Below are 55,199 nucleotides of genomic sequence, written 5' to 3'. Positions count from 1 at the left end.
AGTTGCCGCTAAGTCGGCCAAGTCAAGTCGAGACGAATACAAGTAAAAGGCGCGATGAATTCGATCTATACTTGAATCGAATTCGACTAAGATTTGAAATGACTTCAATTGATTCAAATTTTATCTATTAACGCGGAAACGCTGGCGGAACTGTTGTTTGAGCGCGCACGCGGCCCTCGCGTTAACCCGCGCGAGGCGGTCGCCGGACACGAAAAAGGCGGCGTCCGCATCGCGGAAGCCGCCTTCAGGGCTGGAAATACAGGCGTTTTAGCGTCCTTGCGCTTTACCGCGCGGTAACGCTCTCTTCGAGAGTCTCTATCGGCTGCTCGTGCATGAACTCCAGCGCGAAGCCGTCCTCGAGGTTTCGGACCACGCGGCCCTGGACCCGGCCGAGCAGCACGATCGATTTCACCGGCGGGCGGTTCTCCGCGGCAATGGCGGCACCGGACAGCGAGAGGTCGATGATGCGGCAGGTCATCTTGGTGCCGTCCTCGAGCGTCAGCACCGCGATCGGGTTGCGCGGCACGATACGGTCGTGGCGGCGATCCTCCGGCAGATTGAGGATGTCGCGGTTGGCAAGCCAGGTGAGCTGGGCCGCCAGCTTGTCGCGCTTGCGGGGCGTCGCCCCGACCGTCATGGCGAAACCGTTGTCGATGATGCGGGTGATCTTGCCCTCGACCCGGCCGATATGGTCGAGATAGGCGACCACGCGGTCGCCGACATTGCCGATGCCGGGGGCCAGAAGCGCCAGTCCGCCCGGCGACATGTTGATCACCTGGCAGGGGAATTCCCGGCGGTCCGGCAGCATGTAGCGGCCGAGCAGATGAACCTTCACCCGCTGGAAACGCCGACGCTCCTCGGCGGCCGGAAGAAATTTTTTGTTCGCCAACGCCATTTTCACAACCCGACCCCCCGCCTGGCGGAGTCCGGGACGACCCTAAGGTGCACAGGGTTAACGCCGCGTTAGGATTGGGCGCGTCGATTACGGACAGACACAATGCGCTCGAAAAGCCACATCAACGGCGGGCAGGCCAGCACCGTCAGCGCGCCGAGGTCGAGCGCCACCGCGGCCGTCCCGGCCGATTTGGCCAGCCGGCCGGCCACCGCCGGCCCCAGCATCATCGCGGCATAGAAGAGAGTGTAGAACACGCCCATGCCGATCGCCCTTGTTTCCGGCGCGAGCACGCGGGCGGCCAGGCTCATGATCGGGCCGGCCGGATGGCCGCCGATCAGGCCGATCAGGACGAGGACCGTGATCACTGCATCCGATCGCGGCAACCAGGCCAGCAGCCCGGCCACGATGAGGCTGGCTGCGGTCGCGAGCGTGAGCGGACGCTTGAAGCGGTCGGCGAGGTAGCCGCCTGCCGGCACCGAGATCACCGACAGCCACATCACGAGGCTGATCGCGGAGCCTGCCGCCGCAATGCTCCAGCCGCGCTCGGCGAGCAGGGAGGGGCCGAACGAGAAGATCATGGCGAAGCCGACATTAAAAAGTCCCCAGATCAGGCCCGCGACGATCACCGCCAGCAGTGCGAGGGGATCGAGCCGGCCTGGGCCGGCCGCGCTGACTGTGGCTCCCGGCGGCGACTGATAGAGCGTGATCAGCACGATACCGATGGCCGTGAGTGCGCCCGCCGTCAGGAACACCGCGCTTGCGCCATAGGCCGTGCCGATCGCCGGCAGCACCAGCAGCGAGATCGCGACGCCGGCCGGCCAGGAGTTGACGAAGATCGCCATCGCGGTCGCGATCTCCTTCCCGGCGAACCAGTCGGTGCCCATCTTGGTGAGCTGCACCGTCAACAGCACGCCGCCGGCGCCGGAGACGAGCCGGCCTGCCATCTGCCAGCCCCAGATGTCGGTGGTGGCCATGACGAGGCTGCCCGCGGTCATCAGCAGCAGCGCTGCGATCGTCGTCGGCTTGTCGCCAAGAGTCCGGCCGATCGCGCCGCCCGGCAGCGCCAGCACGATGCCGGGGGTGAAATAGAGTCCGATCAGGATGCCGATATCGGCGAGCCCGACGCCAAAGGTCTGTTGCAGCAACGGCGCGACAGCGGCCACGCTCTGGAACTGGAACGCGATGGTGAGGCGCACGACGAACAGGATCGCAAGAATGCCCCAGCGATTGCGCAACGCCTCATCTCCTCAGGCCCATCTCGAGGGTGCGGTGGGGAGGGACGATAGTCAACCGGCCGTCTTCCTCGTCGCGCGCCCATAGAGAAGACACAGCAGCGCCAGCAGCACCGCGGCCGAGAGCCCGAGAGACCAGTGAATGCCGATCGCCGCGCCGAACAGGCCGACGGTGATGCCGCTGAAGGCCCGCATCCCGAGCCCGGCCATGTTGTAGAGGCCGACGACGCGGCCGCGGATATCGTGCGGCGCGTTCAACTGCACCAGCGCCTGCGCCATGGTGTTGAACGACAGCTCGAAGAAGCCCGCAAAGAACAGCAGCACGATCGCGACCGGATAGATCCGCACCGCGGCGAAGCCGAGCAGCGCCACGCTCCACAGCATGGCGAGCGTGATCGCGGTGCGCGGCGTGCCCTTCAACCGTCCCCAGGATTCCAGCGCGATGCCCGCAAGCAGTGCACCTGCTGCGTCGGCCGCGAGCAGCACGCTGTAGGAGACGCCGGGATCGCCGTGGCCGAGATCGCCGGCAAAGCCCGGCATCTGGGCGTGATAGGCGTTGCCGATCATGAAGGAGGTGAGGCCGGCGAGCCACGTCATTGCGGTCAGCACCGGCTGCGTGCCGATGGCACGCATCGTCAGCACGATATCGGCAAGGCCGCGCACCGCAAAGCGCCGCACCGCGACACTCTTGTCGCGTACCGGCGCCCAGAACAGCCAGAGCAGCATCGGCAGGTAGAACAGCGTGTTGAAGATGATGCCGTGCGAGGTGCCCAGCGTGAGCATGATGGCGCCGCCGACGGCGGGGCCGACCAGGATGCCGAGATAGCGCGCCATCGCATTCAGGCGCACCGCGCTCGGAAGATCCGCGGGACCGACGAGGTCGTAGAGCAGAAGCTGGTTCGGCGTCTGCCACAGCACGCCGGCGCAGCCATGGATCACCAGCAGCAGCATCGCGTGCCACATCTGGATCGTATCGGTGATGAAGAAGAAGCCCCATCCGGCCGAGGCCACGATGAACAGCAGCATGCCGCATTGGATGATGCGCCGCGGATCGAACCGGTCGGCGAGCCCGCCGACCGCGACCGAGAACAGCAGGAACGGCAGCCAGTGCGACAGCACGGCAAAGCCCCCCAGCGTCGGCGAATGGAATTTTTGGAACACCACCCAATAGCTGATCACATGCTCGATGTTGTCCGCCATCATCGCCAGCACGTAGGCGATGAACTGGAGCCGGTACGGCACCGACTTCATCGCCGCGAACGATCCGGACGCGACAACAGGATTTTGGGGAAGGGGGTTCAAGCGATCACCAGGGTGAGACCCTTGGGGCCATACACGTTCGCCGCCGGCCGCTCAAGACACTTGGGTGTGTGTCCGTGGCCCGCAATCCGGGACCGCCGGCCCCGCATTCCGCAGAGCTCCATGCGGGCTACGAAGCGGCGAGTCACGCGATCTCCGTCGCCAGAAACGACCTGACCACCGCAGCAAACTCATCCGGCTTGTCATATGGCAACCCATGGCCCGCATTCGCGATCACCTCATGGCTGAGGTGTTGATTGAGCCCCTGCAGCTCCCGCGCCGTTTCGACGGAGACAACGCCATTGTCTCCGATGACAAGCAGGCTCGGGACGGCAATGGCTTTGACAAGCTCGCGATAATCCGGGTTCGGCGGCGTGAGAACCTCGAAGGCGCTGATCTCGGTCCGCAGCCGCGCATCAACGATCAGGTCAAGCAGCTCGGATGAGCGGTGCGGATGCCGCCGCCGGGCCTCGGCCAGTACCTCATCCTTGTCCCGAGCGAGAAGCCGGCGATGCTGCTCGGCGACGTCGCTCCGGTAAACCTCGCGCTGGCGCTCCGGTGCCAAGAAAGTCGGATCGGCGAGGATAACGCTGCGAATGGCCGTACCCATCTCGCTCGCAACCACGGCGGCGGTCATGCCGCCCATGGAATGGCCGAGCAGGATCGGGGCAGTCAGCCCGAGCGCGTCAATGAGGCCGATGACGTCGGCTGCGAGATCGCAGTACCGATACCCGCCGGACGGTGCGCTCGACGCGCCATGTCCTCTCGCAGAGGGCATGATGACGTCGTAGCCGTCCTCGAGAGCGCGCGCCAACGGTGTCCAGCAGGCGCCGCTTCCGGTCAGACCATGCAGTGCAATCAGCGCAGGCTTGTCGTCCCCGGTCCGTAAATAATGGATGTCGATGCCATTTGCCGCGCAGGTTCGGCTCGTCCAGTTTGTCATTCGCAACGACTGTCAAAGAATCAACGCCGACGCCATCCTACCCCAGCGCCTTGACGTAAACCGCATACGGCACGCCCAAAATATCCGGCGCCTCGCGAACCCTGGTAAACCCCATCCGCAGATACATCGGCAGCGCGACCGTCATAATCGGCGTCGTATGCAGGGCAATGGCCGGAGACTGGTCGCGTTCGGCGCGGCGCAGGCATTCCTCGGTCAATTGCCGGCCGATGCCCTTGCTGCGCGCGGCCGGATCGACCACCAGCATGCGGATGACCGGCCACGCCGGATCGAAGAAGGCCGGCTTCGGGGCTTGCGGTCCGATATAGGCGACGGCGCCGACGATCTGGCCGCCATCCTCGGCGATGATGATCTCGCCGGTTTTGGCAAGCTCCGGCATCTTCGCGACATGGGTCGTAAACAACGGCCAGTCGGAATAGTGCTGCTCGAACTCCGCGAATGCCGCGAGAGCGACGCGCACGATCGCTTCCGCATCCGTTGGCTGATAGTCACGTAGCATCGACGTTGTCCTTGTAGCCCGGATGGAGCGAAGCGTAATCCGGGCCGCCGGTCCCGCATTTCGCGCTGCTCCATGCGGGCTACGAGACACACGCTTGGCACGACCGCGCATCTCACATACGCTTTGCCTCACGCCCGCACCATCAATCATAACAGACGGGCAGCGAGGAAACACCCATGGACCAGATCCGCGTCTGCACTCACGCAGGACCGGGCTCGGAGCCCGTCATCAAGACCGTGCCATGGCCGAAGGTCGGCAAAAAGGCTGCGCTGATCAAGGTCGGCGCCTGCGGCGTCTGCGGCACCGATCTGCACATTCTCAAAGGGCATTGGCCGAAGCCGCTGCCCTGGCCGTTCACGCTCGGCCACGAGCTCGGCGGAATCATCGTCGAATGCGGCGACGAATTCACCGAGGACTTCATGAGCAAGCCGCTGACGGTCGGCTCGAAAGTGATGATCCCGCCGCTGATGCCCTGCGGCCATTGCTATTACTGCATCCATTATCCGCAGACCGCCAACAAGTGCCTGACGCCGGTCTATTACGGCCGCTATCTCGGCTTCGACAAGGCGCCGCATATGTGGGGCGGCTGGGCCGAATATGTCTATGTCGATCTCGAGATGCTGCCGGGCACCAAGATCTACAAGCTGCCCGACGACATGTCGCTGCGGCTGGGCGCGCTCTCGGAGCCGCTAACGTCCTGCATCCGCGCCTTCAACCGCGCCAGTCGCGCCGGTGGTTTTTCCTGGGGCGACACGGTGGTGATCCAGGGCTCGGGTCCGATCGGCATTCTCGCGGTCGCGGCCGCCAAGGAGATGGGGGCAGGGCGTGTGATCTGCGTCGGCGCGCCGGAAGAGCCGCGGCTCAAGCTCGCGCGCGAGTTCGGCGCGGAGGCGACGGTGAACATCGAGGAGATCAAATCGCCGCAGGAGCGCATCGCCCGTGTGCGCGAGATCATAGGCCACTTCGGCGCCGATCTCGTGATGGATTGCTCGGGACATCCGACCGCCGGCCCCGAAGGCATCGAGATGCTCCGCGACGGCGGCACCTATGTCGAGATGGGTCAGTTCACCGATGCCGGCTCGATCGAGACCTCCTGGCACCGCATCTGCACCAAGGACCTCAACGTGCTGGGATCCTGGGGCTTTACCGGTAATGATCTCCCGCTCGGCGTCGACATGCTCTACCGCACGCGTGACAAATATCCCTGGCTGAAGATGCAGACGATCTATCCGTTCACGGAAGTGGGCGTCGCGCAGGCAGTGAGGGATGCGATGGCGATGAAGACGGTGAAATCGACCATCGTGCCGTGGCCGGAATTGGTGGACTAGACAATGCCGTCCATTCCACCCGATCTCGCTGCGTTCCTGGTCGAAGCCAAGCGGCGCACCTATGCGGGGCTGGACGACGACGCGACCGTGGCCGCGCCGCTGCTCGCCGGCTCCAAGCAGCTCGAGCATCGCGCGCCACCTTTTGCCTATCGCGATATCTATTTCGGGATGGGGTTTTTCGTTGGCCAAGAGACCGTGTCACGGGATGACCGTGTCATCTGGTCGATGAGCTACAGCGGCGGCGCCCGCGCGGACATCACGGATCGGTCCACGCTGCTCGAGATCTACAAATTCCTGCGCCGGGCGCTGTTGGGCGTAAGCGTCGAGGAGCCTTATCGGGGACCGCGCCTGTTCGAGCAGGCAGGCATGACTTACCGCAACGAGGTCGAAAGGGCGCTCGATCGCTTCCACGGCGTCGAGACGATCTCGCGGCATGATGGCGCACCGCTGTACGAGCTGCGCTATAGCGGCGGTTTGTTGCGATAATTCTTGAACCTTGTAGCCCGGATGGAGCGCAGCGCAATCCGGGGCCGCCGGTCCCGCATTCCGCTCCATGCGGGCTACGAGCCTAAGTTTGGAATGAGGGCTACAATGACAGACGAACCTAACCCGCACACCCGCTCCCCCTTCAGCGCCATTGGCGCGATCGACTACACCGTCATCTTCGTGCGCGACATGGCGGCGATGCGCCGGTTCTACGAGGACGTTCTCGCCTTTCCGCTGCTGCGCGAGCTCTCGCCGAACTGGATCGAGTACGGCCTCGGCGGCAATACGCTGGCGCTGGCGAGACCGAGCCGGACCGCGGCCGACGCGCCGACACCGGCAGGCAGCGCCTCGCTGCAGCTGGCCTTCAAGGTGTCCGCGACCGAGGTCGATCAATGTGCCGATGAACTGGTGCGGCAGGGCGTGGCGCTGCTGTCACCGCCGACGAACCAGTCGTTCGGACACCGGACGCTGTTTTTTCGCGATCCCGACGGCAATTTGCTGGAGGTCTATGCCGAGATCTGAGGCGCCCAAAAAGTTCCATCGGGAATCCCCGATCTATCCATGTTAAGGTGAAACTTAGGCCCAGGTTCCGACTTTCACTTCACGGGAGAGGTATCGTGAAGCGAATCCTGAAACCCGTTACTTACATCCTGGCGGCCATCTACTTCCTGGTGGATGCCGTCTTCATGGCCGTCGCGCGGCCAATGGCGCGCTGGATTGGGCGGCATTTCGAATTCAAGTGGTTGCGCACCTGGATCAGGTCGCTGTCCCCTTATCCCTCGCTCGCCCTGTTTTCCGTGCCCGTGATCATTCTGGAGCCGATCAAGCCCGTGGCGGCCTACCTCGCTGCAACGGGTCAGGTCGTGAGCGCCGCCGTGACTTTCATCATCGGCGAACTGCTCAAGCTCGTGCTGGTCGAGCGCCTGTTCCATCTCACGCGCGACAAGCTGATGCGGATTCCGGCGTTCGCCTGGGCGTACGGCAAGTTCTCTGAGGTGAAGGCGTGGCTGCAGGCAACCGACGCCTGGCGCGCCATCCGCGCCCTGAGCCGCGCGGCGAGGGACACAGTTGCACGGGTAAAGGCGAGGCTGGTCGGCCGCTTCAGCAAGCTGGCGACCTCCAGGGATTAGACGCGCGCCAAGCGCGTTGTCCTCTATGCGAGCTTGCGTGCTGCGGCGGTGGCCTTGTCGCCCGTGTTCGGGGTGCCGGTGGGCTCGATGAGCAGGAGGTGAACCTCCTCGCGTGCCACCGGGCGATGCTCGACCCCTTTGCGCACGACATAGAGTTCGCCCGGGCCGAGCGTCACCGTGCGATCCCGCAATTCGATGTCCAGACTGCCTTTCAGGACGAGAAAGAAATCGTCGGTGTCATCGTGCTTGTGCCAGGTGAACTCGCCCTTCACCTTCACCACCATCACGTCGCAATCGTTGAAGGTCGTGACCGTGCGCGGCGACCAGAAATCCCCAAAGGTCGCGAGTTTGTCGGCAAGCGATATCTTGTCGCCCATGTTTCACCCCGTTGCTCTCTCGTGAGGTACGATTTGAGATCGAATGACCGACGTGGCAAGGCCAGCTATTTGACATGTCCTGATAACATGGCCTCCGCCCATTCCGGGCGGCCGTTGGCGAGCGCCTGCGCGGACGCGGCTTCCCAGTCGTATTCCAGGGCCAGCAGTTCGACTTGCCAGCCTCTTGTTCGTTTCGTGAGGATCGCGTAGCGGGCGTGAGGCGAGCGATGCTCCAGGTTTGCGGCAAAAGGAATGTCCGCGAACACCGGGCAACCAACGCTGCCGGGATTGAGGACCAGGCGGTCGCCCGGGCCCTGAACAGCCGCTTGGCGGTGGCTGTGACCACACAGCACGACACGCGCCGTTGGCGCGCTCGAAAGGCGCGCGGTCAGCACGTTGCGACGCGCCGGCACGAAGCGGCCGTCCTCGAGCGCTTCTTCGAGCAGGCACGTCGTATCGTCGTCGGGTGTGCCGTGGCAGGCCAGGATCCCGTCGTCCAGCCGTATTTGGGAGGGCAGGCTGTGAAGTGCGCGGCGCTGCTCCGCGGTCAATGCGCTACGCGCAAACAGACCTGCCGGCGAGAGCTTGTCGTCTGGAAACTCCTCAATCCAGCGATCATGATTTCCGCGCACCGTCGGCAACGACAGCGACTGGAGAGCCTCGAAAGTTTCCTTTGGCCACAGCGGGCTGGTGGCGCAATCGCCGAGGTTGACCGTACGATCGACGCCGCGCGCCTTGATGTCGGCCAGCACCGCTTCCAACGCAGCGAGATTGCCGTGGATATCGGAAATGACTGCCAATCGCATCGTCATGCTCCCCGTGCTGCTTTGCCTGAACTTAACTCTGCCAGGTCACCGGACCTATCTAGCATCGGCTGATGGGACGTTCACCAACCAGCCATGGCTGATCTGATGTTCCTTCACCACCGTCGCGCCGACGACCTTGGTCCCCTCCAGCTCCCGCACGATCCGCTCGTCCGGCCCGACGATACCGAGATCGAACTCGCGGTCCGGCGTGATGAGGATCATGCGCTGGCCCATGATGGCCGGGCGTTCGGCATAGATCGCGCAGCCCTGGCCGGGTTTGCAGTGCCGGCACCAGCTTCCAGCCGGTTTGGCCAGCGCCTCGATGGCCATGACATTGCAGCAAAGCGTGCAATCGCCGCAGGCGCGTTTGGCGGAAGGCGTCACGTGGTCGTCCCCCTCTAAGCCGGTTGGCTTCAGGTTAACGGAGGTGGCCGCGAACGTCCGCTGCAACCTTCAGGCGCGGTTCTTTCCGTCAAGCCATGCATCATAGGCATGGTGATTCAAGAGCACTTGGCGTAAAGAGCGCCCTGATCACATCCAGCGTGCGGCCGGGCCGTTTGCCGCGCACGCAACTCAGGTCCGCCGGTTCACCGTTCCGCGCCTGACATTAACCAAGGTTCTCCATCCCGTGTCTTTTCCGGCCCTGACCCCGCCGCTCGCCCACGCTTTGGCCGAGCGGAACTATGATTCACCCACCCCCGTCCAGCTCGCCGTGCTCGCGGACGAAGCCGCCGACCGCGACCTCCTGGTTTCGGCCCAGACCGGCTCCGGCAAGACCCTCGCGTATGGCCTCGCCATGGCCAAGGATCTGTTTGGCGATGCCGAGCGGTTCGAGCAGGCGGGTGCGCCGCTCGCCCTGATCGTGGCGCCGACCCGCGAGCTCGCCTTGCAGGTTCAGCGCGAACTGGCATGGCTGTATGGGCATGCCGGCGGGCGGGTCGTCTCCTGCGTCGGCGGCATGGATCCGCGGCGCGAGCAGCGCGAGCTTGCGGCGGGCGCTCACATCGTCGTCGGCACGCCCGGCCGGTTGTGCGACCATTTGCGTCGCGGCCGTCTCGACATCACGGAATTGAAAGTGGTCGTCCTCGATGAGGCCGACGAGATGCTCAATCTCGGCTTTCGCGAGGACATGGAATTCATCCTCAAGACCACGCCGGAGACACGCCGCACGTTGCTGTTCTCGGCGACGTTTCCGCGCGGTATCGTGGCGCTGGCCAAGCAATATCAGCAGCAGGCGTTTCGGATCGAGGTCGCCGGCGATGAAGGCGGTCACGCCGACATCGAGTACCGTGCCATCCGGGTCGCCCCCGGTGATGTCGAACATGCCGTCGTCAACGTGCTGCGCTTCTTCGAGGCCCCGAGCGCGCTGGTGTTTTGCAGCACGCGCGATCACGTCAGGCATTTGCAGGCGGCGCTGCTGGAGCGCGGCTTCTCCGTGGTCGCGCTGTCAGGCGAATTGACGCAGAACGAGCGGACCACGGCGCTGCAGTCGCTCCGGGACGGACGCGCTCGCGTCTGTGTGGCGACCGACGTCGCCGCCCGCGGCATCGACCTGCCGAGCCTCGATCTCGTCATCCATGCCGATCTGCCCAACGACGCCGAGGTGATGCAGCATCGCTCCGGCCGCACCGGGCGGGCGGGCCGCAAGGGGACGAGCATCCTGCTGGTGCCGCCTGTACGGCGGCGACGTGCGGAAATGCTGCTGAATGTCTCGGGGATCGACGCGGTCTGGGGAACGGCGCCTCAAGCTGAGGAAATCCGCAAGCTCGATCACGACCGCATGAAGGACGTGTTGTTCACCGAGGAGACGACCGCGGACGATCTGGTGCTGGCGCAGGCGCTACTGGCCGAGCGGTCGGCCGAGGATATCGCAGCCGCACTCGCGCGGCTCTATCGCGCACGGCTGCCGTCGCCCGAAGACATCATCGATCCCGGCGAGCGGGCCGGCCGGCCGCGCGACGATCGCGGGCGCGACAATGTCCGCGCACCGCGCGACGATGCCCGTACTTTGCGCGGCGATGATCGCCCCGAAAGAGCCCGACCCAAATCAGGAAAATCGTCGGCGAAACACGGCATGGCAGACGGCAGCGTCTGGTTCCGGGCCAACATCGGACGAAGAAAGAATGCGGAAGCACGCTGGCTCTTGCCGATGATCTGCCGCCGCGGCGGCATCGACAAGGGCGACATCGGCGCCATCAAGATCATGGACACGACGACCGAGTTCGAAATTTCCGAGCGGGTCGCGGAATCCTTCGCTGCCAAGATCAAGCGTCCGGACAAGGAAGACAATATCCGCCTCGAGCCGATGACCGATGCGCCGCAGCGGCAGGCGCCTTCGGAGGAGCGGTCAAAGCCGCCCCGGCGCGAGAGCGGCGACAGCGATCATCGTGAACGTCGCGACGATCGCCCGCGCGATGCAGCTGGGTTCAAGCCCCGCGACAAGGCTCACGGCGAGCGCAGGCCGAAATTCGACGATGCTCCTTCGTTCGGAAAGAAAAAGAAGCACAAGAACAAGCCTGGCCATGCCGAGCCGGCGGTCACGCCGTGGCCGTTGAAGGGCGCGCCTGGAAAAAAGAAGGCGAAGAAAAAGCATCGGGGCTGAACTGCGCCTGATTGTGCAGACAGCAATGATGCCGCCGGATTGCGCCGGCGACATCATCTGAAAAGTCAGCTGCGAACTCAGCGGCCACCGCCGCCGCCGCCGCCACCACCTCCGCCGCCGCCACCGCCGGCATCACGCATCGACGAGCTGTAGCGGGGGTCGGTCTGCTTCATGTAGATGGGCGAGGTGTCGTGAGTGAGGTTGACGCGGCTTCTGCCACCCGGGGTCGGCGTCTCGACTAGGATACCGCAGCCCTCGAAGAAGGCGGAATCGCAGCCGTAGGTCCGGACCTGCGCCGCGTTGGCACTGGTCGCGCTGAACGCGGCCGCCGCAGCGAATGCAATCAAAGCAACTTTCGACAATGTGAGTTTCATGGAAATTCTCCAGTCTCGGTTAGGCGAGACCAGAACGGCCCGCGCACACCTTCGACGGGGGGTGATCGAAGGCGGTTCGAGGGACGGCTTCACGCCCGCGTGAGCCGGGCGGGGACGTTATGTCGCAGCGAGGTCGCGAAGCATGTAGGTCGCGCCTTCGCCATAGGAGGCGAGCTTTGCACGCGCTTCCGCATCCGCCGCGACGGGCCGAAAGCCGAGATGCTCCCACAACGGCCGCGTGGCGTAGACCGAGACCAGCGCGAGCGTTGTGATGTGTGATGCGCGCGCGAGCTTCTCGATAGCGGCAATATAATCGCGCGCGACGCCACCGCGGAAATCGGGCAGCACGGCGACGTCGTGCACGTAGAGACAATCCGCATCATCTGGCAGTTGTTGAAGGAAGCCGTTGAGCGGCGGAATGCGGTGCTGCTTCCACGGATGCGCGAGCCCGTAGCCGGCGATCTCTTCGTCGGCGATGAGCAGTCGGCAGCCATCGGGATAGAGCCGCATCTTCTCCGCGAACACGTCGGGACTCTCAGGGAGATCGGGATGGATCCGCGCTGCGATCGCGCTGATCGCGACCAGGTCGGAGGCGCGCGCGGGACGCCAATGCGGCTTGCTCATGTCGGTCCGTTGGTCGGTCTCAGCCATTCAGTTTATTCCGTCGCGACGATGCGCGCAGCGAAAATATCTTTGCCGGCGTCCCAGGAATACGAAGCGTTGCGCGGCGTCCTACCCCATGCAAGCCAATTGCATGACAGGAGAACCCATGACGTCCTCGATCCGCCTCGCGCTCACGCTCGCCGTATCGCTCGCCATCATCCCCGCCGCCTTCGCCGCGCCGCCGACCAAGACCGGCAAGACCGACAAGGGCAACGTGCTCACCGACGCCAAGGGCATGACGCTCTACACCTTCGACAAGGATGCGGACGGCAAGTCTGCCTGCAACGGACCGTGTGCGACAAACTGGCCGGTGCTGAAGGCCGAGGCGAGCGATGCCGCGGCCGACGGCTACACCGTCATTGCGCGCGACGACGGATCCAGGCAGTGGGCTTACAAGGGCAAGCCGCTCTACACCTTCGCCAAGGACCAGAAGCCCGGCGACATCACCGGCGACGGCTTTCTGAACGGCGCCTGGCATCTGGCGATGCCGTGAGCGGACAATCCGCCGCGGCAATGCGAGGTGGTGTCTGACATTGACGGGATGCCACCGGTCTCGTGCCTCGGACGCAGCGCAACGCCGCATTGGCGATGCGACGTATCGTTCAATGCGGTGCGCTGCGGTGCGGCTCCATCAACTCGCAATCAATCAATGACAGGGCGCCATCTGGAAACGGCCGAATCCTCGCCGCGCCCCAGCGGAAGGCCACCGGCGCCGGCGCCTCCGAACCGCTCGCCGGACTGATCTCAAGTTGGCGGGAGTAATCGCGACAACTTCGAAGAAGAGAGAATGCCGCCCGTGGCGCGCCGTCGCTTGAATCGAATTTATTCAAGTCGAGAGTCCGAAAGCGAACCGAAGGCCCGATTTTGGTTGGTCATAGTTGGTTCCGGCAGGGGGCGCGAGCGGCATATCGGCAGCAGCATCCCTCCATTTGAGAGTAGGGGCACTGGTTTCCCGGTGCGGTCCGCACCTGGGAGCTTCTGGGAGTCTTCAATCCATTATCTGGTTTCGCGTGAGGGGATGAATGACCATGAATGATGCCAATCTGAAAGCCGAGACGAACGCCACTGCACTGAATGGGACGGCGAATGGCGGTGCAATGCCCAGGTTCGACATGCCATTTTTCAACTTCCAGGCGATCTTCGGCGATCTCGCCGAGCAGGGCGCCGCCCGGGCCAAGGCAAATTTAGAGCGGATGAGGGCGGCTTCCGAGGAGATCACCGAAGCGCTCCGCGAAGCCTGTTCGACCAATGCCACGCGTGCCGCCGATTACGGCACCAAGGTCATCGAAATATCAAACATCAATACCAGCTCGGCGCTGGAGTTCATGTCCCAGCTTGCGGATGTGAGGTCGTTTGCGGATGTCGTGAACCTCTCCACCAGCCACAGCCGCAAGACCTTTGAAGCGGCTTCTCGCCAAAACCGGGAGCTTTGGGACCTCGCCCAGAAGGTCGCAACCGAGACGGCCGAGCCGATCAAGAAGAGTTTCAACCTGGTTCTGCATAGGGCTGCTTGAATCGAGGCTACTGGCCGCGTGGATCGGCTGGACGAGCGTCTTCGCCAGAAGGGGCGCGGTCCAGCCGAGGCGGTGAAGCCTTGCCGTGAGAAGCCTTGCCGTGAGGTGATGCCAAGCTGGAGGAAGTCAGGATGGGTATGGTGATGATCAAATGCCCGGAAACGGGCCACGCCATTCCGACGGGCATCGAGATGGATCGCGAAAGATTTCGGTGCAGTACGGTGTTCTTCTCGCGCACATATTGCGGGATGTGCGCGGCGACGCATGAGTGGTTCGCCAGAGAGGCCTGGGTCTATGAATCGGTCTTGGCGAACGGGAAGTCCGGGGGCGGGCAGCCATTCCGCGCGGGCGCGGTGTGAAGCCGCCTGACGGCATCCTGCGAAACGATCCGATCGATCCTGCGGCTCATCACCTTGTAGCACTCGCAGGCGACGACCTCGAGCCGGGGCCGATCGATCTCGAGTTGGCCGCGCCGACTGGATTTCAGGGCCCTTGAGGTTCGAAGTGCGCTCACGACGTGCGTGACGGTGGTCCGCCGGACGCCGAGCAATTCCGACAACGTCTCTTGCGTCAGGTGCAGGACGTCACCACTGCCCTCCGTCCGATCGTGAATGTGAAGCAGCCAGCGGGCGAGGCGGGCCTCGACGGAGTGCAGGGCATTGCAGGCCGCGACGTGCAGGAATTGCGTCATCATCGCCCTGGTCACAATCTGAACCGCGCTTGCGAGGGCGGGACTGCGTTCGAGCGTCGCTTGAAATCGCGCGGGCGAGATCTGCAGTGCGGTCCCGGCCACGCGGACAACCGCCGTCAGGGGGGATCGGACGGGGCCGAGCGCCGTCATGAGGCCGACGACGCCGTCGTTGCCGATCACGGCGGTTGCGGCCGTTTGTCCGTTCGGCAACTCCATGATGAGGGCGATCGCGCCGCTGCACGGGAAGCAAAGGTGCTCGACCCGGTCCCCCGATCGAACCAGGACTGCATCGTGCTGGAGCGGTACTTTCCGGAGATACGGTGCAAGCAAAGCGAAGTCGGCCGGCGGTAATGCAGCTAACAGGCGATTACCAACTCTGGTCGCGTGCTCCATCACGGGGAATCGTCCCTCGACGGAGGCCCGGCGGCGAGCAAACGCATCGTCTCCGGCCGAGCCGCGTTGCCGTGCAGGCATATGCCCGGCAAACAGCTAAACGTCCTGCAGCAGGTAAGGTTCCAATGATGGATCGCGAGCCTGGCTCACGCTGCCGGCGCGGGCACCAGTCCGTAGCGCAGCATCGTCTCTTTCATCTTTGCGGGATCGGGTGGCGCGCCGGCCGACAGGAGTGCGGCCATCTCCGTGAAATATTGCGGGCCCAGCACCCCGGGGCTCAGGATGCACAGGCATGTTGCCGGTCCCGTCGAACGGTTGGTGAAGCCGTGCACGATGCCGCGCTTGATGAAGACCGATTCTCCGGGGCCGAGATCGTTCTGCTTGCCGTCGATCGTCCAGGTCGATACGCCGGACAGCCGGTAGATGGTTTCGTCCCAGCGGTCGTGATAATGCGGGATCGGCATCCGCGCATTCGGCTGGAGCGTCATTTCGAAGATGTCGACGCTGCCGCCGGTGTCGTCCTTGCTGTGCAGGAAGCGGAGCTGAAGCGTACCGAAACTGATGATGTCGGACATGGCTGTGTCATTCCGGTGAGAGGCTGCATCGAGGTCGCGGCGTTCGCCCTCGTCGAAACGAAAGCTACCTCAGCCCCTCATACACCATCAGCCCGCGTGCGATCTGCAATTTGCGGATTGCGCGCGGCAGCAGCTTCTCCGGCTGATGCAGATAGCGCCAGGAGGTGAGGGCGAATGCGGACAACGCGCCGCATTCGTCGTTGAACGGTGCGAGCACGCCGGTGACACTCACCGGCGTATGCGGGCGGGCGTTGAAGGGCAGCAGCAGCAGCTCGAGATGCGCCTTGCTGCCATCCTCGCGCGCGGCGGTGACGCCGGCGATCGCACCTAACGTCTCGTCGGCGACGATCGTGGTGATCTCCTCGATCTCGCTGCGGCTGGCCTCGGTGAACAGCGCCGCAAAGCTCTGGTCCTTGAGGTCGAGCCCCGCGAGCGCGCAGACGCGCGTGCCAGCGACGCGGAACGGGAAGCCGAGGTTTTGTTCGCAGGACAGCACGAAGATATCGCCGAGCAGGCCGCGGACAGCGGCTGGATCGATATCGGCCCGATCAGGGGCCCGCGCAGTGCCGCGCTTCTTGTCCCAATACGCGAAGAACGCGCGGCTCGACGGATGTTTCATGACTGAACGCTTACCCCGGGGCGCTAGCTCGCGGGACAAACCTGTCCCGCTTCAGTGCACCCGCGATCCCTTCTGTTGTTGTGCAGGAGGGGATTTGCAGCGTCCATGCCGTGGAGGCGTTTTCGGGCCCCCGGAGGCGGTCTTTGCGTCGTTAACGTTAAATTAACTATCCGCTTTCCGTCCGGCGCGCCGCTGCTATGGTGATCGCGGTCGCAAGCCTCGCCGCTTTCATCCAGGTTCTCGGCGGGGCCTGTACACGGGCGTCAAACAGTTTGGTCGCGGGCCGCGGGGAGGGGTGGGGATACTCCTTATTCCTCTGGGTACCGGAAGACCGACACGGACAGGCAGGGCTTTCCCAGGGCCCTGCCTTTTCCTTTTGTGCACTTGCGCAAGGCCGGCAAAGGCGACTATCTCCAAGGCTGTCGTTAAGCCTGTCGCTCCGATCGCGCCTGAAAGCGAAGCTGCCTTGGATTCCCCGCAAGATTTTCCGCCGGAGATACCGGCCGTTGTCGAGGAAGCTCCGCGCGAGCCGATCCTGACGCTGCCGGTCGCGCTGACCGCCTATATCCTCCTTTTGGCGGTGATCCATCTGCGGGTGCTGCTGCCGCCGGAGCTCGAGAACTGGACCATCGACGTCTTCGGCTTCATCCCGAAACGTTACGATTCCTCGCTGCTCAACCTGCAGATCCCCGGCGGGGCCGGCGCCAAGGTCTGGACCTTCGTCACCTATTCGCTGCTGCACGCCAATCTGACCCATCTCGGCTTCAACGTGCTGTGGCTGCTGCCGTTCGGCAGCGCGCTGGCGCGGCGCTTCGGCGCGATCAGGTTCTTCCTGTTTCTCGCGGTGACGGCAGCGGCCGGCGCGCTCGCCCATCTCGTCACCCATGAGCACGCGGTGGCGCCGATGATCGGCGCCTCGGCCTCGGTGTCCGGCGCGATGGCGGCGGCGATCCGCTTTGCCTTTGTCCGCGGCAGCTTCCTGTCGTTCAGCCGATCAGACGCCGATACCGCCGCAAGGGTTCCGGCACTGCCACTGTCGCGCGCACTGCGCGACGGGCGGGTGGTCGGCTTCCTCGCCGTTTGGTTCGGCGTCAACATCATCTTCGGCGTCGGCGCGATCGGCGTCGATTCCGAAACCACGAGCGTCGCCTGGCAGGCGCATATCGGCGGCTTCTTCGCGGGCCTTCTGCTGTTCGCGCTGTTCGATCCCGTGCCGCGCGTGCGAAACGATGCTGCGGATGCGTCATCACAGGACATTTCAAACCGCATTTGAAGCGGCGCTTGCGGCGCCGCCCGAATTCATCCATCATTCCCGAGAAGAATGTTCCGAAGCGACAAGCCGCTAGCGGCGATGCTTCGCGAAGCGCCTCAGCGTGCAACCGGCGCCTAAACTGTTAGTTGAAGACTCGACGAACAAGTCCGGTCCGCGAAATGCGGACGGATCCGATTCAGGGAGGCCGACAATGACGGTACGTTCCATTCTCAACACCAAGGGCCACCAGATCATGAGCGTCGAGCCCGACGCCAAGCTGGCTGCCGCGGTCAAATTGCTCGGCGAGAAGAAGATCGGCGCGGTGCTGGTGATGAACCAGAGCCGGCTCGAAGGCATCCTGTCCGAGCGCGACATCGTGCGCGTGATCGGCGAGCGCGGCGCCGTCGCGCTGGAGGAGCCGGTCTCTCAGGTCATGACCCGCAAGGTGGTGACCTGCAAGGAGACCGACACGGTCGCCGAACTCATGGAGACGATGACCACCGGCAAGTTCCGGCATCTGCCCGTCGTCGACGGCGGCAAGGTGGTCGGCCTGATCTCGATCGGCGACATCGTCAAGCGCCGCGTCCAGGAATACGAGGCCGAGCAGGAAGCCCTGCGCGACTACATCAAGACGGCCTGAGCGGCCTTACTCGTCGGCCTCACTCGTCTGCCTTGGGCTCGCCCGCCTTGGGCGCGCTGCCCGCGGGCGCCGGCGCGAGCACCTCGATCGCCTCCTGGATCGACTCCAGCGCGCGCTCGGCGGCGCGCGTGCCGTGCGCGATCAGATCCTCGCCGCGGTGGAAGTCGAACCAGCCGAAATGACCGACCCGCGGCGTGATCAGGAGATCGGGCGGATCGCCGGCGAGGCGCGCGCGGGTAATGCGGTCCTGCATGATGTTGAAGGCGTCGACCATCACCGAGGAGATGCCGGGCCGTCCGGCGCCGCCGAAGAACTCGCGCTTCATGGTCTTCTCGGGCGAGAACAATCGCGGGAAGCGCCGCTTCGCCGTGGTCGCCTCCGCCGCCGGCGGGACCGTCTCGGGCACCGCGCCGTGCGAATAGATCGTCGTGGAATGGGTGAAGATGTCGCTGGAAAGATTTGCGGCAATGACGATTTCGGCGCCGAGCGCGCGGGCGGCCGAGACCGGCACCGGATTCACCAGCGCGCCGTCGACCAGCCAGCGGTCACCGATCAGGACGGGCGAGAAGATGCCGGGCAGGGCGTAGGAGGCGCGCATGGCGTCGACCACGCGCCCGCGCGTCAGCCAGATCTCGTGGCCGGTACGGACCTCGGTTGCGACGGCGGCGAACTTGATCGGAAGATCCTCGATCAGGGTCTGGCCGACCGCATCCTCGAGCCGGGTCGCCAGCTTCTCACCGCCGATCAGGCCGGAGCCGCTCAGTCGGATGTCGAGATAACCGAGGATGTTGCGCATCCCCTGCAGGCTGCGTCCCCACTCCTGCAGCGTATCGAGCCGGCCGGCTGCATAGAGGCCGCCGACCACGGCGCCGATCGAGGTGCCGACCACGACGTCAGGCACGATGCCATTGGCGGCCAGGGTTCTGAGGATGCCGATATGGGCAAAGCCGCGCGCCGCGCCACCGCCGAGCGCCAAGCCAATGACCGGCCGTCGCACGCTGCCAAGACCGACCTTCTCTCCATTGGAGCCGTTCGCGCCCCGACCCTTCAAGATATCAAGCACCGAAACCCTCCTACCCCGGGCCAGCCCTCACAGCAGAGTACGCGCCGTACTTCCGCTCCGCCAGAACGAGGGCAAAGCATGGTTTATACCGTTCGGGGAAGCAGGGGGCAGGAGTGTGGCGAGGAGAGGCTGCCTCCCGTTTAATCACGCAGGCGTCAACCGGGTTCCAAAGAACCGTATCGGGCGGTATTCCTTGGGGATTCGGAGGCTTGAATTTGCCGCGTTTTCGGTGAAAAGCAGGTGGCATGACTCTCGGGGGTGACGGCATCATCGGATGGCGGCGCAGCACATCGCTGCTGCCGACGCTTTTTCTTGCTGCCTGCCTCTCTATCCTTGGCCAAAATGCTGCGCTGGCGCAGCTTTTCTCCGATCGTCCGCCCCCGGTGCCGCCCGCCTCGGTGCCCGACCCCGGCGGCGCAGTCAGCCTCGCGCCCCCCACCGGCCCGGGCGCTGCCCCGCCGAGCCTGCCGCCGACCCTGCTGCAGCCGAACACGCCCAGCATGCCGCCGCCCGCGGTCAGCACCGTGCCGGCGGCCCCGCCGCTCAACGCGGCCGTGCCCGGCCAGGGCGTTCTGTCGCTGACCGCGAAATACGGCAAGGACACACCCGCGATCACCAGCGGCCTGGTCTGGCGCGTGTTTGCCGACCGTCCTGACGAGAACGGCACCTTCAAGCTGATCCGCGAGGATCGGAACGCCACGCCGAACATCGTGCTGCCGCCGGGGAATTACGTCGTGCACGTCGCCTTCGGCCTCGTCAGTGCGGTGCGCACCGTCAGCCTGAAGGCCGAGACCGACCGCGAATCCTTCGTGCTGCCGGCCGGCGGCCTGCGCATCGAGGGGCGCGTCGGCACCAGCCGCATTCCGCAGAACCAGATCTCGTTCGCGATCTACAAGGGCAGCCAGTTCGAGTCCGGCGAGCGCGCCTCGCTGGTCCCGAACGTCGCCGCCGGCGACGTCGTGCTGATCCCGGAGGGCACCTACTACATCATCTCCAATTATGGCGACGCCAATTCGGTGGTGCGCTCGGACATCCGCGTCCAGGCCGGGAAGCTCACCGATGTCACCATCACCCACCGCGCCGCCGTGATCACGCTGAAGCTCGTCAGCGACAGGGGCGGCGAGGCGCTCGCCAACACCGCCTGGTCGGTGCTGACCCCCGGCGGCGACGTCATCAAGGAATCGATCGGCGCCTTCCCGCGCGTCGTGCTCTCCGAAGGCGAATACCGCGCCATCGCCAAGAACGAGGGCAAGGTCTACGAGCGCGGCTTCAACGTCGTCAACGGCGTCGACGGCGAAGTGGAAGTCGTCGCGCGCTAGTCTCGTGTCCCGGACGCGGTGCGGCATGCAATGCCGCTCCGTAGAGCCGGGACCCAGGAAGCCACAAGCACATATCTCGATAGATGGGCCCCGGCTCAGCGGCGCACCGCTGAAGGAGCGCTGCGCCGCGTCCGGGGCACGAGAGCGCCGTTTCGACGCGCAGCTGTTTCCCCACCGTCATTGCGAGCGCAGCGAAGCAATCCAGAGTACCTCCGCGGAAAGATTCTGGATTGCTTCGCTGCGCTCGCAATGACGAGGAGGAGGGCCGCGCCCCGTCACTTCCGATAGCGCAGCGCCTCCACCAGCACGGCGAACGCCGGCGTCGGCTGCCGACGGCTCGGATAATACAGGTGATAGCCCGCAAACGGTGCGCACCAGTCGGCGAGCACGCGGATCAGCCGGCCGTCGGCGATCTCGCGCTTCACGAGATCGTCGGGGATATAGGCAAGACCAAGCCCCGCCAGCACGGCATTCATCCTGAGCAGGCCGGTGTTGAGCACGAGCTGGCCGTCGACCCGCACCTTCATCGCGCGGCCGCGCTTCTCGAACTCCCAGGCATAGATCCCGCCATAGGTCGGCAGGCGGAGGTTGATGCAATTATGCTCGGTGAGATCCTGCGGCAGCTTCGGCTTGCCCCGCGCGGCGAAATAGGCGGGCGCGCCGACCACGGCCATGCGCATCTCCGGCCCGATCCGCACCGCGATCATGTCCCTGGCGACCTGCTCGCCGAGGCGCACGCCGGCGTCGTAGCGCTCGGCGACGATATCGGTCAGGCCATAGTCGACGACGAGCTCGACCTTGATATCGGGGTAGCGCGGCAGCAGCTTTGCGACCGCCGGCCACAGCACCGTCTGTGCGGCGTGCTCGCCGGTGGTGATGCGGATGGTGCCCGCCGGCGTCTCGCGGAGCGCGGTCAGCGCCGACAGCTCTGCGTCGATCTCCGCAAAGCGCGGCCCGACATTGCGGAGCAGACGTTCGCCCGCTTCCGTTGGCGCGACGCTGCGGGTGGTGCGGGTGAGCAGCCGCAGGCCGAGCCGTTCCTCCAGGCCGCGCACAGTGTGGCTGAGCGCCGACTGTGACACACCGAGCTGGGCTGCCGCGCGGGTAAAGCTGCGCTCGCGCGCGACCGCAAGGAAGGCCAGGAGGTCATTGACGTTGGTGCGGGTCATTCATGAATCCATCTCATCAGTACATACCGATTTTATCATCTAATCGCAGGCCGGTGCGTGGCCTAAATTCGCTGCCGAACATGAACCTCAGGGAGAGCTGACGATGCAGATGCGAACATTGGGCAAGAGCGGCCTCGAGGTCTCGGCCCTCGGCCTCGGCTGCATGGGCCTGAGCTACGGTTATGGCCCGGCGACCGAGACGTCGCAGGCGATCGCACTGATCAGGACCGCCGTCGCGCGCGGTGTGACCTTCTTCGACACCGCCGAGGCCTATGGGCCCTTTGCCAACGAGGAGCTGCTCGGCGAGGCGCTTCAGCCATTCCGCGACAAGGTCGTGATCGCCACCAAGTTCGGCTTCAAGGGCGGCAAGGTCGAGGCCGGGCTCGACAGCCGGCCCGCCAACGTCAAGGCGGTGGCGGAGGCTGCGCTGAAGCGGCTCAAGACCGATCGCATCGATCTGTTCTACCAGCACCGCGTCGATCCCGACGTGCCGGTCGAGGAGACCGCGGGCGCGGTCAAGGACCTGATCCAGGCCGGCAAGGTGCTGCATTTTGGCCTGTCGGAAGCGGGCGCGCAGACCATTCGCCGCGCCCATGCGGTGCAGCCCGTGACCGCATTGCAAAGCGAGTATTCGCTGTGGTGGCGCGAGCCGGAGCAGGAGATCCTGCCGACGCTGGAAGAGCTCGGCATCGGCTTCGTTCCGTTCAGCCCGCTCGGCAAGGGCTTTCTGACCGGCGCGATCACCGAGAGCACGACGTTCGATGCGAGCGACTTCCGCAACATCGTGCCGCGCTTCTCATCCAGCGCACGCAAATCCAATCAGACCCTCGTCGATCTGCTCGGCGAGATCGCCGCAATGAAGAAAGCGACTCCGGCGCAGATCGCGTTGGCCTGGCTGCTCGCGCAGAAGCCGTGGATCGTGCCGATCCCCGGCACCACCAAGCTGCACCGGCTCGAGGAAAATCTTGGCGCGGCTGCGGTGACGCTGTCGGACGCGGACCTCACTGCAATTGCAGGGGTGCTGTCCAAGGTAGCCGTGCAGGGCGACCGCTATCCTGCGCATCTCCAGGCGCGAGTCGGCCGCTGAGCTGCGGCGTGAATGCCCGGTGAGCGTTCGCTTACCGGGCATACGCGTCTTGTGTTCCGACTTGAATACCTTTGCCAGCGCTACCAAGCAGCGTTGCAAGCAGCGTTGCAAGCAGCGTTGCAAGCAGCGTTGAAGGAATCGATTAACACCGCCAGCACAGGCTTATTCCGCAAGCGTCGCGACTTCGTCATAGCCGGTGGAAGATACGGATTTCCGATAATCAATTTTATTCTCTTTCCGTCCTGCTGCGCTATATGTCGGGCATCCGTCTAACGGGGGAGGCCGGAGCAGGCGCATCCCTTGCGAGACAGGCAGAAGCAGGGGACCAAGCCCGTCGGCATGTTTGAAGTGATCATCACCAGGCGTAAGCGGTTTGGCTGGCGATGGCAGGTGTGCCAGTCCGGCAAGATATTTGCCGATGGCTTCGAGCGCACCCGGCCGTCCGCCAAATATCATGGCGAGCGCGCACTGTTCTTCCTGTTGTCGCAGGCTTACTTGCGCAACCGCTCCGCGGCGGCCAGCGAGGACTAGCGGCGGGTGCAGCAGACAGCTCCATCCGGGCTACGAGCCTCACCTCAGATGTCGACGACCAGCTTGCCCTTGGCGGCGTGATCCCGGATCAGAGCGTAGGCATCGCCAACACTCTCCAGCGTGAAGCGCCTTGCATCGACCAGCGGCGCGAGCTTGCCGGCTTCAACCAGGCGCGTTGCCTCCGCCATGATCTCACCGTGATGCGCGCGGCCTTCGCCGGATAGCAGCGGCAGCAGCGTGAACACACCGGAATAGCTGGCGGCGCGGAACGACAGCGGCGCAAGCGCGTGTGTGCCCCAGCCCAGCGCGCTCACCACATGGCCAAAACGGCGCACGGCTTCGAAGGATGCATCGAGCACCTTGCCGCCGACGGTGTCGTAGACGATGTCGAAGCCGCGGCCGCCGGTATGCTCTGCAACGTAAGCTTCGATCGCAGTGTCGCGTTCGATGAATGTCGCGCCAAAGCCTTCGATGGTGGCGCGCTGCGCTGCCGAGCCGGTCGCGAACACGTCTGCTCCGATGGCGCGCGCGATCTGGATCGCGACATGGCCGACGCCGCCGGCACCGCCATGAATCAACACCTTCTGGCCGGCCTTCAGCGCCGCGCGATCGATCAGGCCTTCCCAGGCCGTGATGAAGATCAGCGGCAGGGCGGCCGCTTCGCGCATGCTGAGATTGGCGGGCTTGGGCGCCAGCAGGTCGGCATCGACCGCGGCGAACTCGGCGAGCGATCCCGGCACGCCGCCGACGCCGCCGGTCATGCCATAGACCTCGTCGCCCGGCTTGAACCGCGTCACGTCGCGCCCGGTCTGCTCGACCACGCCGGCGAGATCGATTCCGAGAATGGCGGGCAGCGGATGACGCGCATGCGCCGCCGCACCGGCATGGATCTTTGTGTCGAGCGGATTGACCCCGCTCGCACGTACCCGCACCAGCACCTCGCGCGGGCCGACTTCGGGCGTGGAGACGGTTGAGAGGCGCAGCGGCGCGTTGTGGGTCTCCAGGATCGCAGCCCGCATCGTCGATTGTCTCGTCATGATCGTCTTGCTCCGTTGTCGGCCTCCAATATGCTCATGAAATTTTGCATGAGAAGGAACAAGAATGTACGATGATCGTGCATTTCTGTATGGGGTCATTTCGATGGACTGGAGCGATCTGCGCATCTTCCTGGCGATTGCGCGCGAAGGCACACTCGGAGCTGCCGCGCGCAAGATCGGCCAGACCCAGCCGACGATGGGGCGGCGGCTTCGCGCGCTCGAAACCGCGCTGGGACAAACGCTGTTCCAGCGCACCGCCGATGGTTTTGTGCTGACCGACGAGGGCGCCGCCGTGCTGCGCCACGCCGAGCGGATCGAGGAGGAGGCGCTCGCGCTTCAGCGCCACGCCTCGGGTGCGGAGACGCAGCTCGACGGCATGCTGCGGCTGTCGTCGTCGGACTGGTTCGGCACGGTGATGCTGTCGCCGGTGATCGCCGCCTTCGGCAAGCGCCATCCCAAGGTGATCGTCGAGCTCCTGACCGATGCGCGCCTCTATAGCCTGCCGCGGCGCGAGGCCGATCTCGTCTTCCGCATCAAGCCGTTCAGCGAGCCCGAGGTAATATCGAGAAAGCTGCTCCACATTCCCTACGCGCTGTATGGCAGGAAGGGCAGCAAGCCGCCGCGCGCCGGCGACGGAAGCGGCGCCCGTGTCGTCACCATGAATGCCGAATTCGCCGACATGCCAGATGCGATCTGGTTGAAGCGCACGCTGCCGAATGCGGAGATCGCCTCGCGCAGCAACAACCGCCAGGCGCAGGCGGAGCTGTGTGCCGGCGGCGGCGGGTTCGCCGTGCTGCCACGCCCCCTCGGCGACCGCGATCGCCGTCTCGTCGCGCTCGACATCGGCGCAACGCCGCCCGGCCGCGACACGTTTGTCGGCTATCACCGCGATCTCAGGCGTCTGGCGCGCCTGCGCGCGCTGCTCGATCTCGTGATCGAACGGTTGGCATGACGGCCTGCAGGGTGGATTAGCCTTTCGGCCGTGCGAAGCTCAGTCGACAGGCGTAACTCACCCTACGGACTAGATTCGCTCGAAACAATCGTAGTTGCGAATCCTGAAGATCAGCCCGTCACGGAATTCGAAGAACTGCGCAAAACGGGCGCGCATAGTGTCGCCGGGAGCAAGCTTGCCGACGCCGACCGCCAGTGTTGCAGTCCAGATCGTCTCCATCACCACGCAATTGCCTGACGCAAGGGCGTTGACGATTTCGAACGATTGCGAGGCAAGGATGTAACGGGATCTGTCGTAAGACGCTCGCAAGTTGATGAAATCGCGCACTGCGCCCTGCGGCAGGAGAAGGTTTGGAAATTCCTCCTGCACGATATCATCGGCATAAAAGGCCTCGACGGTCTGGCGGGGCTTCGCCGCGGCGACTGCCGCGACGAAGGCTTTTGCACGATCGATCAAATCCTGTCCGGTCACGATGGTGCCTTTCCAATCTGTTCAGAAAAGGCCCGGCAACAGCATCGCGACGCGCTCCCGATACTTTCGGTACTCGTCGCCGAAGAGCGCCACCAGATCGCGCTCCTCGAGCCAGATGCCGACGAAGATATAGGTCGTTGTCACTGATGCGAATATCAGGTGTCCGAGCGTCATCACCGGTGTCGACCAGAAGGCGATGATGAACCCCAGATAGATCGGGTGGCGGATGAGGCGATACAGGCCCGGCGACTTGAACTTGACGGGCGCGGTGAGCCGGCCGGCGAAATGGCTGATAACCTGTGTCAAGCCGAACAGTTCGAAATGGCTGATGAGGAATGTGCTGTAGAGCACAATCAGCCAGCCCAGGAACTCGCCCGCAATCACGAGCCCGGCCAAGGCGGGAGACTCGATGTTCCAGATGACCGTCGGAATCGGTTGCCATTGCCAGAACAGCAGCAAGAGCGTCAGGCTTGCCAGCAGCACGTAGCTGGAGCGCTCGATGACCGGCGAAGCGAAGCGCGCGAACAGCCGCTTGAACCCCTGCCGCGCCATGCCGCTATGCTGAACCGCGAAGGTCGATAGCAACAGCAGATTGATGGCGAGCGCGTTGGTTAGCGAGGTCGGCGCGCCGGTGTCGATGGTCTTGGGCACGATATATTGCGTGACGAAGCCGATGGCATAGAGGAACGTGCCCAGAAAGATCAAATAGGCACTGGTCCCGTAGACGAGGGCCGCGGACTTCATCGCCAGCGCGAAGGGGCGAGTGGGTGCTGTACCTGGCCCGTTTTGAATCGTGATAGACATCATCTTCTCCTGGTCTTTGGCGAGGATCGAATTGAACTGATGTGGTCGTCTCACGCCTGCCAGAAGCGGCTCCATCGAGACCGTGCAGCGCGTTCGATGAGGTCATCGAACGGGCCGCGATAGAGACCCACATCCTTCAACGCCCGGTCGTCCAGCGGGCGCAGGGCGACGAGCGCCGCCCGGCGCTCGTGATGGGCAATGGCGGCGGCGATCCAACCGTTCAGCAGGCGCCGGAACCTCGCGAGAAGCAGCGGAATGCCTCGGCGCCCGAAGGGCGCCGCGAGGCTTGATGTGGATAGGGAAATCAGGGTCACGTGTTTGTGCCTTTTCAAATGTGCGCCGGGTAGCGCGTTGTCTCCTTTCTAGAGGACGGCGGTGAGCGGCTCGTCAGGGCAGGCGTGAAAAAACCGTCAAAAACGCGGTCGAGGCTGCTAGAATTGCGCCATTTGATGCCGAGAGGGTGGGAATGCCGCGGTTGACCTTGCTTGGTTCGTTTTCCATGGACCGGGGCGGGCCGGTCACCTTGCGCAACAAGAAGGCGCAGGCCCTCGTGGCATTTCTGGCCATGAACCCTGGGGTCGTCCATGTTCGTGAGCGGCTTGCGGCGTTGCTCTGGCCCGACAGTCACGAGGACGCTGCGCGACAAAGCTTGCGCCAATGCATCAGCATGCTGCGACATGATTGCGCCGAGCTGCCGCTGTCCGCCGATCACGACCTGCTTGGCTTCGATATCGGCGCCGTCACGACCGACGTCGTCGAATTCAAGGATGCAGTATCCGATCCGTCCATCGCCAATTTGAAACGTGCAGCGGAGTTGTATCGCGGCCCCTTTCTCGAGGGACTGAACGCGCGGTCCGATCTTTTCGACGAGTGGTTATTGGGCGAGCGGACCCGATTGCGCGCCGTCGCCACCTCTGCCTTCCATACGCTGCTGCGGGAATTACAGCTTATCGGCGCACGGGAGGAGGCGATCGCGTTGGCGCTCCGTTTGTTGGCGATCGATCCGTTGCAGGAAGAGGTGGATTGCGCCTTGATGCGGCTCTACTCCGAGCAGGGGCAGACCGCGTTGGCGTTGCGGCAATACAAGCGCTGCGAGGCGATCCTGCGCAAAGAGCTCAACGTCGAGCCGGATCAGGAGACGAGGGCGCTCTACCAGCAACTCCTGCGACATCGGTCGCAGCATCGGGTGCCGCCCGGGGATGTGGCCGCCGCTGAGCCGGCGGCTTCGCCGAGGCAGCTCAAGCAGAACGTTCGAACCTGCACCGCGCGCGACGGGGTGCGCATCGCCTATGCGTCGGTCGGCGCCGGGCCGCCGCTGGTGAAAGCCGCCAATTGGCTCAATCATCTGGAATTCGACTTTGCGAGCCCGGTCTGGCAGCACTGGATCGAGGCGTTGAGCCGCGACAACACGTTCCTGCGCTACGACGAACGCGGTACGGGCTTGTCGGACTGGGATGTCTTCGACATCTCCTTCGACGCCTTCGTGCGTGATCTCGAGACGGTCGTCGATGCGGCGGGGCTCGAACGTTTTCCCCTGCTTGGCATTTCTCAGGGCTGCGCGATCTCGATAGCCTACGCCGTGAAGCACCCGGAGCGTGTCAGTCATCTCGTTCTTTATGGCGGATACGCAAAGGGTTGGCGCCATCAGGACCCGTCAAACGTGGCCCGCCGGGAGGCATTGACAACTCTGGTCCTCGAGGGGTGGGGGCAAGAAAGTCCGGTGTTTCGCCAGATATTCACGTCCCTCTTCATTCCTGAAGCAAATGCCGAGCAGGCGCAGTGGTTCAACGATCTGCAGCGGATTACGACGTCGCCGCAGAACGCCTTCAAGCTTACGAATATCTTCGGCGAAATCGATGTGCGGCATCTGCTGCAGGATGTACGAACGCCGACCCTGGTGTTGCACGCTCGTGCCGACGCGAGCGTAAAGTTCACGGAGGGGCAGGAACTCGCTGCTCGGATTAAAGGCGCAACATTCGTTCCGCTCGAGAGCCCCAATCATATCTTGCTGGGGACCGAGCCGGCCTGGTCGGTATTTCTGGACAGTGTAAGAAGATTTCTCGCGCCCGATCGCTGTCGGTGATCGTGCTTATCGAGTTTTGCCCGACGGGCAAAACACCGAACTCAGGGCAGAACGCTGTCAATCGCCTTCAACGAAAATAATTCGCTTTATAAGAATTCGGAAACGGCGTATGTGTTGCCTCACTTCGGCCCAAGGAAGAGGGGCGTATCGCGATCGTCACGAACGCGGGCCGGGCGGCGGTGGACGTGGGCCACACTGGTGCGAAGGTGATCGCAGGGCGGGCAGCCGTGAGCGAAGCACGTCGCACGCACGACCGGTGTGATCCACGTACGGCCAGATCGTGTCGTCCTGGCGCCCGGGGTCTGTGCGCCAAGTCTTGTGGTGGTGCGTGTTGCCCAACCGGGCGCGCGCATCAGCCATCCGCAAGGCGACGGGGGCAATAGTGCATCGCTCCCCGGGGAGAGCACGACATACGCCGTTCCAACCACTGCGCAGGGAAGGCCGGGATGTCCTGGCTACACCTGTATGCCGCTGTGCAGACTTCTCACTACAACTCCGCACAGTGGACCTCGGGTGCCAGCGGGCTCCCGGTCTTCCCTGCGCCCTCTTTCATTCGAGGGTGAGGCGATCAGGCAAAGCTCGGGCGAAATGCGCCGCGAGGATGCGAGCCCATGTCAGTCACTCAACGACGCTCTCGTGCTCCGGACGCTGCGCAGCACGAAGTGATGCGCTGCAGAGCCGGGGCCCATGCGTCAGTGTGTTGTGTCATCTGCTGGGTCCCGGCTCTGCACCGCACCGCTACGCGCTGCGTCGCGTCCGGGACTCGAGAGAGGCGGGCGCGGCTCCTGCGCACTCCGTCATTGCGAGCGCAGCGAAGCGATCCAGAATCTTTCCGCGGCGGCAGTCTGGATCGCTTCGCTGCGCTCGCAATGACGAGGATGAAGCAGCTGTGCAGCATAACTTCACTCTCACGCGCACGCATCGCATTTTAGGCAACCGTCATAGTCTCTAACGCGCACTAACCAACACCTGACTTAAAACTGTCATAATCGCCGAATGGAACCCGCGGCTGCGTCCTTTTTACACGGCATTAAGCGCGGCTGCATTGGATGCGCGGGGAAAGTGCGTTGGGGACTGCAATGACTGCCGCGAAGAAGATGCCGGGAAAACCGGCCGCCGAAATGTTTGACGACATCCCGGTGCTTCAACGCAAATGGCGTGCCGCGTTGAAGCCGGGCGAACGGCTGCCGCGCTATGAGGACGTGATGCTTGGGAGCCTCGGACGGCTCGCCGACCACATCGCGCTGCTGAAGAACGATGGCGCGCTCGAATTGTCGCGCAGCGGGCGTTACGTGCAGAAATGGCTCGGCGAGGAGCGCTGGGATATCCCGGTCGCCGAGCTCTCGCCCGATTGCGCCACGGCGCTGTCGGAAGCTGTGGCGAGCGCGCTCGAGAACGGACGTCCGCACCAGGCCAGCGCGCATTGCGTGCGCGACGGCATGGTCCGGACCTACGATGTGCTGGCGCTGCCGACCGCCTCCCGCTGGGGCGCCACGCTGGTTGGCGCCTACATCAACGAGCGCGGCGCGCAATACAATCTCTTGGACGCGATCTTCTCGTCGACCGATGACGCCGTGGTTTCGCTGGCGACGCTGCGCGATGCCGCAGGCAAGCCGTTCGATCTCCAGATCGTGCATCACAACAAGAGCGCCGGTGCGCTGCTGAAGGTCGCGAGCGCGGGCCTGTTGTGGCGGCGGATCGGCGAGGGGAACACGCTATTGGCCGCGCCCGAAATCATGGACTTCCTGCTCAAGGTCGTCTCCGGCGGCCGCGGCGAGCAGCTCGAGATCGAAGACGACGGACGTTACCTTCGGCTCAGTGCCACCGCCTTCGCCGATCTGGTCTCGCTGACGATCTCCGACGTCACCGCGTTGAAGCGGCGCGACGCATCGTTTCGCCTGCTGTTCGACAACAACCCGATGCCGATGTGGGTGTTCGAGGCACAGACCAAGGAATTCCTCAGCGTCAACGATGCCGCGGTCCAGCATTACGGCTACAGCCGCGCCACCTTCCTGCGGATGAAGCTGCACGAGATCTGGCCCGAGGACGAGTGGGACAGCCACGCCGAGGCGCTCGAACGCATCGGCGACACCTATCATTCCTCGCGCAACTGGCGCCATTTGTGTGCCGACGGCAGCGAGATCGAGGTGCTCACTTTCGGCCGCCGCGTCGCCTTCGACGATCGCGACGGCTATCTGGTCGCGGTGGTCGACATCACGGAGCGGCGCAAGGCCGAGGCGCGGATCGCCCACATGGCGCACCATGACGGGCTCACCGATCTGCCGAACCGCGAACATTTCCAGCAGTGCTTGAAGCAGGCGCTCGACCAGGCCGGCGGAAAACGGGTCGGCGTGCTCTATATCGATCTCGACCTGTTCAAGAACATCAATGATTCCTTCGGGCATCCGGTGGGGGATCGCCTGCTGAAGCAAGTTGCCGAACGCCTCACCACCGCGGTCCGCGGCGGCAATCTCGCGGCCCGGCTTGGCGGCGACGAGTTCGCCGTGATTCTGGCAGCCGACGTCTCGCCGAACGAAGCCAGCGCCTGCGCGACCTTGCTGATCGACATGCTGAAGGCGCCCTACGATCTCGACGGCCAGGAGATGGTGATCGGCGCCAGCATCGGCATCGCGCTGTCGCCCGGCGACGGCACGACGTCGGAGGAGCTGATGCGCAATGCCGACATGGCGCTGTACCGGGCGAAGTCCGACGGCGGCGGCGTGCACCATTTCTTCGAGCGCGAGATGGACCTCCAGGCGCAGAAGCGCCGCGACATGGAGCTCGATCTGCGCCGCGCTTTCGCCAATGGCGAGTTCGAGCTGCACTACCAGCCGCTGGTGTCGATCGCGTCCGACCGCATCTCCGGCTTTGAATCGCTCTTGCGCTGGCGTCATCCCGACAAGGGCATGATCTCGCCGGCGGAATTCATTCCGGTCGCCGAAGACATCGGCCTCATCACCCAGCTCGGCGAGTGGGTGCTACGCGAGGCCTGCGCGGAGGCGGTGAAATGGCCTGTCGACGTCAAGGTCGCAGTCAATCTGTCGCCGGCGCAATTCCGCAGCCGCAACCTGGTCCAGGTCGTGATTTCCGCGCTTGCGCAGTCCGGCCTGTCGCCGAAGCGGCTCGAGCTCGAGATCACCGAGTCGATCTTCCTGGCAGAGACCGATGCCAATCTCGCCATCCTGCATCAATTGCGCGAGCTCGGCGTCAGCATCTCCATGGATGATTTCGGCACCGGCTATTCCAGCCTGAGCTATCTCCGTAGCTTCCCGTTCGACAAGATCAAGATCGACCGTTCGTTTGTGAAGGATCTGGCGCAGCGGCCCGATTGCGTCGCGATCGTGCGCGCCATTTCGGGGCTTGGCCGCAGCCTCAACATCACCACGACGGCTGAAGGCGTCGAGACCGAGGATCAGCTCGACTGGCTGCGCGCCGAAGGCTGCAACGAGGTGCAAGGGTTTCTGTTCAGCGCGGCGCGGCCCGCCGCCGAGATCGCAAGGCTGCTGGCCGATTTCGGCCAGCGCGCCTCACGGGCGGCGTAGTCCTTCAGGATAGCAGCCGTAGACCAGTTCCTTGAAGGCGGGCGTGATGCGGCTGCGCTCGTTCTGGGTCTGCTGCATCAAGAGGTAGACCATGTCGAGCTTGGGATCGACGCCGAAATAGGTGCCGCTTCCTGAGTCCCATTTCAATTCGCCGATCGATCCGGCCGGTGGCGGCTTCGCATTGCCGGGATCGGTGCGTACACCGATGCCGTAGCCATAGCCAAAACCGTCGCCCGGGAAATAGAAATAGTCGCGCCCCACGCCGGAGCCGGGCCCGACGTGATCGGTCGTCATGGCCTTGAACACGGCGGGGCTGAGGTAACGCTTGCCCTCGAACTCGCCGCCATTGAGCAGCATCTGCGAGAAGCGCTGATAGTCGGTGATGGTCGAGAGCAGCCCGCCGCCGCCGGATTCCCATTCGGGATGGTCGAGGCGGTCGCGCTCGCCGGCGAGCAGGACCGGGTCGCTCGGCAGCGGCCGCGCCATCCGGGCGCGCTCCTCCGGCGTTTTCAGCACGAATTTGGTGCTGTTCATTCCGAGCGGATCGAGAATGCGCTGCTTGAGGAATTCATACAGCGTCTGGCCCGAGATGATCTCGATGACGGCGCCGAGCACGTCGGTGGAATGGCCGTAGCGCCACAGCGTTCCGGGCTGGCGCGTGAGCGGCAGCTTGGCGATGCGGTCGGCGAATTGCCTGTTGTTGAAGGGCCCCTCGAAAATATTGGCGGCCTGGTAAACCTGCATCACCCATGGGGCGCCGATATAGTCGTAGCTGATGCCCGAGGTCTGCCGCAGCAGATCCTCGATGTTGACAGGACGGATCGACGGCTCGAGTTCGACCTTCGAGGTGCCCTCCGGCTCCACGCCCACTTTGGTGTCGGCGAAGAGCGGGACGTATTTCGACACGGGGTCGGTGAGCGCGAGCCTGCCCTCGTCGATCAGCATCATCGCGCCGAGACACGTGATCGGCTTGGTCATTGAGTGGATGGCGAAGATCGTATCCGGCGTCATGGCGAGGCCGGTCCTGGTGTCGCGCACGCCGAAGTTCTTGAGGTAGACCGGCTTGCCGTGCTGCTGCACCAGGACCACCGCGCCCGGCAGGCGGCCAAGCGTCACCTCGTTGTCAAAATAGGCGGTGATGCGGTCGAGCCCGTCAGCCGACGGAGTAGGGATGTTGGTGGCGGCGCTGCCTCGCCCCATCGTGCCGGCCAGCAGCGCGGCCCCGACCAGAAATTCACGACGCTTCATCCGGGCTTCCTCCCTCGCCGGGATCAAAGCCGCAAGACGCTGGAGGCGTCAACAATACATCGATTAAAAACGCGTCACGATTTCCGAAAGGAACGGTCGCGGACGGTCTTCGCTGGGCTTGGTCGGCGTGCCGATATGGACGAGGCCGGCGAGCTTTTCGTCCGGCTTGAGGCCGAGGCCGTCCAGCACGTCGCGATCGAAGGCGAACCAGCCGGTCAGCCAGCAGGCGCCGTAGCCGAGCGCGGTCGCGGCCGTGACAATGTTCATGACGCTGGCGCCGGCCGACAATTCCTGCTCGAACGCCGGCACCTTCGGATGCGGCTTGGTGAAGCTGACGATACCGATCACCAGCGGCGCGTCGGTGAGGCGTTTGCGCTCGGTCTCGATGTTCGCCGCCGGTGCGTCCGGATTCTTGCGGGCAAAGACCGTCGCGATGACCTCGCCGGCCCGCTCGCGGGCGTCACCCTCGAAAATGATGAAGCGCCAGGGCGCGAGCTTGCCGTGGTCGGGCACGCGCGCACCGATGGTGAGGATGGTTTCGAGCTCGGCGGGGGAGGGGCCGGGCCCGGTCATCTCGCGCGGCTTGACCGAGCGACGGGTTTTCAGGAGTTCGATGGCGTCGGGCACTGCGATGTCCTCTTCGGCTGGTCGTCGGGCGTGCCATGCCGAGATAAGCATGCACGCCCGCAACCGAAAGCGAGTTTAGATCGATTTCAGGGATCAGGCCGCCTCGCGCGCCCGCCGGACGTCCGGTGGGGTGGCCTCGTCGACGAGGGCGGCGAGCGCCTCCACCGTCGTCATCACCTTCTGGCCTTCGCTGCCGAGCCGGCGGACGGAGACCGACTGCGTCTCGGCCTCCTTCTTCCCGCACACGAGCAGCGCCGGAATCTTGGCCAGCGAGTGCTCGCGGACCTTGTAGTTGATCTTCTCGTTGCGCAGGTCGATCTCGGCCCGGAGCCCCGCGCGCCGGACCTGTTCCAGCACCTGCTTGGCATACTCGTCGGCCTCCGAGGTGATGGTGGTGACCACCACCTGCACCGGGGACAGCCAGAGCGGGAAGTTGCCGGCATAGTGTTCGATCAGGATGCCGATGAAGCGCTCCATCGAGCCGCAGATCGCGCGATGCACCATCACCGGCGCCTTCTTGCCGCTGTCATGGTCGATGTAGAACGCGCCGAACCGCTCCGGCAGGTTGAAGTCGACCTGCGTGGTGCCGCACTGCCAGTCGCGGCCGATGGCGTCGCGCAGCACATATTCGAACTTCGGCCCGTAGAAGGCGCCTTCGCCCGGATTGATCTCGGTCTTGATGTGATTGTTCTGCGACTGGATCTCGCGCAGCACCGTCGCCATCACGCGCTCGGCGTGATCCCACATCGCATCGGTGCCGACGCGCTTCTCGGGCCGGGTCGAGAGCTTCACCGTGAGATCGCCGGTGAAACCGAAATCGGCATAGGTCGACAGAATGAGATCGTTGATCTTGAGGCACTCGTCGGCGAGCTGATCTTCCATGCAGAAGACGTGCGCGTCGTCCTGAGTGAAGCCGCGCACACGCATCAGGCCATGCATGGCGCCGGAGGGCTCATAGCGATGCACCACGCCGAACTCGGCGAGGCGCAACGGCAGGTCGCGGTAGCTCTTCAGGCCGTGCTTGAAGATCTGCACGTGGCCGGGGCAGTTCATCGGCTTCAGCGCAAACCAGCGCTTGTCTTCGGCCTCGTCACCGGCGGACTGCGCCGCGAACATGTTCTCGCGATACCAGCCCCAATGGCCCGAGGTCTCCCACAAGGACTTGTCGAGGATCTGCGGCGCATTGACCTCGCTGTAGTCGCCGGCGAGGCGCCGGCGCATATAGGCGATCAGCTGCTGGAAGATGGTCCAGCCCTTGGCGTGCCAGAACACGACGCCCGGACCTTCTTCCTGGAAGTGGAAGAGGTCGAGCTCGCGCCCGAGCTTGCGATGGTCGCGCTTTTCGGCTTCCTCGATCTGCTTCAGATAAGCGTCGAGGTCCTCCTGCTTCGCGAACGCCGTGCCGTAGATGCGGGTCAGCATCGGGTTGTTGCTGTCGCCGCGCCAATAGGCGCCGGCCACCTTCATCAGCTTGAAGGCGTTGCCGACCTTGCCGGTCGAGGTCATGTGCGGGCCGCGACAGAGATCGAACCAGTCGCCCTGGTAGTAGATCTTGATCGGCTCGTTGCCGGGAATGGCGTCGACCAGCTCGACCTTGAACGCCTCGCCCTTGTCGCGGAACACCTGCTTGGTCTTCTCGCGGTCCCAGACTTCCTTGGTGAAAGGTTTGTCGCGCGCGATGATCTCGCGCATCTTCTTCTCGATTGCGGCAAAATCTTCCGGCGTGAACGGCTCGTTGCGGAAGAAGTCGTAGTAGAAGCCGTTCTCGATCACGGGACCGATGGTGACTTGCGTGCCGGGCCACAGCGTCTGCACGGCTTCCGCGAGCACGTGGGCGCAGTCGTGGCGGATCAGCTCGAGCGCGCGCGGATCGTCGCGGTTGATCAGCTCGATCTTGGCATCGGCTTCGATGGGATCGTCGAGGTCGGCGACCTCGCCGTCGAGCGCCATCGCGACCGTGCGCTTGGCCAGCGACGGCGAAATGCCCTTGGCGATCTCGAGGCCGGTGATGCTCTTGGCGTATTCGCGCCGGGCGCCGTCGGGGAAGGTGAGGGTGATCTTTTCGGGCGGGGTCACGGGTCTCAGATTGCTGAGGCTGTATTGAAAGCCGGATTCGGATTTGGGCTGGTCGGTCATGCTTTTCTCCTGAGGCTCACTCCTGCGAACGAGCGCAGGTAAGCGGGAACGAGCGATATATCAGGCGATTCGGCCTGTGCAATCCGGCATTTCCAAGAAAGTCGCGCGCAAAAGCTTGGGCGATACTCCAACTATTTCGCAACGCGCCCTTTAACTGGTCGCAGGCCTGCTCTACATGCATTTGCATGGAAAATCCGCCCGCCGCCGGCCGTTTCACCGCAACCGCCCTGATGCTCAGCAATCTCGTCACCGGCTGCTCGGTGCTGGCACCGGCGGGGATGCTGCCGGAATTGGCAACGGGGCTCGACGTCAGCATTCACGCGGCCGGGCTGCTGATCACCTTCGGTGCGGTCACGCTATGCATCGGCTCGCCGCTGACGGCTTGGCTCACCAGCCGCATCGACCGCAGGACGCTGCTCGCGACGACACTGGCGGTGCTGGCGCTGGGCAATCTCGCTTCGGCCTTTGCGCCCGATTACACGAGCCTCCTCATCATTCGCCTGCTGATGCTGGCGGTCGGCGCGCTCTACACGCCGCAGGCTGCGGGCACGGCGGCGCTGATCGTGCCGGTGAAGCGGCGGGGCAGCACCATCGCCTACATCTTTCTCGGCTGGTCGTTAGCTGCGGCCGTCGGTCTCCCGCTGATCACTTTCATCGCCAGCCGCTACGGCTGGCGCGCGGCCTATGGCGGGATCGGCGCGCTCGGTTGCATCAGCTTCCTGTTGTTGCTGCTGCGCCTGCCGGCGGGCCTGAAGGGCACGCCTGTTGACCTGAAGACCTGGAGCGCGGTCGGCCGCAGCAGGACGATCCTGCTGCTGCTTGCGATCACGATGCTGCAAATGTCCGGGCAGTTCGTGGTGTTCACCTTCATGGGTCCGCTGCTCAAGAAGCTGACCGAGGCGAGCCCGGATGCAATCGGCATGGTGTTCGGCATCTACGGCGTTTGCAGTTTCCTCGGCGTCGTCATCGCGACCCGCATCGTCGACACCTGGGGGCCTTATCGGACGTCGCTGCTGTTCACCTGCCTGCTGTTTGCGGGCATCACCGGCTGGGCGCTCGGTGCGGGGAGCCTGGTGTTCATGGCGTTCGCGGTCGCGATCTGGGGCCTCGGCTTTGCCTCAACCAATTCGATGCAGCAAGTGCGGCTGGTCGCGGCTGCGCCGCCGCTCGCATCGGCGACCGTCGCGCTCAACACCTCCGTCCTCTATGTCGGCCAGGCTGTCGGCTCCGCCATCGGCGGGCTGCTGTTCGCCCGCGAACTGCTGCATCCGCTTGGTTTCGTCGCGGTCGGCTTCGTCGTCCTGGCGCTGATCCTCGTGGTTCTGACCCGACCCCGGCCGGCTGCTGCCACCACGGCCTGAAGGGTGCGTTTTCCTATGCGCAAGGTGCTTGGCAAACCACGCGCGGGAGCGCTAGAAGGCGAGGCATGGGGACCAAAGAGAGTTGACTGACATGAGGATGATTCTGGCGGTTGCCGCGGTGCTCTATTCAGCCTCCGCGTTTGCACAAACCGACAAGCCACCCATGGTGGGGGACAAGCCGCTGGTGCAGGTCACGCCCAAGGGGACCAAAGAGGCCGCGGCCAAGCCGGCCGCTGCGCCGAAGGGCAAACCGCAGTCGATTGCGGCCCGGCTCCAGGCCTGCCTCGACCTCGATGACGGCACCAAGGACCGCCTCAACTGCTACGACGCCGTGATCGCGCCGCAGCCGAAGCCGAAACCGGCGAAGGCCAAGGGTTACGCCGATTGCCGCTTCTTCAAGGAAGAGGACGAGCGGCTGGCCTGCTTCAACGGCTTCGCCGAGAGCATTCCGAAGCTGCCCAAGACCTGAACATCAAGACCTGACCATCAATACCTGAAGATCAAGAGCCGAGGTCTGGAAGCCGGACGGCTAGTCGCTGATCCGGCTGAGCACGGCCCTGAACGCAACGCCCGGCACCTGCAGCGCGGTGCCTTCGAATTCCGCCGTGTCGCCGTCCTCACGGCCGGCCAGCGTCAGCGTGATCCTGTCGTGCCCGAACAGCGGCTTGAAGGACGGATCGTCGTTGTAGCGCTGGGTCGAAATCTTGACCTTGATGCTGTCGCCCTCCCCGACGGAGGTCCCGATGAAAGCGAAGGCGGAATTGCCGCCGCGCATCTTGCCATCCGTCACATAGACGACGCCGCAGCCGGTTCCATGAACCGTGTGGAAGTCGACCTTATACAGTCCCTGACGCACCGTCTGTCCCCGCAGAATTCAAGCTAAAACTTGGCCGGCAAATTATGAGCGTTGCCAGCGGAAGCAATCCGGTGGCTCCCGGGGATGTCGGCCATCAACATCACATTTTGATCAAAGCCTGCGGCAATTGCGGGCAGCGCGGCCAAATGCCGGCGCGCGCAATATCGGCTAGCGGCTCGATGCGGCCGGATTGGTGGACGCAACGCGCGTCAGCGCCAACGACGGCGTCGCCGACATCTTCACGAGCACGTCCTTGAGCGGGTCCCGGGTCCAGGCGCGCGTCACATAATCACGATGCGTGATGCCGTCGCCGGTTTCGACGAACACCACGCTGCCGGGACGGAGCGGCCCGTCCATGTCCTCGGAGACGCTGATGCCCTTTTGCCGCAACATGCTCATCAGCTCGCGGTCGCGCCGCGCGGTGTAGCGGGTGTAGGAGCTGACGAAGAAGCCGGAGCGGTGGCTCTCGATCCAGGAGGCGAACTTGTCCATTTCGCCGTAGACGGCATCGAGCAGGACGACGCCGCGGACGCGGTCGCTGATGCCGCCGACCTCGAGGCTCCAGGCCGTCGGCAGGAAGCCGCCGCTATAGCCGACGATCACGATCGGCATGTTGGCGAAGGCGCGGGCGTTGTTGGGATCGCCGGTGAGCCGGGCCAGATGGGCCGCCGACTCTTCCATGAAGCGCTTGAGGCCGCCCGCCTGCCAGAACTTGCCGGCGCTGGAATCGGCGGCATCGACCGCCATCTGCGGCGCCAGCAGGATGGCGTTGGCGCCGGAATCGGTGACCTGCTGCGGTACGAGTTGGCGGTCGCGCACGTCGCGCTCCAGCGTTGCGCCGTTGCCGTGGAAGAACACCACGATCACGCCGGGCTTGCGCACGTCGAAATGCTCGGGCACGTGCATCAGCACGCGGCTGTCGCTGTAAGTCTCGTCCTGCCAGTAGACGCGCCCGGAATAGCTGCGGTGGCCGCGGCGATCGCCCTTGGAGATGTTGAGGAACGGCGCGTCGGAGGCGGGGTTGTTGCCGAAATAGGGGAAGGCCGACGATTTCATGCTGACGAGTGTCGTCAGGTCTTCACGTGCCGGACGCTGGTAGGGGATTTGCGGTGCGAGTGAGGCGACCTTGTACGGCGCCTGCTCCGGCTGAGGCTGCTGCTGGACGGCGCGTTTGGGCGAGAAGTCCGACATCTGCCGTTGCAGAAGACTCTCGCTCGCCGACGGGAAGCGCTCCTTGAATTGCGGGGCGGGGAAGCGATCCTCGAACGTGTCGCTGCTTGCGACCTGAGGATTGGTCTTCGCGACGATTTGGACGTTGGCCTGCGAGTTCGCCGCGAGCGCCGCCGGGTTGGGGGCCCTGCCGCATTGAACCAGCGTGAGCGACAGCGGCACCAAGGCTGAGGCCAGCGCGATCCGGCGCGCACCACTGCGCGCGCCGGACAGCGTCCGATCAGCACGAATGTCAGCTCTCAATTTCGGAGCGGCCCCGACCATCCACCCATGACCCCAAGTCATGTCCACAAGCCCAGCGGCAATATTCAAGCTAATTGAGCCGACTGGCGTTTAGGCGACGTTAAGTGTCCGGAGAAACTTCCCCAAATCCGGAATGCTCAAGGGGACCATGCAATCGTGTCCTGATTGTGGGGGTGCAAAACGGGATTCTCAGGTGTTTACGGAGCTTTGTTGCCCAGGATCGTGCACAAAAGGTGCCGCAATACCGATTCCATGCGCCTCATTTAACCCTTGTTAACCCTGCTTGAATTGACTGGACCAGACTGCACGATGCTCTCCACGACACGTGACGCCTGAGGTTGAGGACCCCGATGACGGCATCAGATGCGGGACCCGCGCCCTGGACTGGCCGGCTGACGGGGAGCGGGCCGGGGGTCTCCGTTCTGGTCGCAACCGCCATCGTCGTTGCCGACATGATCGGGGTCGGCGTCTTCACCAGCCTCGGCTTCCAGGTCAAGGACATCCCGTCCGGCTTCTCGATCCTGTTGCTATGGACCATCGGCGGCATCGTCGCGCTGTGCGGGGTGTTCTCCTACAGCGAGCTCGGCGCCATGTTTCCGCGCTCGAGCGGCGAGTACAATTTCCTCGGCCGCGCCTATCATCCCGCCTTCGGCTTTCTCGCCGGCTGGGTCTCGGCGACAGTTGGCTTCGCAGCGCCTGTCGCGCTTGCGGCGATGGCGTTCGGCGAATACGCGAAATCGGTCGTTCCCGATCTGCCGCCGATCCCGCTCGCCATCGGCGTGGTGTGGCTGGTCTCGATCGTGCAATTGACCGGCGTCAGGCACTCATCGACCTTCCAGCTGATCTCGACCATCCTCAAGGTCGTGCTGATCGTCGCCTTCCTGCTCGCCGGCTTCGTCATCGGCACGCCGCAGCCGATTGCCTTCACGCCGCAGCCGGGTGATCTCGCGCATATCGTCAGCGCGCCCTTCGCGATCGGGCTCGTCTTCGTGATGTACTCGTTCTCGGGCTGGAATGCCGCGACCTACATCATCGGCGAGATGAACATGCCGCAACGCGATCTGCCGCGCGCGCTGCTCGCGGGCACGCTGATCGTGCTCGTCCTGTACGTCGCGCTGAATGCGGTGTTTCTCTACTCGACGCCGGTCAGTGCGCTGGCCGGCCAGCTCGACGTTGCCAGCGTCGCGGGCAGCGCGATCTTCGGCAGCCTCGGCGGCCGGATCGTCGGTGCGATGATCTGCGTCGGCCTGATCTCCTCGATCAGCGCGATGATGTGGATCGGCCCGCGCGTGATGATGACGATGGGCGAAGACATTCCGGCCCTGCGCGTGTTCTCGAAGCGATCGGTGAGCGGCGCGCCCGCCTATGCCATCCTGTTTCAGCTTGCCGTCGCCAATCTGCTGTTGTTCACGCGCAGCTTCGAGGCGGTGCTCGACTTCATCCAGTTCGCGCTGTTGTTCTGTTCGTTCTTCACGGTCGCCGGCGTCGTCAAGCTGCGCATCACCGATCCCGACCTGCCGCGGCCCTATCGCGCCTGGGGATACCCGTTCACGCCGCTCGTTTTCCTGCTCGTGACCGCGTTCATGATGTACTACCTGTTGACCGAGCGGCCGCTGCAGTCGCTGGCGGGGATGCTCCTCATGCTCTCGGGCCTGTTGATCTATGCTGTTTTCCGCAGGCGGCCGGTCGCCGCTGGTACGTCATCACACCGCGAATAGACATGTTTCGACCCATGAGAATTGCGGCCGTCGCTCTTGCCCTGCTGGCCGCGGCCGTCTCGTCTGCACGTGCCGCCGACGTCACCTTCGATGATACCGCGCGCTTTCTCGCGGGCATGCAGCCTTCGCCGGACTCGCCGCTGGTGCCGCTCACCAAAGACCCGGGCTGGCAGCGCCACGCAAAATTCTTCGACGGCGCCTTCGCCCAGCTCGAGCAACGGCAGCTCTCGAAGATCCGCAATTGGGCCGACGTCAATCTGGCCGCGCCCCGGCCGACCATGTTCTACTTGTTCAGCGGCCCCGACTTCCTCTACGCCGATGCGTTCTACTCCAAGGCCAGCACCTACGTGCTCGGCGCGCTGGAGCCGGTCGGCGCGGTGCCTGACCTGACGCGGCTGCCGCGCGGCTCGGTCGGTGCCGCGCTCTACAATGTCGAGCGTTCGCTCGGCTCGATCCTGAGCTTCTCCTTCTTCATCACCAAGCACATGAAGGTCGACCTGCACGCCAACCAGGTCAACGGCACGTTGCCGATCCTCTATGTCTTCCTCGCGCGCTCCGGCAAGACCATCCGCAATGTCGAGATGATCGCGCTCGACGACAAGGGCGGGGTGCATACGGGAGGCGACAATCCGGGACGGAACGCGACGCGCGGTGTCCGCATCACCTTTGCCGGAAGCGACGGCGAGGCGCGCACGCTGTACTATTTCTCGACCGATCTCTCCAATGCCAGCGCGCGCAACACGGGATTTCTGAAATTCTGCGAGACGCTCGGGCCCGGCAACAGCCTGCTCAAGAGCGCGTCCTATCTCCTGCACAAGGGCGACTTCTCCGTCGCTCGCAACTGGCTGCTGGCCAACAGCGCGACCATCATCCAGGACGATTCCGGCATTCCGCTTGCGAACTACAATGCGCAACAGTGGCGGTTCTTCCCGTTCGGCCGCTATCTCGGACCGATCGACGAATTCCCCGGCCGCTACCAGGAGCGCTACGCCGAACTGTTCACGCGCGCCCAGCCGATCGATTTCGGCGTCGGCTATCGCTGGCGGACGCATGAATCGAACTTGCTGCTGTCGGTGAGGGTGCCGGGAAGCGAGACGGCGCCGGCTGCGGAGAACACCTCGTCCGCCGAGCCGTCGCCAAAGCCGCCGCGTCCGAAGCGGCTGCGTCCGCCCGAGTCGATCCCGCCCGGGCGCTTTTTCTGGTTTCGTTAGGTTGCCTGTTGAGGCGGGTGTCACGCGCTCCGGGCGATGACAACCAGCCGTACGAACGCGAACGCCATCTGATGATATGTCGCCAAACCCGGTGCAGATCGGTTGGTGCTCGATCTCTAACGTCCAGCCTACCAGTGCACGCTCTGGCTCGGCACGATGAAGGCCGTGGTGCTCGGCGCCGTGGCAAGGCTCGTCGCCAGATACCAGCCGGAGCCGACCACGAGCGCAAGCAGCGCAATGATGGCAATCATGTCGAGGGTTCTTGGGTCGTGATGCCCTCTGGAACCAGGATGTGGACCAAGCCTGAAGTGAAAATGAGGGCTGATTTTCCAGCGCATTCTTGTTTCCTCCCGTAGGAGCATCACAACAACGCGAGGGGGAAGTTCCGGTTCCATTCAAGGCAGCGATGCGCGAAGCGCCGCGGCGTTCCTGGTGAGATCAGGACGCGTTGACGCCGCGCCAGCGGCCGTAGCGCCAGGGTAGATACCAGTGCGCGCCTTGCGGTGCGGTGAGGGGCACGTTGTCGATTCCCGATGTGCCGAAAGGATTGCAGCGAAGCAGTCGCGCGAGCGTCATCCAGCCGCCGGCCCACAGCCCGAACCGTTCGATCGCCTCGTCGCCATAGACCGAGCAGGTCGGCAGGTGCCGGCAATTGTAGCCGACCAGCGGCGAGAGCGTGTGGCGGTAGAGCCAGATCAGTGCGCGGCCGAATCGACGCGGGAGCCGGAGCGCGCCCTCGATGGGAGTGGAACAGTGCTCGCAGGTTGAATGCTTCATGGGCGCTGTGCTGCGATCGTGAGCGAGGTATTGCGCGGTTCCGGCGCAGGGAACCGCAAGTTGTTGTTTCTGCGCCATATTTCCCGTGCTTTTTGGGAGCAGTGCAGCAAGTACCTGTGGACGATCTGTATTCCCCCGGATACCATTTTTATGACGACCGTGTGTAGAAACATACGCCCGTATGATGGACTCAGAGGGCGCTACCGAGGACTGTTGGGGAACCTTTGGGGCTTGGGGAAGGAACCAGATTGAGACTTCTGAACTCCCTCGACCGTCGCGGCTGGTTGTTGCTTGGGGCAGCCGCGCTTGGCGCCGCGCTCTTCGGAGCTGTCGCCACGACCGGCACAACGGCTCATGCCGGTGCCGCCCTCGAAGAGCGCAAGCTGCCGATGAAGTTCACCTGGGTCGCCTGCGACCCGAACTGCCGCGGCTGGGTCAGCGCGGTCGGCATCATCACCGCCGATACGCCGAGGGATTTCGAGGAGTTTTCGCGCGGACGCCAGCTTGGCGGCGCGACCGTGGTGCTCGACTCCAGCGGCGGTTCCGTCAACGACGCGATCACGCTCGGCCGGCGCTTCCGCAATCTCGGACTTTCGACCACCGTCGGCATCAGCGTTCAGAACCGCAGCGGGCAGTCGGCCCGTCCGGCGGTTGCGCCCGAAGCCTATTGCGAATCCATGTGCGTGTTCCTGCTGCTGGCCGGCAAGAAGCGCTACGTGCCGGAAGCAGCTCACGTCCGGGTCCACCAGATCTGGATGGGCGATCGTGCCGACGATGCCAAGGCGGCGAGCTACAGCGCGCAGGACCTGATGATCGTGGAGCGCGACATCGGCCGGCTCGCCAAATACACCTTCGATATGGGCGGCGCCGGCGACCTGCTCTCGCTCGCGCTCAGCGTGCCGCCGTGGGAAGATCTGCACGAACTGGATGCTGGCGAGCTGAAGCTCACCAATCTCGTGACCACCAATCTGGTGGCCGACGTGTTGCCGCATGTGGACGTCGCAGCGCCCGCGGTGGCGGAACTTGCACCGAAGACGCAGGCGAGGTTCGGCGCGGAAGCGGAACCGCAGCCCGTCAAATCGACCAAGACGGCGGAAGCCTTGGTGCCGACCGGTGCAGCGCAAAGCGCAGGCTCGCAAAAGTAGGATTTCCCTGATCGTCATTCCGGGGCGTTCGCAAAGCGACGAAGCCGGAATTCAGATATCGTAGCGCGACCGGGTTCGCGCAGGCGCAGGCGTCGGAATGACCTCGGCCAAATCAGCCCTGCGCCGCGGCCGGCTGCTTGGCTTTCGCCTCGATCTGGCCGATGGCATCGACCACGGCATCGAAGGTCAGCAGGGTCGAGGCGTGGCGCGCCTTGTAGTCGCGGACCGGCTCGAGGAACTTGATCTCTTCCCATTTGCCTTCAGGAGGCGCGCCGTTCTCCTTGAGCATCTTGCGAACGGTTTCGCGTAACTCGCGGAGTTCGCTCGCGGTCGAGCCGACGACGCGACTTGCCATGATGGATGAAGAGGCTTGTCCGAGGGCACAGGCCTTCACGTCATGGGCGAAGTCGGTGACCTTGTCGCCCTCCATCTTGAGGTCGATCTTCACGGTCGAGCCGCACAATTTGGAGTGGGCGGTGGCGGTGGCGTCGGGGTCCGGCAGCCGTCCGAGGCGTGGAATATTCCCGGCCAGTTCGATGATCCGCTTGTTATAGATGTCGTTCAGCATGTGATGGAGTCCAACACTTCCGCACCGGATCGGCCTTGGCGGGCGCCGTCCACGGTCCTATATAGGGTCGGAACTGGCGGAAAAACAGTCCAGCGGTGCGGCGGCAGCGGTCCAGATCTGCGCTGCCCGCGTGATGACCCAAGGGCCTTTTTCGTCAAAACTGTTCTCTTCAGGCGTCCGGCGGCTTGCCGCCCCGTCTGCCGGTGACACTCCGGCCGTGAGGCCGTCGAACGGAGTAGACATGGACGCTGCGATCACATCCATCCGCCCGGGCAAGCCCTCCGACCGCCAGCCCGAGAGCCGCCCGGCTGAGCTCGACCCTGCCGAATTCCTCGCGGCCGCCGTCCGCGCCGACCAGCCGCGCCCCGCGCGCGCAGAGGCGGAAGCAGCGGTGAAGACGCTGCTCGCCTATATCGGCGAGAACACCGCGCGCGAAGGTTTGCTCGACACGCCGCGCCGTGTGGTCGAGGCCTTCGACGAACTCTATCAGGGCTACCACCAGTGCCCGGCCGAGGTGCTCGACCGCACGTTCGGCGAGACGGCCGGCTATGACGACTTCGTGCTGGTGCGCGACATCGAGTTCACCTCGCAGTGCGAGCATCACATGATGCCGTTCTACGGCAAGGCGCACATCGCCTATACGCCGGTGGAACGCGTCGTCGGCCTGTCGAAGCTTGCGCGCCTGACCGACATCTTCGCCCGCAGGCTCCAGACCCAGGAGCACATGACGGCGCAGATCGCGGCGGCCATCGACGAGATCCTCAAGCCCCGCGGCGTTGCCGTGCTGATCGAGGCCGAGCATACCTGCATGTCGGTGCGCGGCGTTGCCAAGCATGGTGCCTCGACCTTCACCAGCCGCTTCACAGGCATGTTCCGTGACAATCCGGCGGAGCAAGCCCGTTTCCTGTCCCTGGTGCGAGGCACGACGCGCTGACCTCGCGAAGGTCTATGTCCGCGTCATGCGCTAGCGAGGACGCCCGTGTCCGCTCACTCCCATGAGATCGAGGAAGGCCTCGCTTTCCTGCCGAAGTTCGACGCCGCCGGCCTCGTGACCTGCGTGGCGACCGACGCCGCCACCGGTGACGTGCTCATGGTCGCGCACATGAACGACGAGGCGCTGCGCAAGACGATTGCGACCGGCGAGGCCTGGTACTTCAGCCGATCGCGCAATGCCTTGTGGCGAAAAGGTGAGACGTCGGGGCAGACCCAGCGCGTGGTCGAGATCCGCACCGATTGCGACCAGGACGCGGTCTGGATCCGTGTCGAGCAGATCGGCGCGGCCTGCCACACCGGCCGCCGGTCCTGCTTTTACCGCAAGGTCGAGGCCGAAGGCGGCGGCGCCAAGCTGGTCTTCATTGATGCGGACAGGTTGTTCGATCCGGACGCCGTCTACAAGAAATAGCCGGCCGTCACCCCGAATTCGGGCCGCAATGACGGGAACGGCCAGATTAACCCCGCATTAACCATACCTGTCCCACGGTGAGACGACAGGCGCCGAATTGCCGGCGTCGCTCAACGCCGCACGGGGCGGGCACTCCATCATGTCGGTCGACAATTCCAGTGCCTCTCAGACGACGGGTCTCGATCCGTCGCGGGCACGCGTCGCCGGCGCGATCAAGCAGGTCTCCAACCGGACGGGCGTCAGCTTTCAGTACATGCTGACGACCGCCAAGATGGAATCGGATTTCGATCCGACGGCGGGAGCCACCACGTCGTCCGCCCACGGGCTCTACCAGTTCATCGACCAGACCTGGCTGGGTACGGTGAAGGAGGCGGGCACCCAGCTCGGCTATGGCAATTATTCCGACGCCATCACCAGGACGTCGTCGGGCGGCTACGCGGTCGATGATCCCGCCATGAAGCGGTCGATCATGAAGCTGCGCGACGATCCGGAAGCCGCCTCCACCATGGCCGCAGCGCTGACGCAGTCGAACAGTTTCAAGCTCACCGGACTGCTGGGCCGCAGGCCGTCTGACAGCGAACTCTACATGGCGCATTTCATGGGTCTCGGCGGCGCCGCAAAGCTGATCGCCAATGCCGAGGACAATGCGCAAGCGGTCGGTGCGCGGCTGTTTCCTAACGCGGCCTCCGCAAACCGCTCGATCTTCTACGCCAGGGACGGCCGCGCCCGCAGCGTCTCCGAGGTCTATTCGGTGCTCGACTCGCGCTACGCCAACGCGGCGAATTCGAAAGCGACCCGCAGCGCAATGGCGATGTATGGCGAATCGCCATCCACGACGCAGGTCGCAAGTGCCAACGGCGTGCAGCCCACCGCGCCTGTCATCGACAACGCCGCCTATCTGCAGACCTTTCCGGAGGCGCGCGGCGTGACGCCGGTGAGTGCGACGTCGTCGTCAACGGCTGCGGACAACACGCCGATCACACCCGCATTCCGCTCGATCTATCAGCCCGGCGATACCACGCAGCCGGTTTCGACCACGGTGCAGAAATTGTGGGGCAACAACGCCTCGCTTGCTTCGATCGCATCGGCGACGCCTGACGTGCGCCCGCCGCAACCGCTCGATCTATTCAGCGATCGCAGCGGTACGTTCTCGAGCTGATCGTCGCGCGAATAACCCGCTCTCGTGTCCCGGACGCGTGGCAGGCGCCTTTGTTCCCTTAACAAAACGTCAATAAAACCAGCCAGTTATGGTGAACGCTTTGTTAAGCGTCGTGGTTTATTTTGTGTTGCAGGTGACAAGCCGTCACCGTTTTCGTTTGTTGTGTAAGCCGGAAGCAGCATGATTGTTCGGCAGTTCATCAATTGGATCAGGACGGCGCCCGCCGGCGAGCGGGCCGAGGCGACGCGGGCATTGGCCCGGGCCTGGCTGATCTCAGACCTTTCCCATGACGACCGTATCGCGGCCGAAGGCGCGCTCCTGATGCTGCTCGACGATCCCTCGCCGCTGGTGCGGCAGGCGATGGCCGAGGCCTTTGCGCGCAGCACGGATGCGCCGGCATCGATCGTGCGGGCGCTGTCGGCGGACCAGCCGACCGTCGCGCTGCCCGTGCTCGAACATTCTCCGCTTCTGATCGACGCCGATCTCGTCGACATCGTCGCAACCGGCAATGACGAGGTGCAATGCGCGGTCGCCCGCCGTATCGCGTTGCCGGTATCGGTCTGCGCCGCCATTGCCGAAGTCGGCTGCGCGGCGGCAGCCCTCGAGCTGATCGAAAATCCCCACGCCGAGCTCGCGCCGTTCTCCTGGAATCGCATCGTCGAGCGCCACGGCCATCTCGCCGCGATCCGCGAGGCGATGCTGGTGCTTGAGGATCTGCCGGCCGCGACGCGCGCCGCTCTGGTGGCCAAGCTCTCCGAGACCCTTGCACAATTCGTGGTGGCGCGGAACTGGCTGAGCGCCGATCGTGCCGAGCGCATCACGGTCGAGGCGCGCGACCGCTCGACCATGAACATCGCAGCGCGCTCGCGCGGCGAGGACATGCAGGGCCTCGTGCGCCACCTGCGCATCACGGGCCAGCTCACCGCCGGCCTCATCCTGCGCGCGCTGCTGTCGAGCAATCTCGATCTGTTCGACGCGGCACTCGCCGAACTCGCCGACCTGCCGCTGGCACGCGTCTGTGCGCTGCTGCACGACCGTGGCGGCAACAGCCTGCACGCGCTGCTCCGCCGCGCCGGACTTCCCGAGGCGACCTTCGCGGCGTTCCAGGTCGCACTCGATGCCTGCCACGAGCAAGGTTTTGTCGATACCGATGATGGCGCGGCGCGGCTGCGCCGGCGCATGGTCGAGCGCGTGCTCACCCATTGCGAGACCGACCGCGGCGCGACCGAACCGCTGATGGTCCTGCTCCGCCGCTTCGCCACGGAATCCGCGCGCGAAGAGGCAAGGTTGTTCTGCGACGAGCTCGTCGCGGATGACGCGCTCGATCCGATCTATGACGACCTGATCGCGGCGTAGCGAGACGCCGTAGGGTGGGCAAAGGCGCGTAGCGCCGTGCCCACCATTGATCCGCACGGCTTATATTAGTAGGTGGGCACGCTTCCGCCTTCGCTCTTCGAGCTACGGCGGACGAGTCGCTTTGCCCACCCTACGACACTTGCGCTCGCAATAACGAGAGGAGAGAGCGGGAGCCGCTACTCCGCCGGCACGATGCTCGGTGCCAAAATCACCTCGAGATGCTCGGGGCGGTCGCGGTTGGCGTGGGCGAGATAGTCGTCGGCGACCTTGCGCAGGCGGCGGCTGAGCTCGGCCGAGACGCTGATGCTGTCGAGCTTGGTGTTTTCATGCACGATGGCGAGGATGGCGTTGATGTGGTGCGTGAACAGCTCGGCCGGCACCTTGTCGAGATCGGGCGCGTGCTCGATGACGCGGCACAGGCTCTCCGCAACTCCCGCCGCCGCCGGATAGCCGAACGTCGCAGCGTCGCCCTTGATGTCATGCGCGGCGCGGAACAGCTCGTCGCGCCGCTCCTTGGTGAAGCCCTCATGGCGAACAGCGACGTAAGCGGCCGACAGACGATTGACCTCGGTCGTCATCCAGTCCTTGAACTCACTGGAGAGGCCCGCGAGCGCCTGCTCGGCGCGGGCGACCGGATCGTCCAGGTCCTTTTCTTCGACACGGCGCAGAACCTTGCGCAGCGGATTGGGCTGCGTGATCACTTGGTGCGTGGCGAAGGCCGTGACCTCGATGTCCTTTGCGCCGTTCTTCGCCATGATGTCTGCCCCGATCGAAACGTTGCGCTAGATGGAGGAACGAGCCTTGTCGAGCAGCGAGGGTTGCTGGAGCACCTCGTGCTTTTCGCCGACGCGGCGCTCGGGGCCCATATAGGCGGAGTTGGTGTTGCGGCGTCGGTCCGGACCGAAATAGGTCTTGGTCTTGATGAAGGGCCGGGGATTGGCGACGACGTTGAGGATGCGCTGGTAGAGGCCCTTGGCGGAGATCGGCTTGGCCAGGAATTCGGTGACGCCGGCATCGCGCGCGACCGTGACGCGGCGTTTCTCGGAATGACCGGTCAGCATGATGATCGGCGCGTAGGGATTGCCCTTGGATTCCGGCTGCCGGATCATCTGCGCGAGCTCGAGCCCGTCGAAGATCGGCATCGCCCAGTCGGTGATGACGATGTCGGGCACGTAATGGCTGTACATTTCCAGCGCGGTGGCGCCGTCCTCGGCCTCATAAACCTCGCGCGCGCCGAAGGAGTGCAGCAGCGTCCGCAGGATGCGGCGCATGTGCGGATTGTCGTCGCAGACGAGGAAGCGCAGCTTGTTGAAATCGATGCGGAACATGACGCCTGGGCCGGAGCGGTCAACTTTCGTTAACCATATCGCGGCGGGGGTTAAGGAAGGGTTGCTGCCGGCATTTCGCGGAGTACGTGACGAGGGAAGGGGTTAATATCGTAATTCTGCCATTTTTTATTGTAAAACGATAAAAATATACAATTAAATGGGAGCTAGTCCGATGAGCGTCGTCGCGTTTCCTTTTCCTGCGCCGGTCGAGCCGCGGTTGCGGCGCATCGGACGGATCGTGGCCGTCGGCGCGCTCCTGTGCGTCGCCGGCGCTGTGCTTGCGGTGCCGCTGCTCTGGTCGAGCGACGAGATGCTCCGGCACTGGATCGCGACCCAGTCCCCGCTGGGGGCGCGGCCCTTCACGCTCAATTTCAGTACGCGCCTCGCCGGCGCCCTGATCAGCCTGATCGGACTTGCGCCTGTTCTCTACGCCTTGTTGCAGCTCTCGATGTTGTTCTCCCGCTTCGCGCGCGGCGAGGTCTTCGTGACCGACAACGCCTGGCGTATCCGCCGGATGGGCCTCGCGCTGATCGCCAACGCGCTGATGTCGCCGCTGGTGCAGATGCTCACCACGATCAACCTGACGCGGGCCAACCAGCCGGGCCAGCTCGTGGTCATGTTCGGCATCGAGCAGTCGCATGTGCTGTCGGTGCTGAGTGGCCTCGCGCTCGTCGCCTTCGCGACCGTGATGGCCGATGCCGTTCGCATGTGGCACGAGAACAGTGAGATCATCTGACCATGCCGATCATCGTCAACCTCGACGTCATGCTCGCCAGGCGCAAGATCAGGTCGCGCGAGCTTGCCGCGCGCATCGAGCTCACGGAGGCGAACGTCTCCCTGCTGAAGTCGGGCAAGGTGCGCGGCATCCGCTTCGACACGCTCGAGCGGATCTGCGCCGTGCTCGACTGCCAGCCCGGCGATATCCTGGAATATGTCCCTGACAGCGCGGACGACGCGCTGGAGCCGCGCGGGGCCGGCCGGAAATCGGCCTAGCCAATCCTTCAAGTCCAGATTGGAGATGCCTGCGATGAACCGCCTGGCGCGTGTTCTTGCGAGCGCGGCTGCGCTCATGCCTGCCGGTTGCAGCTCGGTGCCGCTGACATCGATCCCGCCGCTTGCCCGCATCGATGCCAGGACGACGGATCTGTCGATGCTGCGCGTCGCCGTGCAGTTGCCTGACGCGCTGCGGCCACGTTCGGGCGGCGTCAAGCTCGACGTCGTCACCAAAGTGGCCGGCGAGGCCGAGACCAAGACGAGCTTCGCCATGATGGAGATGAGCGACGCGCGAGATCGCGCCGGCCTGCCTGCGCCGCCGCTGGGCTCCTCGACCTACGCCTATCGCTTGTCGCCGGGCGATGCTGCACGCTTCGAAGCGCTGCGTGCGTCGATGGTCGAGCAGGGGAAGCAAGGCAAACGCGGGTCGATGGGGCTCGGCGTGGCAGCCAAGGAATTCTGTCGTGCGAACGCGGCGCCGCAGGGATCGCTGCTTGTCACGATCTATCTGATGACGTCGGAGACGAAGAGCTTCGTTCCCGTCGTCAGGGATTTCGATCTGCTCGGTGATCCCGCCATGGCGGGCGGCCTGGAATCGATTCAGCCTTGCGGCCAGTGATCCGCGCCGGCGCTCAATAGCCGAACTGCTCGCGCAGGATGCGCTCTTCCAGGCTGTGGCCGGGATCGAACAGCATGCGCATCGAGATGGTCTTGTCGGACAGCACCTCGACGCGGCGGACGTCGCGCACCTCGTCATGGTCGGCCACCGCCGCCACCGGCCGCTTGTCGCCCTCCAGCACCTCGATCACGACGTAAGCCGTATTGGGCAGGAGCGCGCCGCGCCAGCGGCGCGGGCGGAAGGCGCTGATCGGCGTCAGCGCCAGCAGCGCGGCGTTGATCGGCAGGATCGGTCCCTGCGCGGACAGATTGTAGGCGGTGGAGCCGGCGGGCGTCGCCACCATGATGCCGTCGGCGATCAGCTCAGCCATGCGCTCGCGCTCGTCGATCAGGATACGCAGGCGCGCGGCCTGGTAGGTCTGCCGGAACAGGGCGACCTCGTTGATGGCGTGATGCAGGTGGACGCGGTCGTTCACGTCGGTCGCGCGCATCAGGAGCGGGTTGATCTCGGATTCCTGCGCCGCCTCGAGACGGTCGCGAAGGTCGACCGTCGAGTACTCGTTCATCAGGAAGCCGACGGTGCCGCGGTGCATGCCATAGATCGGTTTGCCCGAGTGCATGTTCTGGTGCAGCGTCTGGAGCATCAGTCCGTCGCCGCCGAGCGCGACCACGACATCGGCGTCGTTCGGGTCGCAATTGCCATAGTCCCGAGTGAGCTGGCCGAAGGCGGTTTGCGCCTCGCTGCTTGGGCTCGCGACAAAGGCGATCCGGTTGTATCGCGCTGGCTTGGTCATGGCTTCCGGGCAGGGCCGCTGGCTGGAGAAAGTTCCGCCGGGCTCGTCTATACGACCTGGGCCTCCATTGTCGAGAAGGACCGCTGTTCAAGGCAAACAGCGTCCATCCCGATTCAGGGCAAATCCGGGTCGATTTGTGCTCGCCCGGCTTCTTCAGGCGCCGCCGGGCCAGCTATCCCCCAAACTGTCGCAATTTCTCGCTAGCCTTGCGATGCTCGCCGGCTCTCGCAGCCGGACAAGGAGAACGATCATGGTCATGCGTTTGCCGGCGCTCCGCCGCGCGACCCTGGTACTGGCGGTGTCGACTTTCGCGCTCGCGGGATTTGCCCGCGCGGACGATCCGCCGCAGCCGCGCGCCGAGACGGCGGCCCCAGCGGGACAGAAGGGTGGTGGGCGCGGCGGCAACACGCCAGGCGCGTCACAGGGTTCATCGTCCGCCGCCGAGCCGCATCGCCTTCCGTCGGATTCGACCACCAAGCAGACGCTCGATCTGCCGGGCCGTGCACTCGACTTTACCGCGACTGCCGGCTCGATCCGCGTGTTCGACGGCAAGGGTGAGCCGCTCGCCGACATCGCCTATACGTCCTATGAGCTCGATGGTGCCGACCGCGCGACGCGCCCCGTGACGTTCCTGTTCAACGGCGGTCCCGGCGCGTCCTCGGCATGGCTCCAGTTCGGCGCTGCGGGTCCGTGGCGGCTGCCGCTCGATGGCGAAGCCCTGTCGCCGTCCGCCTCACCCGATGTGAAGCCGAACGCGGAGACGTGGCTCGACTTCACCGATCTCGTCTTCATCGATCCCGTCGGCACTGGCTACAGCCGTTTCGTTGCCAGCGGCGAGGACGCGCGCAAGTCCTTCTACTCAGTCGACGGCGACGTCAATTCGATCGCGCTCGTGATCCGCCGCTGGCTGGAGAAGCACGACCGGCTGACCTCGCCGAAATATGTCGGCGGCGAAAGCTATGGCGGCATTCGCGGGCCGAAGGTCGTGCGCCAGTTGCAGCTCCAGCATGGCGTCGGCGTCAGGGGATTGATCCTGGTGTCGCCGCTCCTGGACTTCCGCGAGTTCACCGGCACCAGCCTCCTGCAATATGTCGCGACGCTGCCGAGCTATGTCGCGGTGGCGCGCGAAGCCAAGGGGCCGGTCAAGCGCGCCGATCTCGCCGACGTCGAGGCTTACGCGCGGGGCGAGTTCCTGGCCGACCTCGTCAAGGGCGAGGCGGACAAGGAGGCCACCAATCGCCTTGCCGACAAGGTTGCCGAGCTCACCGGGATCGACCAGGCCGTGAGCCGCCGGCTCGCCGGCCGTTTCGACGTCGGTGAATTCCGCCGCGAGTTCGACCGCAAGAACGGCAAGGTGACAGGGCGCTACGACGCCTCGGTGCGAGGCTTCGATCCCTATCCGGATTCGAGCAGCTCCCGGTTCGGCGATCCCTCGGGCGATGCGCTCCAGGCGCCGCTGACGAGTGCGGCGGTCGATGTTCTCACGCGCAAGCTCAACTGGCGGCCGGATGGCTCCTATGAAGTCCTCAACGGCGCCGTCGAGGGCAATTGGGATTTCGGCCGCGGCATCAACCCGCCCCAGTCGGTGTCGGAGCTGCGCCAGATCCTTGCCACCGACGGAAAGCTGAACGTGCTGGTCGCGCACGGCCTATTCGATCTCGCCACGCCCTATTTCGGATCGAAGCGGGTGCTCGACCAGCTTCCGGCGTTCGCCACGCAGCGGGTCAAGTTCGTCGTCTATCCCGGCGGCCACATGTTCTATTCGCGCGACGGCTCGCGGCAGGCGTTTCGGAGCGAGGTCGAGGCTCTCATCCGAGAGTAGGCCGCCGCTTGCGCGGCGGATATCTCCGCGCGATCTCGCGCGCCACGACACGCTCCGGCTTGATATTGGCGCCGGCGATCCAGATGTCGCTGACCTTGCCGCGCGCGTCACGGACGCGGCGCACCGGCTCGCCGTGGCTGGAATAGCCGGCAGCCCAGGCGAGCTTGCCGGTGTCGCGGCCGGTGACCTCGATCTCGGCGGCATCCATGAACG

59 protein-coding genes (1 of these 59 cut by a window edge) are annotated in these 55,199 nt (G+C 64.6%); 28 read left to right on the top strand and 31 right to left on the bottom strand.

Features of this window, described 5'->3' with window-relative positions; all coding sequences use genetic code 11:
* Positions 1-283: 283 nt before the first annotated feature.
* The 5 genes from AC1DW2_RS01810 to AC1DW2_RS01790 form a co-directional block, all read right to left on the bottom strand.
* A complete protein-coding gene (locus AC1DW2_RS01810; RefSeq protein WP_063982484.1) occupies positions 284-895 on the bottom strand; it encodes a PilZ domain-containing protein in 612 nt (203 codons plus the stop codon).
* Between the two features lie 68 nt (positions 896-963).
* A complete protein-coding gene (locus AC1DW2_RS01805) occupies positions 964-2,130 on the bottom strand; it encodes an MFS transporter (protein ID WP_166342418.1) in 1,167 nt (388 codons plus the stop codon).
* Between the two features lie 51 nt (positions 2,131-2,181).
* Entirely contained in the window at positions 2,182-3,429 is a 1,248-nt protein-coding gene (locus AC1DW2_RS01800; protein ID WP_354097533.1) for an MFS transporter, read from the bottom strand.
* 142 nt (positions 3,430-3,571) lie between these two features.
* Positions 3,572-4,369, bottom strand: coding sequence for an alpha/beta fold hydrolase (locus AC1DW2_RS01795; protein ID WP_354097534.1), 798 nt, complete (start codon positions 4,367-4,369; stop codon positions 3,572-3,574).
* Between the two features lie 37 nt (positions 4,370-4,406).
* On the bottom strand, positions 4,407-4,886 hold the full coding sequence (locus tag AC1DW2_RS01790; protein ID WP_166342415.1) for a GNAT family N-acetyltransferase: 480 nt from the start codon (positions 4,884-4,886) through the stop codon (positions 4,407-4,409).
* A 176-nt stretch (positions 4,887-5,062) separates the two neighbouring features.
* Here AC1DW2_RS01790 and AC1DW2_RS01785 point away from each other — a divergent pair, with 176 nt between their 5' ends.
* From AC1DW2_RS01785 to AC1DW2_RS01770, 4 genes are all read left to right on the top strand, one after another.
* Positions 5,063-6,214 (top strand): zinc-binding dehydrogenase, encoded by a 1,152-nt coding sequence (locus tag AC1DW2_RS01785; protein WP_166342414.1) that lies wholly within the window; start codon positions 5,063-5,065, stop codon positions 6,212-6,214.
* A 3-nt stretch (positions 6,215-6,217) separates the two neighbouring features.
* On the top strand, positions 6,218-6,700 hold the full coding sequence (locus AC1DW2_RS01780; RefSeq protein WP_166342413.1) for a DUF5680 domain-containing protein: 483 nt from the start codon (positions 6,218-6,220) through the stop codon (positions 6,698-6,700).
* 105 nt (positions 6,701-6,805) lie between these two features.
* Positions 6,806-7,222 (top strand): VOC family protein, encoded by a 417-nt coding sequence (locus AC1DW2_RS01775; protein ID WP_166342412.1) that lies wholly within the window; start codon positions 6,806-6,808, stop codon positions 7,220-7,222.
* A gap of 95 nt (positions 7,223-7,317) precedes the next feature.
* The gene (locus AC1DW2_RS01770; protein WP_063982492.1) at positions 7,318-7,830 is read left to right on the top strand and encodes a hypothetical protein; all 513 of its coding nucleotides are present in this window, start codon (positions 7,318-7,320) and stop codon (positions 7,828-7,830) included.
* A 23-nt stretch (positions 7,831-7,853) separates the two neighbouring features.
* Here the strand turns inward: AC1DW2_RS01770 and AC1DW2_RS01765 are convergent, their stop codons facing one another.
* The 3 genes from AC1DW2_RS01765 to AC1DW2_RS01755 form a co-directional block, all read right to left on the bottom strand.
* Positions 7,854-8,207, bottom strand: a complete 354-nt coding sequence (locus tag AC1DW2_RS01765) for a cupin domain-containing protein (RefSeq protein ID WP_166342411.1) — start codon at positions 8,205-8,207, stop codon at positions 7,854-7,856.
* A 65-nt stretch (positions 8,208-8,272) separates the two neighbouring features.
* The gene (locus tag AC1DW2_RS01760; protein ID WP_477005127.1) at positions 8,273-9,013 is read right to left on the bottom strand and encodes a metallophosphoesterase family protein; all 741 of its coding nucleotides are present in this window, start codon (positions 9,011-9,013) and stop codon (positions 8,273-8,275) included.
* Between the two features lie 54 nt (positions 9,014-9,067).
* Entirely contained in the window at positions 9,068-9,397 is a 330-nt protein-coding gene (locus AC1DW2_RS01755) for a hypothetical protein (protein WP_477005126.1), read from the bottom strand.
* A gap of 244 nt (positions 9,398-9,641) precedes the next feature.
* Between AC1DW2_RS01755 and AC1DW2_RS01750 the strand changes: the two genes are divergently transcribed.
* Positions 9,642-11,615 carry a DEAD/DEAH box helicase gene (locus AC1DW2_RS01750; RefSeq protein WP_354096239.1) on the top strand — a complete coding sequence of 658 codons (1,974 nt, stop codon included), beginning with the start codon at positions 9,642-9,644 and terminating at the stop codon, positions 11,613-11,615.
* A gap of 77 nt (positions 11,616-11,692) precedes the next feature.
* On the opposite strand, the gene AC1DW2_RS01745 is transcribed toward AC1DW2_RS01750, so the two are convergent.
* Positions 11,693-11,989, bottom strand: a complete 297-nt coding sequence (locus tag AC1DW2_RS01745) for a hypothetical protein (protein WP_135216652.1) — start codon at positions 11,987-11,989, stop codon at positions 11,693-11,695.
* A 117-nt stretch (positions 11,990-12,106) separates the two neighbouring features.
* Complete coding sequence (locus tag AC1DW2_RS01740) at positions 12,107-12,613, bottom strand: GNAT family N-acetyltransferase (protein WP_283018892.1); 507 nt, start codon at positions 12,611-12,613, stop codon at positions 12,107-12,109.
* A gap of 145 nt (positions 12,614-12,758) precedes the next feature.
* Between AC1DW2_RS01740 and AC1DW2_RS01735 the strand changes: the two genes are divergently transcribed.
* The gene (locus AC1DW2_RS01735) at positions 12,759-13,145 is read left to right on the top strand and encodes a COG4315 family predicted lipoprotein (protein ID WP_166342408.1); all 387 of its coding nucleotides are present in this window, start codon (positions 12,759-12,761) and stop codon (positions 13,143-13,145) included.
* A gap of 529 nt (positions 13,146-13,674) precedes the next feature.
* On the top strand, positions 13,675-14,166 hold the full coding sequence (locus AC1DW2_RS01730) for a phasin (RefSeq protein WP_224517346.1): 492 nt from the start codon (positions 13,675-13,677) through the stop codon (positions 14,164-14,166).
* Between the two features lie 292 nt (positions 14,167-14,458).
* On the opposite strand, the gene AC1DW2_RS01725 is transcribed toward AC1DW2_RS01730, so the two are convergent.
* The 3 genes from AC1DW2_RS01725 to AC1DW2_RS01715 form a co-directional block, all read right to left on the bottom strand.
* On the bottom strand, positions 14,459-15,253 hold the full coding sequence (locus tag AC1DW2_RS01725; protein WP_283016914.1) for a Crp/Fnr family transcriptional regulator: 795 nt from the start codon (positions 15,251-15,253) through the stop codon (positions 14,459-14,461).
* Positions 15,254-15,396: 143 nt separating this feature from the next.
* Complete coding sequence (locus AC1DW2_RS01720; protein ID WP_477005125.1) at positions 15,397-15,825, bottom strand: cupin domain-containing protein; 429 nt, start codon at positions 15,823-15,825, stop codon at positions 15,397-15,399.
* Positions 15,826-15,889: 64 nt separating this feature from the next.
* Complete coding sequence (locus AC1DW2_RS01715) at positions 15,890-16,444, bottom strand: PAS domain-containing protein (RefSeq protein WP_041958462.1); 555 nt, start codon at positions 16,442-16,444, stop codon at positions 15,890-15,892.
* Positions 16,445-16,910: 466 nt separating this feature from the next.
* On the opposite strand from AC1DW2_RS01715, the gene AC1DW2_RS01710 reads away from it, so the two are divergent.
* On the top strand, positions 16,911-17,717 hold the full coding sequence (locus tag AC1DW2_RS01710) for a rhomboid family intramembrane serine protease (protein WP_166342407.1): 807 nt from the start codon (positions 16,911-16,913) through the stop codon (positions 17,715-17,717).
* Positions 17,718-17,907: 190 nt separating this feature from the next.
* Positions 17,908-18,336, top strand: coding sequence for a CBS domain-containing protein (locus tag AC1DW2_RS01705; protein ID WP_166342406.1), 429 nt, complete (start codon positions 17,908-17,910; stop codon positions 18,334-18,336).
* A 19-nt stretch (positions 18,337-18,355) separates the two neighbouring features.
* On the opposite strand, the gene AC1DW2_RS01700 is transcribed toward AC1DW2_RS01705, so the two are convergent.
* On the bottom strand, positions 18,356-19,399 hold the full coding sequence (locus AC1DW2_RS01700; protein ID WP_063982500.1) for a patatin-like phospholipase family protein: 1,044 nt from the start codon (positions 19,397-19,399) through the stop codon (positions 18,356-18,358).
* A 245-nt stretch (positions 19,400-19,644) separates the two neighbouring features.
* Here AC1DW2_RS01700 and AC1DW2_RS01695 point away from each other — a divergent pair, with 245 nt between their 5' ends.
* Complete coding sequence (locus tag AC1DW2_RS01695) at positions 19,645-20,718, top strand: hypothetical protein (protein ID WP_166342405.1); 1,074 nt, start codon at positions 19,645-19,647, stop codon at positions 20,716-20,718.
* Positions 20,719-20,993: 275 nt separating this feature from the next.
* On the opposite strand, the gene AC1DW2_RS01690 is transcribed toward AC1DW2_RS01695, so the two are convergent.
* Positions 20,994-21,887 carry a LysR family transcriptional regulator gene (locus AC1DW2_RS01690; RefSeq protein WP_166342404.1) on the bottom strand — a complete coding sequence of 298 codons (894 nt, stop codon included), beginning with the start codon at positions 21,885-21,887 and terminating at the stop codon, positions 20,994-20,996.
* 103 nt (positions 21,888-21,990) lie between these two features.
* On the opposite strand from AC1DW2_RS01690, the gene AC1DW2_RS01685 reads away from it, so the two are divergent.
* Both AC1DW2_RS01685 and AC1DW2_RS01680 read left to right on the top strand, forming a co-directional pair.
* Positions 21,991-22,974, top strand: coding sequence for an aldo/keto reductase (locus tag AC1DW2_RS01685; protein ID WP_231142216.1), 984 nt, complete (start codon positions 21,991-21,993; stop codon positions 22,972-22,974).
* 300 nt (positions 22,975-23,274) lie between these two features.
* Positions 23,275-23,505: a hypothetical protein gene (locus AC1DW2_RS01680; RefSeq protein ID WP_014494328.1), complete on the top strand. Its 231-nt coding sequence runs from the start codon at positions 23,275-23,277 to the stop codon at positions 23,503-23,505.
* A gap of 44 nt (positions 23,506-23,549) precedes the next feature.
* Here AC1DW2_RS01680 and AC1DW2_RS01675 read toward each other — a convergent pair whose 3' ends face one another.
* Positions 23,550-24,542, bottom strand: a complete 993-nt coding sequence (locus AC1DW2_RS01675; protein ID WP_346283366.1) for a zinc-dependent alcohol dehydrogenase family protein — start codon at positions 24,540-24,542, stop codon at positions 23,550-23,552.
* A 103-nt stretch (positions 24,543-24,645) separates the two neighbouring features.
* Here AC1DW2_RS01675 and AC1DW2_RS01670 point away from each other — a divergent pair, with 103 nt between their 5' ends.
* Positions 24,646-25,494 carry a LysR family transcriptional regulator gene (locus AC1DW2_RS01670; protein WP_166353227.1) on the top strand — a complete coding sequence of 283 codons (849 nt, stop codon included), beginning with the start codon at positions 24,646-24,648 and terminating at the stop codon, positions 25,492-25,494.
* Between the two features lie 69 nt (positions 25,495-25,563).
* On the opposite strand, the gene AC1DW2_RS01665 is transcribed toward AC1DW2_RS01670, so the two are convergent.
* Genes AC1DW2_RS01665 through AC1DW2_RS01655 form a run of 3 tightly spaced genes read right to left on the bottom strand, consistent with a single transcriptional unit; the run spans position 25,564 to position 27,083 of the window.
* Complete coding sequence (locus tag AC1DW2_RS01665) at positions 25,564-25,965, bottom strand: nuclear transport factor 2 family protein (RefSeq protein ID WP_038944930.1); 402 nt, start codon at positions 25,963-25,965, stop codon at positions 25,564-25,566.
* Positions 25,966-25,986: 21 nt separating this feature from the next.
* Positions 25,987-26,769, bottom strand: coding sequence for a methanethiol S-methyltransferase (gene mddA, locus AC1DW2_RS01660; protein ID WP_207794761.1), 783 nt, complete (start codon positions 26,767-26,769; stop codon positions 25,987-25,989).
* 50 nt (positions 26,770-26,819) lie between these two features.
* Positions 26,820-27,083 (bottom strand): hypothetical protein, encoded by a 264-nt coding sequence (locus tag AC1DW2_RS01655; protein WP_166340950.1) that lies wholly within the window; start codon positions 27,081-27,083, stop codon positions 26,820-26,822.
* Positions 27,084-27,235: 152 nt separating this feature from the next.
* Here AC1DW2_RS01655 and AC1DW2_RS01650 point away from each other — a divergent pair, with 152 nt between their 5' ends.
* Together AC1DW2_RS01650 and AC1DW2_RS01645 are read left to right on the top strand one after the other, a co-directional pair.
* On the top strand, positions 27,236-28,852 hold the full coding sequence (locus AC1DW2_RS01650) for a bifunctional AfsR/SARP family transcriptional regulator/alpha/beta hydrolase (RefSeq protein ID WP_354096242.1): 1,617 nt from the start codon (positions 27,236-27,238) through the stop codon (positions 28,850-28,852).
* Positions 28,853-29,931: 1,079 nt separating this feature from the next.
* A complete protein-coding gene (locus AC1DW2_RS01645) occupies positions 29,932-32,394 on the top strand; it encodes a putative bifunctional diguanylate cyclase/phosphodiesterase (RefSeq protein ID WP_283016912.1) in 2,463 nt (820 codons plus the stop codon).
* On the opposite strand, the gene AC1DW2_RS01640 is transcribed toward AC1DW2_RS01645, so the two are convergent.
* From AC1DW2_RS01640 to thrS, 3 genes are all read right to left on the bottom strand, one after another.
* Positions 32,380-33,642, bottom strand: coding sequence for a serine hydrolase domain-containing protein (locus AC1DW2_RS01640; RefSeq protein ID WP_166342401.1), 1,263 nt, complete (start codon positions 33,640-33,642; stop codon positions 32,380-32,382). The genes AC1DW2_RS01645 and AC1DW2_RS01640 overlap by 15 nt on opposite strands.
* A gap of 63 nt (positions 33,643-33,705) precedes the next feature.
* On the bottom strand, positions 33,706-34,269 hold the full coding sequence (locus tag AC1DW2_RS01635; protein WP_028154760.1) for a nitroreductase family protein: 564 nt from the start codon (positions 34,267-34,269) through the stop codon (positions 33,706-33,708).
* Positions 34,270-34,362: 93 nt separating this feature from the next.
* Positions 34,363-36,405: a threonine--tRNA ligase gene (thrS, locus tag AC1DW2_RS01630; RefSeq protein WP_166342400.1), complete on the bottom strand. Its 2,043-nt coding sequence runs from the start codon at positions 36,403-36,405 to the stop codon at positions 34,363-34,365.
* Between the two features lie 185 nt (positions 36,406-36,590).
* On the opposite strand from thrS, the gene AC1DW2_RS01625 reads away from it, so the two are divergent.
* Together AC1DW2_RS01625 and AC1DW2_RS01620 are read left to right on the top strand one after the other, a co-directional pair.
* Positions 36,591-37,766: an MFS transporter gene (locus AC1DW2_RS01625; RefSeq protein WP_477005124.1), complete on the top strand. Its 1,176-nt coding sequence runs from the start codon at positions 36,591-36,593 to the stop codon at positions 37,764-37,766.
* A gap of 91 nt (positions 37,767-37,857) precedes the next feature.
* Entirely contained in the window at positions 37,858-38,235 is a 378-nt protein-coding gene (locus AC1DW2_RS01620) for a hypothetical protein (protein ID WP_028150242.1), read from the top strand.
* A 60-nt stretch (positions 38,236-38,295) separates the two neighbouring features.
* Here AC1DW2_RS01620 and AC1DW2_RS01615 read toward each other — a convergent pair whose 3' ends face one another.
* Together AC1DW2_RS01615 and AC1DW2_RS01610 are read right to left on the bottom strand one after the other, a co-directional pair.
* Entirely contained in the window at positions 38,296-38,622 is a 327-nt protein-coding gene (locus tag AC1DW2_RS01615; RefSeq protein ID WP_166342398.1) for a GrlR family regulatory protein, read from the bottom strand.
* Between the two features lie 168 nt (positions 38,623-38,790).
* The gene (locus AC1DW2_RS01610; RefSeq protein ID WP_166342397.1) at positions 38,791-40,116 is read right to left on the bottom strand and encodes an alpha/beta hydrolase; all 1,326 of its coding nucleotides are present in this window, start codon (positions 40,114-40,116) and stop codon (positions 38,791-38,793) included.
* A 329-nt stretch (positions 40,117-40,445) separates the two neighbouring features.
* Here AC1DW2_RS01610 and AC1DW2_RS01605 point away from each other — a divergent pair, with 329 nt between their 5' ends.
* Entirely contained in the window at positions 40,446-41,813 is a 1,368-nt protein-coding gene (locus AC1DW2_RS01605) for an APC family permease (RefSeq protein WP_283016910.1), read from the top strand.
* A 14-nt stretch (positions 41,814-41,827) separates the two neighbouring features.
* Positions 41,828-43,024: a hypothetical protein gene (locus AC1DW2_RS01600; protein ID WP_166353223.1), complete on the top strand. Its 1,197-nt coding sequence runs from the start codon at positions 41,828-41,830 to the stop codon at positions 43,022-43,024.
* A gap of 128 nt (positions 43,025-43,152) precedes the next feature.
* On the opposite strand, the gene AC1DW2_RS01595 is transcribed toward AC1DW2_RS01600, so the two are convergent.
* Positions 43,153-43,362, bottom strand: a complete 210-nt coding sequence (locus AC1DW2_RS01595; RefSeq protein ID WP_085405563.1) for a hypothetical protein — start codon at positions 43,360-43,362, stop codon at positions 43,153-43,155.
* Between the two features lie 100 nt (positions 43,363-43,462).
* Positions 43,463-43,801 carry a membrane protein insertion efficiency factor YidD gene (gene yidD / locus AC1DW2_RS01590; protein ID WP_085405345.1) on the bottom strand — a complete coding sequence of 113 codons (339 nt, stop codon included), beginning with the start codon at positions 43,799-43,801 and terminating at the stop codon, positions 43,463-43,465.
* A 248-nt stretch (positions 43,802-44,049) separates the two neighbouring features.
* On the opposite strand from yidD, the gene AC1DW2_RS01585 reads away from it, so the two are divergent.
* Positions 44,050-44,946, top strand: a complete 897-nt coding sequence (locus AC1DW2_RS01585) for a COG3904 family protein (RefSeq protein WP_166342395.1) — start codon at positions 44,050-44,052, stop codon at positions 44,944-44,946.
* Positions 44,947-45,058: 112 nt separating this feature from the next.
* Here AC1DW2_RS01585 and AC1DW2_RS01580 read toward each other — a convergent pair whose 3' ends face one another.
* Positions 45,059-45,514, bottom strand: a complete 456-nt coding sequence (locus AC1DW2_RS01580; RefSeq protein WP_014494348.1) for an iron-sulfur cluster assembly scaffold protein — start codon at positions 45,512-45,514, stop codon at positions 45,059-45,061.
* Between the two features lie 241 nt (positions 45,515-45,755).
* Here AC1DW2_RS01580 and folE point away from each other — a divergent pair, with 241 nt between their 5' ends.
* The 4 genes from folE (at position 45,756) to AC1DW2_RS01560 (ending at position 49,431) form a co-directional block, all read left to right on the top strand.
* A complete protein-coding gene (gene folE, locus AC1DW2_RS01575; RefSeq protein ID WP_166342394.1) occupies positions 45,756-46,448 on the top strand; it encodes a GTP cyclohydrolase I FolE in 693 nt (230 codons plus the stop codon).
* A 45-nt stretch (positions 46,449-46,493) separates the two neighbouring features.
* Positions 46,494-46,916: a phosphoribosyl-AMP cyclohydrolase gene (gene hisI / locus AC1DW2_RS01570; protein WP_166342393.1), complete on the top strand. Its 423-nt coding sequence runs from the start codon at positions 46,494-46,496 to the stop codon at positions 46,914-46,916.
* Between the two features lie 139 nt (positions 46,917-47,055).
* On the top strand, positions 47,056-48,075 hold the full coding sequence (locus AC1DW2_RS01565) for a lytic transglycosylase domain-containing protein (protein ID WP_477005123.1): 1,020 nt from the start codon (positions 47,056-47,058) through the stop codon (positions 48,073-48,075).
* A 180-nt stretch (positions 48,076-48,255) separates the two neighbouring features.
* A complete protein-coding gene (locus tag AC1DW2_RS01560) occupies positions 48,256-49,431 on the top strand; it encodes a DUF2336 domain-containing protein (RefSeq protein WP_208087502.1) in 1,176 nt (391 codons plus the stop codon).
* 176 nt (positions 49,432-49,607) lie between these two features.
* Here the strand turns inward: AC1DW2_RS01560 and AC1DW2_RS01555 are convergent, their stop codons facing one another.
* Positions 49,608-50,186, bottom strand: a complete 579-nt coding sequence (locus AC1DW2_RS01555) for an Hpt domain-containing protein (RefSeq protein ID WP_166092296.1) — start codon at positions 50,184-50,186, stop codon at positions 49,608-49,610.
* Positions 50,187-50,213: 27 nt separating this feature from the next.
* Entirely contained in the window at positions 50,214-50,759 is a 546-nt protein-coding gene (locus AC1DW2_RS01550; RefSeq protein ID WP_008549760.1) for a response regulator, read from the bottom strand.
* Positions 50,760-50,931: 172 nt separating this feature from the next.
* On the opposite strand from AC1DW2_RS01550, the gene AC1DW2_RS01545 reads away from it, so the two are divergent.
* From AC1DW2_RS01545 to AC1DW2_RS01535, 3 genes are read left to right on the top strand one after another with little or no spacing between them, the layout of a single operon-like run.
* Positions 50,932-51,495, top strand: a complete 564-nt coding sequence (locus AC1DW2_RS01545; protein ID WP_208087501.1) for a DUF2975 domain-containing protein — start codon at positions 50,932-50,934, stop codon at positions 51,493-51,495.
* 2 nt (positions 51,496-51,497) lie between these two features.
* A complete protein-coding gene (locus AC1DW2_RS01540) occupies positions 51,498-51,752 on the top strand; it encodes a helix-turn-helix domain-containing protein (RefSeq protein WP_049807677.1) in 255 nt (84 codons plus the stop codon).
* 34 nt (positions 51,753-51,786) lie between these two features.
* On the top strand, positions 51,787-52,371 hold the full coding sequence (locus tag AC1DW2_RS01535; RefSeq protein WP_208087500.1) for a hypothetical protein: 585 nt from the start codon (positions 51,787-51,789) through the stop codon (positions 52,369-52,371).
* 13 nt (positions 52,372-52,384) lie between these two features.
* Here AC1DW2_RS01535 and AC1DW2_RS01530 read toward each other — a convergent pair whose 3' ends face one another.
* Entirely contained in the window at positions 52,385-53,164 is a 780-nt protein-coding gene (locus AC1DW2_RS01530) for an NAD kinase (RefSeq protein ID WP_208087499.1), read from the bottom strand.
* Positions 53,165-53,414: 250 nt separating this feature from the next.
* Here AC1DW2_RS01530 and AC1DW2_RS01525 point away from each other — a divergent pair, with 250 nt between their 5' ends.
* Positions 53,415-54,986: a S10 family peptidase gene (locus tag AC1DW2_RS01525; protein WP_208087498.1), complete on the top strand. Its 1,572-nt coding sequence runs from the start codon at positions 53,415-53,417 to the stop codon at positions 54,984-54,986.
* Here AC1DW2_RS01525 and AC1DW2_RS01520 read toward each other — a convergent pair.
* Positions 54,973-55,199: the 3' portion of a serine hydrolase domain-containing protein gene (locus AC1DW2_RS01520; protein WP_208087497.1), read on the bottom strand. The gene runs 1,162 nt beyond the window's last position; only the last 227 of its 1,389 coding nucleotides appear in the window; its start codon lies beyond the right edge, outside the window; the stop codon is at positions 54,973-54,975. The two genes, AC1DW2_RS01525 and AC1DW2_RS01520, sit on opposite strands and share 14 nt — an antisense overlap.

It is taken from the genome of Bradyrhizobium sp. P3_C3 (assembly GCF_056402655.1).
This window is presented reverse-complemented; position numbering and strand designations above follow the sequence as displayed.

Coding starts and splice junctions, on each gene's coding strand:
- AC1DW2_RS01685 (WP_231142216.1), top strand. CDS start 21,991: ATGCAGATGCGAACATTGGGCAAGAGCGGCCTCGAGGTCTCGGCCCTC.
- AC1DW2_RS01645 (WP_283016912.1), top strand. CDS start 29,932: ATGACTGCCGCGAAGAAGATGCCGGGAAAACCGGCCGCCGAAATGTTT.
- AC1DW2_RS01795 (WP_354097534.1), bottom strand. CDS start 4,369: ATGACAAACTGGACGAGCCGAACCTGCGCGGCAAATGGCATCGACATC.
- AC1DW2_RS01765 (WP_166342411.1), bottom strand. CDS start 8,207: ATGGGCGACAAGATATCGCTTGCCGACAAACTCGCGACCTTTGGGGAT.
- AC1DW2_RS01785 (WP_166342414.1), top strand. CDS start 5,063: ATGGACCAGATCCGCGTCTGCACTCACGCAGGACCGGGCTCGGAGCCC.
- AC1DW2_RS01735 (WP_166342408.1), top strand. CDS start 12,759: ATGACGTCCTCGATCCGCCTCGCGCTCACGCTCGCCGTATCGCTCGCC.
- AC1DW2_RS01730 (WP_224517346.1), top strand. CDS start 13,675: ATGACCATGAATGATGCCAATCTGAAAGCCGAGACGAACGCCACTGCA.
- AC1DW2_RS01605 (WP_283016910.1), top strand. CDS start 40,446: ATGACGGCATCAGATGCGGGACCCGCGCCCTGGACTGGCCGGCTGACG.
- AC1DW2_RS01625 (WP_477005124.1), top strand. CDS start 36,591: ATGGAAAATCCGCCCGCCGCCGGCCGTTTCACCGCAACCGCCCTGATG.
- AC1DW2_RS01705 (WP_166342406.1), top strand. CDS start 17,908: ATGACGGTACGTTCCATTCTCAACACCAAGGGCCACCAGATCATGAGC.
- AC1DW2_RS01775 (WP_166342412.1), top strand. CDS start 6,806: ATGACAGACGAACCTAACCCGCACACCCGCTCCCCCTTCAGCGCCATT.
- AC1DW2_RS01745 (WP_135216652.1), bottom strand. CDS start 11,989: ATGAAACTCACATTGTCGAAAGTTGCTTTGATTGCATTCGCTGCGGCG.
- AC1DW2_RS01535 (WP_208087500.1), top strand. CDS start 51,787: ATGAACCGCCTGGCGCGTGTTCTTGCGAGCGCGGCTGCGCTCATGCCT.
- AC1DW2_RS01525 (WP_208087498.1), top strand. CDS start 53,415: ATGGTCATGCGTTTGCCGGCGCTCCGCCGCGCGACCCTGGTACTGGCG.
- AC1DW2_RS01620 (WP_028150242.1), top strand. CDS start 37,858: ATGAGGATGATTCTGGCGGTTGCCGCGGTGCTCTATTCAGCCTCCGCG.
- AC1DW2_RS01600 (WP_166353223.1), top strand. CDS start 41,828: ATGAGAATTGCGGCCGTCGCTCTTGCCCTGCTGGCCGCGGCCGTCTCG.
- AC1DW2_RS01695 (WP_166342405.1), top strand. CDS start 19,645: ATGACTCTCGGGGGTGACGGCATCATCGGATGGCGGCGCAGCACATCG.
- AC1DW2_RS01670 (WP_166353227.1), top strand. CDS start 24,646: ATGGACTGGAGCGATCTGCGCATCTTCCTGGCGATTGCGCGCGAAGGC.
- AC1DW2_RS01595 (WP_085405563.1), bottom strand. CDS start 43,362: ATGCGCTGGAAAATCAGCCCTCATTTTCACTTCAGGCTTGGTCCACAT.
- AC1DW2_RS01640 (WP_166342401.1), bottom strand. CDS start 33,642: ATGAAGCGTCGTGAATTTCTGGTCGGGGCCGCGCTGCTGGCCGGCACG.
- AC1DW2_RS01690 (WP_166342404.1), bottom strand. CDS start 21,887: ATGACCCGCACCAACGTCAATGACCTCCTGGCCTTCCTTGCGGTCGCG.
- AC1DW2_RS01580 (WP_014494348.1), bottom strand. CDS start 45,514: ATGCTGAACGACATCTATAACAAGCGGATCATCGAACTGGCCGGGAAT.
- AC1DW2_RS01715 (WP_041958462.1), bottom strand. CDS start 16,444: ATGAAACATCCGTCGAGCCGCGCGTTCTTCGCGTATTGGGACAAGAAG.
- AC1DW2_RS01780 (WP_166342413.1), top strand. CDS start 6,218: ATGCCGTCCATTCCACCCGATCTCGCTGCGTTCCTGGTCGAAGCCAAG.
- AC1DW2_RS01555 (WP_166092296.1), bottom strand. CDS start 50,186: ATGGCGAAGAACGGCGCAAAGGACATCGAGGTCACGGCCTTCGCCACG.
- AC1DW2_RS01560 (WP_208087502.1), top strand. CDS start 48,256: ATGATTGTTCGGCAGTTCATCAATTGGATCAGGACGGCGCCCGCCGGC.
- AC1DW2_RS01650 (WP_354096242.1), top strand. CDS start 27,236: ATGCCGCGGTTGACCTTGCTTGGTTCGTTTTCCATGGACCGGGGCGGG.
- yidD (WP_085405345.1), bottom strand. CDS start 43,801: ATGAAGCATTCAACCTGCGAGCACTGTTCCACTCCCATCGAGGGCGCG.
- AC1DW2_RS01810 (WP_063982484.1), bottom strand. CDS start 895: ATGGCGTTGGCGAACAAAAAATTTCTTCCGGCCGCCGAGGAGCGTCGG.
- AC1DW2_RS01720 (WP_477005125.1), bottom strand. CDS start 15,825: ATGTCCGACATCATCAGTTTCGGTACGCTTCAGCTCCGCTTCCTGCAC.
- AC1DW2_RS01550 (WP_008549760.1), bottom strand. CDS start 50,759: ATGTTCCGCATCGATTTCAACAAGCTGCGCTTCCTCGTCTGCGACGAC.
- folE (WP_166342394.1), top strand. CDS start 45,756: ATGGACGCTGCGATCACATCCATCCGCCCGGGCAAGCCCTCCGACCGC.
- AC1DW2_RS01565 (WP_477005123.1), top strand. CDS start 47,056: ATGTCGGTCGACAATTCCAGTGCCTCTCAGACGACGGGTCTCGATCCG.
- AC1DW2_RS01610 (WP_166342397.1), bottom strand. CDS start 40,116: ATGGTCGGGGCCGCTCCGAAATTGAGAGCTGACATTCGTGCTGATCGG.
- AC1DW2_RS01545 (WP_208087501.1), top strand. CDS start 50,932: ATGAGCGTCGTCGCGTTTCCTTTTCCTGCGCCGGTCGAGCCGCGGTTG.
- mddA (WP_207794761.1), bottom strand. CDS start 26,769: ATGTCTATCACGATTCAAAACGGGCCAGGTACAGCACCCACTCGCCCC.
- AC1DW2_RS01540 (WP_049807677.1), top strand. CDS start 51,498: ATGCCGATCATCGTCAACCTCGACGTCATGCTCGCCAGGCGCAAGATC.
- AC1DW2_RS01740 (WP_283018892.1), bottom strand. CDS start 12,613: ATGAGCAAGCCGCATTGGCGTCCCGCGCGCGCCTCCGACCTGGTCGCG.
- thrS (WP_166342400.1), bottom strand. CDS start 36,405: ATGACCGACCAGCCCAAATCCGAATCCGGCTTTCAATACAGCCTCAGC.
- AC1DW2_RS01760 (WP_477005127.1), bottom strand. CDS start 9,013: ATGCGATTGGCAGTCATTTCCGATATCCACGGCAATCTCGCTGCGTTG.
- AC1DW2_RS01790 (WP_166342415.1), bottom strand. CDS start 4,886: ATGCTACGTGACTATCAGCCAACGGATGCGGAAGCGATCGTGCGCGTC.
- AC1DW2_RS01675 (WP_346283366.1), bottom strand. CDS start 24,542: ATGACGAGACAATCGACGATGCGGGCTGCGATCCTGGAGACCCACAAC.
- AC1DW2_RS01530 (WP_208087499.1), bottom strand. CDS start 53,164: ATGACCAAGCCAGCGCGATACAACCGGATCGCCTTTGTCGCGAGCCCA.